Annotated in this window: 49 protein-coding genes (2 of these 49 running past the window's edge); 22 read left to right on the forward strand and 27 right to left on the reverse strand. The window is 66.4% G+C overall.

Translation table 11 applies throughout. The features are described 5' to 3' along the window. Positions 1 to 262, reverse strand: the 5' portion of a protein-coding gene (locus ACLIMP_RS14895; protein ID WP_324696458.1) for an amidohydrolase. It extends 1415 nt beyond the left edge of the window; the window shows 262 of its 1677 coding nt (coding positions 1-262); it begins with the start codon at positions 260 to 262; the stop codon falls past the left edge of the window. 104 nt (positions 263 to 366) lie between these two features. Beyond that, on the reverse strand, positions 367 to 1839 hold the full coding sequence (gene pdxR, locus ACLIMP_RS14900) for a MocR-like pyridoxine biosynthesis transcription factor PdxR (protein ID WP_185996848.1): 1473 nt from the start codon (positions 1837 to 1839) through the stop codon (positions 367 to 369). A gap of 294 nt (positions 1840 to 2133) precedes the next feature. On the opposite strand from pdxR, the gene ACLIMP_RS14905 reads away from it, so the two are divergent. From ACLIMP_RS14905 to ACLIMP_RS14915, 3 genes are all read left to right on the forward strand, one after another. After that, on the forward strand, positions 2134 to 2553 hold the full coding sequence (locus ACLIMP_RS14905; protein WP_185996847.1) for a group II truncated hemoglobin: 420 nt from the start codon (positions 2134 to 2136) through the stop codon (positions 2551 to 2553). A gap of 89 nt (positions 2554 to 2642) precedes the next feature. Further along, complete coding sequence (gene ligK, locus ACLIMP_RS14910; protein WP_185996846.1) at positions 2643 to 3317, forward strand: 4-carboxy-4-hydroxy-2-oxoadipate aldolase/oxaloacetate decarboxylase; 675 nt, start codon at positions 2643 to 2645, stop codon at positions 3315 to 3317. Continuing rightward, positions 3310 to 4185, forward strand: a complete 876-nt coding sequence (locus tag ACLIMP_RS14915; protein WP_185996845.1) for an amidohydrolase family protein — start codon at positions 3310 to 3312, stop codon at positions 4183 to 4185. The genes ligK and ACLIMP_RS14915 overlap by 8 nt, the downstream gene beginning before the upstream one ends. Positions 4186 to 4375: 190 nt before the next feature. On the opposite strand, the gene fghA is transcribed toward ACLIMP_RS14915, so the two are convergent. Together fghA and ACLIMP_RS14925 are read right to left on the reverse strand one after the other, a co-directional pair. Next, on the reverse strand, positions 4376 to 5206 hold the full coding sequence (gene fghA, locus ACLIMP_RS14920; protein WP_185996844.1) for an S-formylglutathione hydrolase: 831 nt from the start codon (positions 5204 to 5206) through the stop codon (positions 4376 to 4378). Beyond that, on the reverse strand, positions 5206 to 6318 hold the full coding sequence (locus tag ACLIMP_RS14925) for an S-(hydroxymethyl)glutathione dehydrogenase/class III alcohol dehydrogenase (RefSeq protein ID WP_185996843.1): 1113 nt from the start codon (positions 6316 to 6318) through the stop codon (positions 5206 to 5208). The genes fghA and ACLIMP_RS14925 overlap by 1 nt, the downstream gene beginning before the upstream one ends. Positions 6319 to 6413: 95 nt before the next feature. Between ACLIMP_RS14925 and ACLIMP_RS14930 the strand changes: the two genes are divergently transcribed. Then, the gene (locus ACLIMP_RS14930) at positions 6414 to 7301 is read left to right on the forward strand and encodes a LysR substrate-binding domain-containing protein (RefSeq protein ID WP_185996842.1); all 888 of its coding nucleotides are present in this window, start codon (positions 6414 to 6416) and stop codon (positions 7299 to 7301) included. A 12-nt stretch (positions 7302 to 7313) separates the two neighbouring features. On the opposite strand, the gene mdoH is transcribed toward ACLIMP_RS14930, so the two are convergent. From mdoH to pobA, 5 genes are all read right to left on the reverse strand, one after another. Further along, positions 7314 to 9134 carry a glucans biosynthesis glucosyltransferase MdoH gene (gene mdoH, locus ACLIMP_RS14935; RefSeq protein WP_054436339.1) on the reverse strand — a complete coding sequence of 607 codons (1821 nt, stop codon included), beginning with the start codon at positions 9132 to 9134 and terminating at the stop codon, positions 7314 to 7316. Continuing rightward, the gene (locus ACLIMP_RS14940) at positions 9131 to 10666 is read right to left on the reverse strand and encodes an OpgD/OpgG family glucan biosynthesis protein (RefSeq protein WP_324696465.1); all 1536 of its coding nucleotides are present in this window, start codon (positions 10664 to 10666) and stop codon (positions 9131 to 9133) included. The genes mdoH and ACLIMP_RS14940 overlap by 4 nt, the downstream gene beginning before the upstream one ends. Before the next feature lie 126 nt (positions 10667 to 10792). Then, positions 10793 to 11968 (reverse strand): efflux RND transporter periplasmic adaptor subunit, encoded by a 1176-nt coding sequence (locus tag ACLIMP_RS14945; RefSeq protein ID WP_185996839.1) that lies wholly within the window; start codon positions 11966 to 11968, stop codon positions 10793 to 10795. Continuing rightward, positions 11961 to 13205 carry a TolC family protein gene (locus ACLIMP_RS14950; protein ID WP_324696467.1) on the reverse strand — a complete coding sequence of 415 codons (1245 nt, stop codon included), beginning with the start codon at positions 13203 to 13205 and terminating at the stop codon, positions 11961 to 11963. The genes ACLIMP_RS14945 and ACLIMP_RS14950 overlap by 8 nt, the downstream gene beginning before the upstream one ends. 278 nt (positions 13206 to 13483) lie before the next feature. Beyond that, complete coding sequence (gene pobA, locus ACLIMP_RS14955) at positions 13484 to 14653, reverse strand: 4-hydroxybenzoate 3-monooxygenase (protein ID WP_324696469.1); 1170 nt, start codon at positions 14651 to 14653, stop codon at positions 13484 to 13486. Positions 14654 to 14793: 140 nt separating this feature from the next. Between pobA and ACLIMP_RS14960 the strand changes: the two genes are divergently transcribed. Then, complete coding sequence (locus ACLIMP_RS14960) at positions 14794 to 15660, forward strand: helix-turn-helix domain-containing protein (RefSeq protein ID WP_324696471.1); 867 nt, start codon at positions 14794 to 14796, stop codon at positions 15658 to 15660. Between the two features lie 39 nt (positions 15661 to 15699). Here the strand turns inward: ACLIMP_RS14960 and phoB are convergent, their stop codons facing one another. From phoB to ACLIMP_RS14990, 6 genes are read right to left on the reverse strand one after another with little or no spacing between them, the layout of a single operon-like run. Then, positions 15700 to 16386, reverse strand: a complete 687-nt coding sequence (gene phoB, locus ACLIMP_RS14965; protein WP_054439334.1) for a phosphate regulon transcriptional regulator PhoB — start codon at positions 16384 to 16386, stop codon at positions 15700 to 15702. After that, the gene (gene phoU / locus ACLIMP_RS14970; RefSeq protein WP_054439332.1) at positions 16383 to 17078 is read right to left on the reverse strand and encodes a phosphate signaling complex protein PhoU; all 696 of its coding nucleotides are present in this window, start codon (positions 17076 to 17078) and stop codon (positions 16383 to 16385) included. The genes phoB and phoU overlap by 4 nt, the downstream gene beginning before the upstream one ends. 50 nt (positions 17079 to 17128) lie before the next feature. Then, positions 17129 to 17890: a phosphate ABC transporter ATP-binding protein PstB gene (gene pstB, locus ACLIMP_RS14975; RefSeq protein WP_054439330.1), complete on the reverse strand. Its 762-nt coding sequence runs from the start codon at positions 17888 to 17890 to the stop codon at positions 17129 to 17131. 4 nt (positions 17891 to 17894) lie between these two features. Next, positions 17895 to 18848 (reverse strand): phosphate ABC transporter permease PstA, encoded by a 954-nt coding sequence (gene pstA / locus ACLIMP_RS14980; protein WP_132469284.1) that lies wholly within the window; start codon positions 18846 to 18848, stop codon positions 17895 to 17897. Further along, complete coding sequence (pstC, locus tag ACLIMP_RS14985; RefSeq protein WP_324696477.1) at positions 18841 to 20214, reverse strand: phosphate ABC transporter permease subunit PstC; 1374 nt, start codon at positions 20212 to 20214, stop codon at positions 18841 to 18843. Before pstC ends, pstA begins: the two co-directional genes overlap by 8 nt. A 37-nt stretch (positions 20215 to 20251) precedes the next feature. Further along, the gene (locus tag ACLIMP_RS14990) at positions 20252 to 21295 is read right to left on the reverse strand and encodes a substrate-binding domain-containing protein (RefSeq protein WP_324696479.1); all 1044 of its coding nucleotides are present in this window, start codon (positions 21293 to 21295) and stop codon (positions 20252 to 20254) included. Positions 21296 to 21779: 484 nt separating this feature from the next. Here ACLIMP_RS14990 and ACLIMP_RS14995 point away from each other — a divergent pair, with 484 nt between their 5' ends. After that, positions 21780 to 23255 (forward strand): OprO/OprP family phosphate-selective porin, encoded by a 1476-nt coding sequence (locus ACLIMP_RS14995; protein ID WP_324696481.1) that lies wholly within the window; start codon positions 21780 to 21782, stop codon positions 23253 to 23255. A gap of 47 nt (positions 23256 to 23302) precedes the next feature. On the opposite strand, the gene ACLIMP_RS15000 is transcribed toward ACLIMP_RS14995, so the two are convergent. Next, entirely contained in the window at positions 23303 to 24301 is a 999-nt protein-coding gene (locus ACLIMP_RS15000; protein ID WP_054439320.1) for a sensor histidine kinase, read from the reverse strand. A gap of 424 nt (positions 24302 to 24725) precedes the next feature. Here ACLIMP_RS15000 and zwf point away from each other — a divergent pair, with 424 nt between their 5' ends. The 5 genes from zwf to ACLIMP_RS15025 all read left to right on the forward strand — a co-directional run bounded on the left by zwf (position 24726) and on the right by ACLIMP_RS15025 (position 32627). Beyond that, entirely contained in the window at positions 24726 to 26183 is a 1458-nt protein-coding gene (zwf, locus tag ACLIMP_RS15005; protein WP_255351673.1) for a glucose-6-phosphate dehydrogenase, read from the forward strand. 222 nt (positions 26184 to 26405) lie between these two features. Continuing rightward, positions 26406 to 28220: a phosphogluconate dehydratase gene (gene edd / locus ACLIMP_RS15010; protein WP_324696483.1), complete on the forward strand. Its 1815-nt coding sequence runs from the start codon at positions 26406 to 26408 to the stop codon at positions 28218 to 28220. Continuing rightward, positions 28217 to 29221, forward strand: coding sequence for a glucokinase (locus ACLIMP_RS15015; protein WP_324696485.1), 1005 nt, complete (start codon positions 28217 to 28219; stop codon positions 29219 to 29221). Before edd ends, ACLIMP_RS15015 begins: the two co-directional genes overlap by 4 nt. Further along, on the forward strand, positions 29218 to 29844 hold the full coding sequence (eda, locus tag ACLIMP_RS15020; protein ID WP_185996829.1) for a bifunctional 4-hydroxy-2-oxoglutarate aldolase/2-dehydro-3-deoxy-phosphogluconate aldolase: 627 nt from the start codon (positions 29218 to 29220) through the stop codon (positions 29842 to 29844). The genes ACLIMP_RS15015 and eda overlap by 4 nt, the downstream gene beginning before the upstream one ends. Further along, complete coding sequence (locus ACLIMP_RS15025) at positions 29841 to 32627, forward strand: phosphoenolpyruvate carboxylase (protein WP_324696488.1); 2787 nt, start codon at positions 29841 to 29843, stop codon at positions 32625 to 32627. Before eda ends, ACLIMP_RS15025 begins: the two co-directional genes overlap by 4 nt. Positions 32628 to 32673: 46 nt before the next feature. Here ACLIMP_RS15025 and ACLIMP_RS15030 read toward each other — a convergent pair whose 3' ends face one another. The 3 genes from ACLIMP_RS15030 to ACLIMP_RS15040 all read right to left on the reverse strand — a co-directional run bounded on the left by ACLIMP_RS15030 (position 32674) and on the right by ACLIMP_RS15040 (position 36959). After that, a complete protein-coding gene (locus tag ACLIMP_RS15030; RefSeq protein WP_443477935.1) occupies positions 32674 to 33027 on the reverse strand; it encodes a tetratricopeptide repeat protein in 354 nt (117 codons plus the stop codon). 304 nt (positions 33028 to 33331) lie between these two features. Then, a complete protein-coding gene (locus ACLIMP_RS15035) occupies positions 33332 to 34642 on the reverse strand; it encodes a glycoside hydrolase family 130 protein (protein ID WP_054439310.1) in 1311 nt (436 codons plus the stop codon). Then, positions 34614 to 36959 (reverse strand): glycosyltransferase family 4 protein, encoded by a 2346-nt coding sequence (locus ACLIMP_RS15040; RefSeq protein ID WP_324696491.1) that lies wholly within the window; start codon positions 36957 to 36959, stop codon positions 34614 to 34616. Before ACLIMP_RS15040 ends, ACLIMP_RS15035 begins: the two co-directional genes overlap by 29 nt. 297 nt (positions 36960 to 37256) lie before the next feature. Here ACLIMP_RS15040 and ACLIMP_RS15045 point away from each other — a divergent pair, with 297 nt between their 5' ends. The 7 genes from ACLIMP_RS15045 (at position 37257) to ACLIMP_RS15075 (ending at position 44327) form a co-directional block, all read left to right on the forward strand. Continuing rightward, the gene (locus ACLIMP_RS15045) at positions 37257 to 38288 is read left to right on the forward strand and encodes a 2-oxoadipate dioxygenase/decarboxylase family protein (RefSeq protein ID WP_324696493.1); all 1032 of its coding nucleotides are present in this window, start codon (positions 37257 to 37259) and stop codon (positions 38286 to 38288) included. Beyond that, positions 38285 to 39700, forward strand: coding sequence for a succinylglutamate-semialdehyde dehydrogenase (gene astD / locus ACLIMP_RS15050; protein WP_324696495.1), 1416 nt, complete (start codon positions 38285 to 38287; stop codon positions 39698 to 39700). The genes ACLIMP_RS15045 and astD overlap by 4 nt, the downstream gene beginning before the upstream one ends. Then, positions 39700 to 40908 carry a hydrolase gene (locus ACLIMP_RS15055; RefSeq protein WP_324696497.1) on the forward strand — a complete coding sequence of 403 codons (1209 nt, stop codon included), beginning with the start codon at positions 39700 to 39702 and terminating at the stop codon, positions 40906 to 40908. Before astD ends, ACLIMP_RS15055 begins: the two co-directional genes overlap by 1 nt. Next, positions 40905 to 41924: an arginine N-succinyltransferase gene (locus tag ACLIMP_RS15060; RefSeq protein ID WP_054439306.1), complete on the forward strand. Its 1020-nt coding sequence runs from the start codon at positions 40905 to 40907 to the stop codon at positions 41922 to 41924. The genes ACLIMP_RS15055 and ACLIMP_RS15060 overlap by 4 nt, the downstream gene beginning before the upstream one ends. 8 nt (positions 41925 to 41932) lie before the next feature. Continuing rightward, positions 41933 to 43195, forward strand: coding sequence for an N-succinylarginine dihydrolase (locus ACLIMP_RS15065; RefSeq protein WP_185996822.1), 1263 nt, complete (start codon positions 41933 to 41935; stop codon positions 43193 to 43195). 125 nt (positions 43196 to 43320) lie between these two features. Then, on the forward strand, positions 43321 to 44022 hold the full coding sequence (locus ACLIMP_RS15070) for an HAD family hydrolase (RefSeq protein ID WP_324696500.1): 702 nt from the start codon (positions 43321 to 43323) through the stop codon (positions 44020 to 44022). 104 nt (positions 44023 to 44126) lie between these two features. Next, on the forward strand, positions 44127 to 44327 hold the full coding sequence (locus ACLIMP_RS15075) for a hypothetical protein (protein ID WP_054439302.1): 201 nt from the start codon (positions 44127 to 44129) through the stop codon (positions 44325 to 44327). 21 nt (positions 44328 to 44348) lie between these two features. Here the strand turns inward: ACLIMP_RS15075 and maiA are convergent, their stop codons facing one another. From maiA to phhA, 4 genes are all read right to left on the reverse strand, one after another. After that, positions 44349 to 44984 (reverse strand): maleylacetoacetate isomerase, encoded by a 636-nt coding sequence (gene maiA, locus ACLIMP_RS15080; RefSeq protein ID WP_054439300.1) that lies wholly within the window; start codon positions 44982 to 44984, stop codon positions 44349 to 44351. A 4-nt stretch (positions 44985 to 44988) separates the two neighbouring features. Continuing rightward, entirely contained in the window at positions 44989 to 45555 is a 567-nt protein-coding gene (locus ACLIMP_RS15085) for a VOC family protein (RefSeq protein ID WP_443477936.1), read from the reverse strand. A 141-nt stretch (positions 45556 to 45696) separates the two neighbouring features. Beyond that, the gene (gene hppD, locus ACLIMP_RS15090; RefSeq protein ID WP_324696506.1) at positions 45697 to 46836 is read right to left on the reverse strand and encodes a 4-hydroxyphenylpyruvate dioxygenase; all 1140 of its coding nucleotides are present in this window, start codon (positions 46834 to 46836) and stop codon (positions 45697 to 45699) included. Then, positions 46833 to 47690: a phenylalanine 4-monooxygenase gene (gene phhA / locus ACLIMP_RS15095; protein ID WP_324696508.1), complete on the reverse strand. Its 858-nt coding sequence runs from the start codon at positions 47688 to 47690 to the stop codon at positions 46833 to 46835. The genes hppD and phhA overlap by 4 nt, the downstream gene beginning before the upstream one ends. Before the next feature lie 107 nt (positions 47691 to 47797). On the opposite strand from phhA, the gene ACLIMP_RS15100 reads away from it, so the two are divergent. Next, on the forward strand, positions 47798 to 48259 hold the full coding sequence (locus tag ACLIMP_RS15100; RefSeq protein ID WP_054439292.1) for an Lrp/AsnC family transcriptional regulator: 462 nt from the start codon (positions 47798 to 47800) through the stop codon (positions 48257 to 48259). Positions 48260 to 48299: 40 nt separating this feature from the next. Here the strand turns inward: ACLIMP_RS15100 and ACLIMP_RS15105 are convergent, their stop codons facing one another. The 3 genes from ACLIMP_RS15105 to ACLIMP_RS15115 form a co-directional block, all read right to left on the reverse strand. Next, complete coding sequence (locus tag ACLIMP_RS15105) at positions 48300 to 49664, reverse strand: aromatic ring-hydroxylating oxygenase subunit alpha (RefSeq protein ID WP_324699069.1); 1365 nt, start codon at positions 49662 to 49664, stop codon at positions 48300 to 48302. Between the two features lie 260 nt (positions 49665 to 49924). Continuing rightward, positions 49925 to 52393 (reverse strand): PhoX family protein, encoded by a 2469-nt coding sequence (locus ACLIMP_RS15110; protein ID WP_324696510.1) that lies wholly within the window; start codon positions 52391 to 52393, stop codon positions 49925 to 49927. A gap of 150 nt (positions 52394 to 52543) precedes the next feature. Beyond that, positions 52544 to 53272, reverse strand: a complete 729-nt coding sequence (locus ACLIMP_RS15115; RefSeq protein WP_054439366.1) for a Crp/Fnr family transcriptional regulator — start codon at positions 53270 to 53272, stop codon at positions 52544 to 52546. Between the two features lie 256 nt (positions 53273 to 53528). Between ACLIMP_RS15115 and ACLIMP_RS15120 the strand changes: the two genes are divergently transcribed. Both ACLIMP_RS15120 and ACLIMP_RS15125 read left to right on the forward strand, forming a co-directional pair. Beyond that, positions 53529 to 53693, forward strand: a complete 165-nt coding sequence (locus ACLIMP_RS15120; RefSeq protein WP_156336691.1) for a hypothetical protein — start codon at positions 53529 to 53531, stop codon at positions 53691 to 53693. Then, positions 53686 to 56247, forward strand: a complete 2562-nt coding sequence (locus ACLIMP_RS15125) for an HWE histidine kinase domain-containing protein (RefSeq protein WP_243692659.1) — start codon at positions 53686 to 53688, stop codon at positions 56245 to 56247. The genes ACLIMP_RS15120 and ACLIMP_RS15125 overlap by 8 nt, the downstream gene beginning before the upstream one ends. Positions 56248 to 56295: 48 nt before the next feature. Here the strand turns inward: ACLIMP_RS15125 and ACLIMP_RS15130 are convergent, their stop codons facing one another. Then, the gene (locus ACLIMP_RS15130) at positions 56296 to 57294 is read right to left on the reverse strand and encodes a DNA topoisomerase IB (protein ID WP_324696516.1); all 999 of its coding nucleotides are present in this window, start codon (positions 57292 to 57294) and stop codon (positions 56296 to 56298) included. Between the two features lie 169 nt (positions 57295 to 57463). Between ACLIMP_RS15130 and ACLIMP_RS15135 the strand changes: the two genes are divergently transcribed. Next, positions 57464 to 57516: the 5' end (the start) of a hemerythrin domain-containing protein gene (locus tag ACLIMP_RS15135; protein ID WP_185996814.1), read on the forward strand. Its footprint extends 430 nt past the window's final position; 53 of the gene's 483 nt are visible here — the first part of the coding sequence; its start codon is at positions 57464 to 57466; its stop codon lies off the right edge, out of view.

Here is a 57516-nt window from a genome sequence, read left to right on the forward strand (position 1 = left end):
ACGCTCCGCCAAGATCGACGACCCGCGTCCGCTTGTCCGCGAGGCTCCGCGTGGCCTCTGCCCCCAGCGCCACCACGCGCGAGCCGACGAGGCCGATGGCGTCTGTGAATATCTCGCGCCCCTCGCCCGTCCAGATGCGGCCGTTGGTGTAGATCGTATCCACCGGAACGCCCCGCGCCCACGCCGCCTGCCTATAGAAAAGCCCGGCCGCTGCGGCGCCGGCGGTGCGGGTGATGAAGTTTCGGCGGTTTAGTGCTGTCATCTTGCGTCCCGTCGGGTGGTGGAAGTCTTCTTCCGAACATGAGCGGGCGCGGTGGAGCCCGAAACGGCCAATTCGAAAAAACCCGACGGGTCCAGTCCGCCTCCCTACCGCGCAGCCTCCGCCAGCGCGGTGATCGCCCTTGTCGCTTCCGTATCGTTGAGACTGGCGAAGCCGAGCCGCAGCCCCCGCGGCGCGGTATCGCGCGCCATGAACGAGCGGTAGCTGGCGAAACGCAGGCCCTGCGCCCGTGCGCGCTCCTCCATCCGGTCGAGATCGCCGCGGAACTTCACCCAGAACGCAAGCCCGCCGTCCGGGACCGCGAAATCGACATGTTCGCCGAGATGCGCGTCAAGCAAGGCCGCGAAGGACTGGCGGCGTTCGGAATAGACACGCCACGCCTTGCGGGCATGGCGGCGCAGTTCACCGTTGCGGATGAGTTCGGCGGCGGTTTCCTCGGTAACGGTATTGCCCATGCCGTCGGTCAGCGAGACCCGGTGCGCCACGGCGTCGATCACCGCTTCGGGCGCAGCAAGGAAGCCGATGCGCAGCGCCGGCAGCAGCAGTTTCGACATCGACCCCAGATAAAGCACCTGCCCCGGCGCATAGCCCGCCATCGGCAACAGCGGCTGAGACTGGAAATGAAATTCGTGGTCGTAATCGTCCTCGATGATCGCGACACCAAACTGTCTTGCGATTTCAAGCAATTGCAGCCGCCGTTCCGGGCGAAGCGCGATCGTGGTGGGGAACTGATGGTGCGGCGTCAGGAACACCGCGCGCACCGAGTGGCGGCGGCACATCGCCTCGACCTCGCCCACGTCGATCCCCTCGTCGTCTAGCCCCACCGGGATCACCTTGCCGCCCAAAGCGCGGATCGCGGCGACGGCGGGCTCATAGGTCAGTTCCTCCACGATCACCGCATCGCCCGGTTCGATCAGCACCTGAAGCGCGAGGAACAGGCCGTTCTGGCTGCCCCTGGTGATGCAGATATTGGCCGGGGTCACGGGCAGTCCGCGCTGGCTGCGCAGCATCTCGGCGATCTGTTCCCGCAGCAGTTCGGAACCGCGCGGATCGCGGTATTGCAGGCGATTGGCGCGCGAGGCGCGGCTGATCGCCGAGCGATAGGCGCGGGCAAGCTGGTCTGCCGGGAAAATCCGCCCGTCTGGCGCGCCTTCGTCCAGCTTGATGCCCTTGCCGCCGGGCAGCGCCAGCGGCCTCTCGGGCGGTTCGGAAAAGCGGTAATGCGTCTGCTCGAACCGCCGATCCGCTTCCTGCCCGCCCTCGGCAGCCGCCGCTTCCGGCGACTGGCTGCTGGGCAGCGAGCGCGAAACCACGGTGCCGCGCGTCCCCTCAGTGGAAAGCCAGCCCTGCGCGATCAGGTCCTCATAGGCGAGCACCACGGTCTTGCGATTGACGCCGAGCGCCCCCGCCAGTTCGCGGCTGCTCGGCAGGTATGTGCCCGAAGCGAGCCGCCCGGTCTCGATATCCCGGATGAGCGCATGGATGATCTGCATATAGATCGGCGTTCCGCGCTCGGGATCGATACGTTCGCCGAGAGTGACCTGCCAGGGACGCAGCATGTTCGTTTTCGCCTTCCTCGTAAGGAGGTTCCTTCGCTAACATCCCATTCCGCGATGGACCATGGGAATTTTCCAATACAGGCATTTTTACGGACCACTGCGCCATTACGGAGCCGTTACCCAAAACGCATGAGGATCTGGAAAAATCATTCAATCCATCACTTAAGCCCTGAATCTCCTGCAAAATGCACCTGACAGAGAGCGACAGAGAAGGGGTAGAACGCCGCAGAGGGTGCCAGAAGCGCCTCATTTCCCGCTTGCCTGCCGCGCCTGCCTGTCCAAAGGACAAGCGCCATGACCGAGACCACGCTTTACGACCGGATCGGCGGCGCGCCGACCATCGATGCCCTTGTCGACAGCTTCTATGCCCGCATGGACGAACTCGATGCAGCGCGCACCATCCGCGCCATGCATCCGCAGGACCTTGCCCCGCTTGGCCAGGTGCTGAAGGACTACCTTTCCGAATGGCTCGGCGGCCCGGCGCTGTTCTCTCCGGTGCGCGGCCATCCCCGCATGCGCCAGCGCCATATGCGCGTGCCGATCGATTCCGCCGCGCGCGATGCATGGCTGCTGTGCATGCGCGGGGCGCTGGCGCAGACCGTGGCCGACGAAGCAGCAAGAAGCGCCATCGACGATGCCATGGCCCGCCTTGCCGACTGGATGCGCAACGTCCCCGACGAACCCGCCGCCGAAACCACGATTAGCCAGAACTAATCGCCTCTCAGGGCAATCCCCTTCGCCTTTCCTGCGGCGCCGGGCCTAGAATGACGGCCTGAAATTTCGATAATGCAGGAGAGCACGTGATGAGTGGTATCGTCGTCCAGAACATCGAGCGGGCCGACCCCGCCGTGATCGACGGCCTCGCCAAGTGCGGCGTCGCAACCGTCCATGAAGCCCAGGGTCGCACCGGCCTTCTCGCCAGCTACATGACGCCGATCTATCGCGGTGCCCGCATTGCCGGTTCGGCCGTGACCATCAGCGCCCCTCCGGGTGACAACTGGATGGTCCATGTCGCCATCGAGCAGCTCAAGGAAGGCGACGTGCTGCTCCTTGCCCCCACCAGCCCCTGCGAGGACGGCTATTTCGGCGACCTGCTGGCCACCAGCGCCATCGCGCGCGGCTGCCGCGGCCTGATCATCGACGCCGGCGTGCGCGACGTGCGCGATCTTACCGAGATGGAATTCCCGGTTTGGTCCAAGGCGATCCACGCACAGGGCACCGTCAAGAACACGCTCGGCTCGGTCAACGTGCCGGTGGTCTGCGCCAATGCCGCCGTGAATCCCGGCGACGTGATCGTGGCCGACGATGACGGCGTGGTCGTGGTCCCCCGGGAAAAGGCCGCCGAAGTGCTCGCCGCCGCGCAGGCCCGCGAAGCCAACGAAGGCGAAAAGCGCGAGAAGCTGGCCGCAGGCGTGCTCGGCCTCGACATGTACAAGATGCGCGAGCGCCTCGAAAAAGAAGGCCTCAAGTATGTCTGAGCGGATCACCTCGTGGCACGCGGCCCCGAGCAAACCGCTCTACACGCCGCCCGCCGGCGCCATTGACGCGCATTGCCACGTCTTCGGCCCGATGGCGCAGTTCCCGTTCAGCGCCAAGGCCAAGTACCTTCCCGAGGACGCCGGGCCGGACAAGCTCTTCGCCCTGCGCGATCACCTGGGCTTCGCCCGCAACGTGATCGTGCAGGCAAGCTGCCACGGCACCGACAATGCCGCGACGCTGGACGCCATCGCCAGGTCGGACGGAAAGGCGCGCGGCGTGGCCGTGGTCGATCCGGCGATCTCGGACGCGGACCTCGCGAAGCTGCATGAAGGCGGCATTCGCGGCATCCGCTTCAACTTCCTGAAGCGCCTTGTGGACGATGCGCCGAAGGACAAGTTCCTCGAAGTCGCCGGCCGCCTGCCCGAAGGCTGGCACGTGGTGATCTACTTCGAGGCCGATATCCTCGAGGAAATGCGTGCCTTCATCGCCGCGATCCCGGTGCCGGTCGTGATCGACCACATGGGCCGCCCGGACGTGACGCAGGGGCCGGACGGCGCGGACATGAAGGCGTTCCGCACGCTGCTCGAAAGCCGGGACGACATCTGGTTCAAGGCCACCTGCCCCGACCGTCTCGACCCGACGAATGACCCGTGGGACAAGTTCGCCGAAGCAGTCGCGCCGCTGGTGGCGGACTATCCGGACCGCGTGATCTGGGGCACCGACTGGCCGCACCCGAACATGCAGGACAACATCCCGGACGACGGCCACCTCGTTGACATGATCCCCCGCATCGCGCCCACGGTGGAGCTTCAGCAGAAGCTGCTCGTGACCAATCCGATGCGGCTTTACTGGCCGGAAGAGCTTTAAGATAAAGGGAAAAGCAGGGGCCGTCGCCCCTGCACCCCCGACTTTCTCGGCGCGCCCCGCACTCGCGGTTGGCGCGCCGATTGCATCGGGAGACATAAAAAGCCTGCGGCGCAGGGAGTGCACGAGGCATCTGCGCGCGCAAGGTCGACATTCCGAGGGTCCGGGGGATCATCCCCCGGGTCTTCCTCTTCTACTTCAACCTTTCCGCGTGCCAGCCGACATGCTCGGCCATGAACGTCGAGATAAAGTAGTAGGAGTGGTCGTAGCCCTCCTGCATCCGGATCGTCGCAGGCTGGCCCGCCCTGGCGCAAGCCTCCTCCAGCAGATGCGTCTTGAGCTGGCCTTCAAGGAAGCCGTCGGCCGTGCCCTGATCCACCAGCAGGTCCGGCAGCCGCGCGCCGTCCTCGATCAGTGCGCAGGCGTCGTATTCGCGCCATGCCGAGCGGTCCCCGCCGATATAGCCGGTCAGCGCCTTCTCGCCCCATGGGCAATTGAGCGGCGACACGATCGGTGCAAAGGCGCTGACCGAGCGGAAGCGCGACGGATCGCGCAGCGCGATCGTCAGCGCGCCGTGGCCGCCCATCGAGTGGCCGGTAATCCCCTGCCGCGCCATGTCGGCGGGGAAGTGCTCGGCGATCACGGCGGGAAGCTCGGTCTCGATGTAGGAGCGCATGCGGAAGTTCGCGCTCCAGGGTTCCTGCGTCGCATCGACGTAGAAGCCCGCGCCCTTGCCGAAGTCGTAGCCTTCGTCGTCCGGCACATCGTCGCCGCGCGGAGAGGTGTCCGGCGCGACGAGGATCACGCCATGCTCGGCGCAGGCGCGGCGGAACTCGCCCTTTTCGGTGACGTTGGCGTGGGTGCAGGTCAGCCCCGAGAGGAACCACAACACCGGCAGCTTCGTGCCCGGCGCATGATCCGGCACGAAGACCGAAAAGGTCATCGGTGTGCCGGTTTCGGCGGAGGCGTGGGTGTAGACACCCTGCACCCCGCCGAACGCCCGGTTGGTCGAAACCGTCTCCATCAGAAGACGACGACCGAACGGATCGACTTGCCCTCGTGCATCAGGTCGAACGCGGTATTGATCTCTTCCAGGCCCATGACGTGGGTGATCATCGGGTCGATCTCGATCTTGCCGGTCATGTACATGTCGACGATCTTGGGCACGTCGGTACGGCCCTTGGCGCCGCCGAACGCGGTGCCGCGCCAGTTGCGGCCGGTGACGAGCTGGAACGGGCGCGTCTCGATGGTCTTGCCCGCTTCGGCCACGCCGATCACGATCGAGGTGCCCCAGCCGCGATGGCAGGCTTCCAACGCGGTGCGCATCACTTCGGTGTTGCCGGTGGCGTCGAAGGTGTAGTCCGCACCGCCGTCGGTCATCAGCACAATCTTGGCGACCACGTCCTCGCGGCTCATGCCCTTGGTATTGAGGAAGTCGGTCATGCCGAAGCGGCGGCCCCATTCCTCGCGGTCGGGGTTGATGTCCACGCCGATGATCTTGTTCGCCCCGGCAAGGCGCGCGCCCTGGATCACGTTGAGGCCGATGCCGCCAAGGCCGAAGACCACCACGTTGTCGCCCACCTGCACCTTGGCGGTGTTGATGACCGCGCCGACGCCGGTGGTGACGCCGCAACCGATGTAGCAAGAGGACTGGAACGGCGCGTCCTCACGGATCTTGGCGACGGCGATCTCGGGCAGAACGGTGAAGTTCGAGAAGGTCGAGCAGCCCATGTAGTGGTAGATCGGCTGGCCCTTGTAGGAAAAGCGCGTGGTGCCGTCCGGCATCAGGCCCTTCCCCTGCGTGGCGCGGATCGCGGTGCAGAGGTTGGTCTTGCCCGAAAGGCACGACTTACACTGGCGGCATTCCGGGGTGTAGAGCGGGATCACGTGATCGCCCGGCACCACCGAGGTGACGCCCGCGCCCACTTCGCGCACCACGCCCGCGCCTTCATGGCCGAGCACGCTGGGGAAGATGCCCTCGCTGTCGAAACCGTCCAGCGTGTAGGCATCGGTATGGCAGATGCCGGTCGCCATGATCTCGACCAGAACCTCGCCCGCCTTGGGGCCTTCAAGGTCGAGTTCGACGATTTCGAGCGGCTTCTTGGCCTCGAAGGCGACGGCGGCGCGGGTCTTCATGGGGTATGCTCCTGAAATTCTGAAGGCCTTTGTAGGACCGCGCCTTGCTGTGATAAAGCGGCCGTTCTGAAAAGGATTATCACCATACGGGGACAATGATGCTCGGCCAGTGGGACGGTATCGAGGAGTTCGTGATCGTGGCGCGCCTCGGCAGCTTCACGCAGGCGGCCGAGGCCTACGGCGCTTCGGTTACGCACATGAGCCGGGCGCTGGCGCGGCTGGAGGCGCGCCTGCAGGTGCAACTGCTTCACCGCACCACGCGCTCGCTGCGGCTGACCGAGACGGGGCAGATATTCCTCGAAACCTGCCGCCGCCTGATCGAGGAACGGGACGAGGCCATCGCCGCCATCACCTCGCAAGGCGAGCCGCGCGGGCATTTGCGCGTCACCTGTTCCTATGCGCTGGGCGAGAAGTTCGTGGCGCCGCTGGTGCGCGAACTGTCGCAGGCCTATCCGGCGATCTCGGTGACGCTGGACCTCGACAACTCGCTGGTGGACCTGATCGCCGATGGCTACGATCTGGCGATCCGCACCGGCCATCTGGAGGACTCGCGGCTGGTGGCCACCCGCGTCGCCTCACGGACATTGGTGACGCTGGCCTCGCCCGCCTACCTCGACGCGCGGGGGCGTCCTTCCGATATCGCCGACCTTTCCCGCCACGAATGCCTCGTCGGCTCGGCCGCGCAGTGGCATTTCCGGGGCGGCCGGACCTTTCGCCCGCAAGGACGCTGGCGCTGCAACAGCGGCAATGCCCTGCTGGAAGCGGCGCTGGCGGGGATGGGCATTTGCCAGCTACCGGCGTTCTATTTAGGCGACCGTGTGGCCGCCGGAAGACTGGAGCCGGTGCTGGCGGCGCTGGCGCCGGAAGAAGAGCCGATCTGGGCGGTCTATCCGCAGCGCCGGCACCTCTCCCCCAAAGTCAGCGCGCTGGTGGCGCACTTGCGCGCGCAGCTGCCCGCAAGGCTGGCCGAAGCCAGCGCCTGACCCAGGTGCAGACTACCCGATGACCAGCGGGGGCGTGCCGCCCTCCTGAATATCGTCGTTGGCGTGTTCGACCGGATCGTCGATCGTCGAAGCGGGAACGGCGAAGCAGCCGTGGCGCTCCGCCCGTTCGCCAAGCTGCTGGCTCGACGTCAGGCTGATGAGCCAGGGCGAGGCGAGCAGGCCCAGCGTCAGCGGCGAAAGCCACAGCGCCGTCACCGGATCGATGAATGCCGTGGCCGCAAAGACGAGGCCGAGCGCGATGTGCTCCTTGAGGTCGGGCAGCACTTCGCGCACCGAAATGCGGCGGGCGTCGCGCTCCTGCGTGTTCCAGTGCGCCGGAATGCCCAGCGCAAGGCCGAACAGCGCCTTGACCTGCATCACCATCGTCACCGGCGCCAGCAGGATCGCCAGCGGCACTTCCAGCGCAACCGAGCGCAGGACGCCGCCGAAGCCGCCGAAGCTGCGGCGGCGCGTCCCGTCGGCCAGAACCCAGATGGTCCCCATCAGCTTGGGACCGAACAGCAGCAGCACGGTAAGCCACAGCACGCTCGGCGGGGTGCCCACGCCCAGAAGCTGGCCGCCCTTGCTGGCCGCGGCCTGCGCGATGGACGTCAGCAGCAGCAGCAGCCAGCCCGGCGAGGTGAGATAGGCCGATGCGCCGATCAGCAGGTGCAGGCGGCTCACCCAGTGCAGGCCCGATGCATCGAGCAGGCGCAAGTGCTGGAGGTTGCCCTGCATCCAGCGCCGGTCACGGATCGCGTGATCGACGATGGTGGGCGGGAATTCCTCGTAGCTGCCGTCGATCATGACCATGTGGACGGCCCAGCCCCGGCGGCGCAGGAGCGCGGATTCCAGCATGTCATGGCTGAGGATGTGCCCGCCGAACGGCGCCTTGCCCGGCAGTTCGGGCAAGCCGCAGGCTTCGGCGAAGGCGCGCGTGCGGACGATGGCGTTGTGGCCCCAGAAGTTCGATTCCGCGCCCGACCACCAGAGCAGCCCCGCCGAGGCGATCGGCCCGTAGGCCTCGCTGGCGAAGCGCATCCAGCGCTGGAACACCGTCTTGGCGTTGATGATCATCGGCACGGTCTGGAGCAGGCCGATCGAGGGGCGCTCCTCCATGATCGCGGCCATGCCGACGATGGCATCGCCGCTCATCAGCGAGTCCGCATCGAGGATCAGCATGTTCTCGTAAGCGCCGCCGAAGCGCTGGACCCATTCGGCGATATTGCCGGGCTTGCGCGCGATGTTCTTCTCTCGGCGGCGGTAATAGAGCGCGATCGGCGCCTCGGCGGCGAGTTCGCGCCAGGCGGCTTCCTCGCGCTTGCCGTGGAAGGCGTTGGAATCGCTGAGCACGAAGAAGTCGATCCACTCCGCCGCGCCCGAAGCCGCAATCGAATTGGTCATCGCCCGCACGCGGCCGAACGTGGCCTCGACGCTCTCGTTATAGACCGGCATGAGCACGGCGGTGCGATGCCGCAGCGAGGATGCCGGGCTGGGGATCGCGGTAAAGCCGGGATGCTTGCCGCTGATGAGCTGGAGGAAGCCGATCGTCGCGGTGACGAAGCCGAACGAGATCCAGCAGAACAGCGGCACGAAGAACAGCAGCAGGATCACCTCGATCGCGTCGAGCCCATCGCGCGAGAAGGCGAAACGCACTTCGCTGGAGGCGGCAAGGCCGATCATCGCGGTCAGCGCGATCAGCAGCAGGCGCTTCACCAGCATCCCGTGCGGACTGGTGGCAACGGCGATGGTGCCCGGCGCGATGCCGTCCAGATCCTGCACCGGCATGGCCAGCGGCGCTTCGGGCGGAAGCGGGCTCAAGGCGCGGTTCATGGCTGGACTCCCTGTATTACCGTTTCGCTGAGCGCCTGATCCCCGCGCTTCAGATAGAGCCTGAATTCAGGCGAGGGCACGGCCGCAGGCCGCACGTCGAGCGTGACCCGCCAGCGCCCGTCCTGCCCCGCCACCGGATAGGCGGCGGCGTGAAGCAGGGCCTTGGGCGGCAGGTTGGTCGCCGCGGTCACGCCGCTGTCGCGGCCAAGGCCCCTGAGCGCGGGACCATCGAAATCGAACACGAACTTGCGCGCCTCCTGCGAGACGGGCTCGTCGCCGGGCCGCCCCGCCGCGCCCTGCCAGCTATCGACGCAGCGCGCCGCCGTGCCCGCCGTCGGATCCTGGGAGGTCCAGGTGAGGCGATAGGCGAATTCGCGGCCCTGCCCCGCCTTCGCCGGCTGGTCGGAAACCCAGAAGGCGGCCACGTTGTCCTGCGTCTCGCTGCCCGTGGGCATGCGGTAGAGCATGACCGTGCCCGCGCCCCAGTCCCCCTGCGGCTCCACCCAGAGCGAGGGGCGGCGGTCGTAGAAGGCGCCGTCGTCCTGATAGTGGTCGAACGCCTGGTCGCGCTGCAGCAGGCCGAAGCCCTTCACATGGTCCGCCCGCAAGGCATTCGTGCGGTTCGCCGCGGGGTTGGACAGCGGCACCCAGATGCGCTCCCCGCTGCCGGTCCATATGGCGAGCCCGTCGGAATCGTGGATTTCCGGGCGCCAGTCCGCGCGCTTGGCGGAATCGGACTGATCGTACCAGAACATGCTGGTGATCGGCGCGGCGCCCAGCCGCTCGACATCGCGGCGGAAGAACAGCGCCGCGCGAACGTCCTGCGTCACCCCCGCGGTGCCCTTGCGGCAATCGAAGGCATAGGCGCCCGTCACGCTCGGCCCGTCGAGCAGGGCATGGATGCGCACCCGGTCAGGCCCGAGATTCTCGATCCAGAATTCGGTGAAGGCGGGGAATTCCTCGGCCTTGGGCAAGGCGGTGTCCACCGCGATGCCGCGCGCGGAAAGCCCGTACTGGTCGCGCGAACCGGAGGAGCGGAAATAGGAAGCGCCGAGGAAGGCCAGCCAGTCCGAATGCTGGTCCTGCGTCATGACGCGGAAACCTGCGGGATCGGCCTGCTTGCCGCCCACGAACAACCCGCGCGCATCGACGAGTTGCCGCGCGGAGCCGTTCTCCACCAGATGCAGCGTCACCGCATGGGGCGATGTTCCCCGCGCCGTGGGAAACAGCCTGACATCGCCGCCGAGCGCCTGTGCCGGGCCATATGTGAGCTTGCCCACCGCATCGAAATCGGCAACCGCATGGGGCGAGACTTGCGGCTCCGCCCATGGCCGTGCGGCCAGAGCGCGCGCCTGCTGGACCAGAACGTCCCACGAAAACGGACGCGCGGGGGCGAAGCGGGGCTGCGCCGCGGCCCGCGCCATCGGCGGCAGGGCCACGAAACCGGCGAGCGCGGCCACAAGTCCGGAAAATTCGCGCCGGGCGATCGATCTGTTTGCGACCTCGGTCGCGATCGTGCCTGCGTCCCTCATGTTAATTCGCTTCATGCGGTCAATACGCTTGGACGAAAGCAAAGTTTCGTCCGCGTCGTGAAGGTCCTTCTGTTGTGCAGCCCCCGGCGCGCGGTCTTGCCGGCGATTTCGGGGAGCCGGGCAGTCTCAGCGAGCAGGCGGGTTGCGCCATCCGATGATGACCTCGTCGCCAGGCTTGAGGTCGTTCGCGATGACTTCGGTGCGCTTGCCATCGCCCGCGCCGGTCGCAACATAGACCCGGCGCGGCTCTCCGTCCGCCGAAACGAGATAAATGCGCGCCCTGCTGCGATCAGCCGAGTTTTCCGGTTCGAAGGTCAGCGCGGCATCGGGCACCAGCATCACGCCCTTGCGCGGCGGCAGGGCGATCTCGACCGTGGCGGCCATGCCGGGGCGAACGGTCTGCGCCGGATTTTCCAGCGTGAACGCCGCGCGGCGCGAACCCGGCGCATCGGCGCGGTCTACCAGCACGCGCGCCAGCGTGGCCTGCTGCGCTTCGTCCGGCATCGCATCCAGCCGCACCCGCGCGACCGTGCCGGTGCCGATCTCGGCATTGCCGGCCTTGGCCAGCGGGACCTCGATCTCCAGCGTCTCGTCGCTGGCCGCCAGCGTGAACAGGCGCATCCCGGTGCGGACGCGCTGGCCGTTGCTGATGTTGCGATCGACCACGAAGCCCGAGAACGGCGCGCGGACCACGGCGGAGGCCAGCTTCTCGCTATCGGCCTTCAGGCTGCTTCTTGCGGCGGAAAGCCGGGCTTCGGCGGCGGAAACCTCGCGGCCGGCACGTTCCACGGCGCCGCGCGCACCTTCGAGTTCGTTGATCGCGGGAACCCGGTGGCCGGAGCGCCGCCAGACATCCTCGAACCGGCCGAGCTTGGCCGCCGCCTCCTCGCGCGCGGCGCGGGCGGCCGCAAGGTCGGATTCGGCGGCGGACACCAGCGCACGGTCCGCGGCGAGCGTGCTGCGCAGGGGCTCGGCGTCGATGGTGGCAAGGACTTGCCCTTCCTCCACCTTGCCGCCGGCCGGAACGCCTTCCGCCGTGACGGTGCCGTCCAGCGCCGCCGCCAGCACGACTTCGCCGCTGCCGTGGACGGTGCCTCGCTCGGACACCAGCGGCGTCACGTCGCCGCGTTCGACCAGGGCGGTGTAATAAGGAGAATCGGTGCCGCCCAGGAACCGCATCAGCAGGAAGATCGAGGCGATCACCGCCAGCGCCAGCAGCGCGAGGCTGAGCTTGTGCCCCCGCCCGCGCCGGTTGCCCGCGCCCAGGAATGTATCGAGTACGCCCGTTTCGGCTTCAGTCACAGGCCGCGCCCCCCACCGGCGGTTCGAGGTCGGCGGCGGACCAGCCCGCGCCTTCCAGCCTGTGCAGGCGAATCACCGCCGCCGCGCGGTCGGCATGGAGCGAAACCCGCGCCTCTTCGGCGGCCAGTGCTGCCGCCTCGGTGACGTAGAGCGTGGCGAAATCGCCGAAACCGGCGCGATAGGCCGCGCGCGCATCGGTAACCGCGCGCTTCGCCTGCGCGGCCGCATCGGCCAGCGCGGCTTCTCGGGGGCCGAATGCGGCAAGCGCCTGACGCGCGGACGCGATCTCGGCGCGGGCATCGGCCTGCGTCTTGTCGAGCTTGCGAATCGCCTCCCGCAAGGACGGCGGCACGGCCGCGCCATCCGGGTCGGCACGCGCCGCGTCGAGCTGCTCCTGCGTCACCTTTTCGTGCGCAAGGCTGGATTCGAGGCGGCTGCGCAGGGCCATGAGGTCCGCCCGGTGAAGCGGAGCATCGGGGGCGGGCGCGGTGCCCGGCGGGAAAGCGGGAATCTCGGCGCTTTCGCCGAGCGCGGTCAGCAGGGCATCGCCGTCCATCCCGGTCATCGCCGCAAGCGCGGCGCGCGCGGCATCGAAGCGGGCGCGCGTGGAAGCGACATCGGCATCGACCACGCCGGCCATGCTGTTGCCCAGCCCGCCGTCGATCGCGGTGACGAGCCCGGCCTGGCGGCGGAACTCGGCGATCACCGCATTGTCGCGGAACTGGTCGAGCCGCTCTGTCCGCAGCACGAGGATCAGCTGGAGCCTGCGGACCTGCACATAGGCCTGCGCCACTTCGCTGGCGCGGTCGGCGCGGGCCTGCGCATAGGCATAGGCCCAGGCGGAGCGGGCAGCGTCACGCTCGGGCGCCTCGTCCTTGCCCACCAGCGCGCGGACCTTCCCGGCAAGCCGCCGCGAAGCCGCCGCGTCGCTTTCCTCCTGCTGGTGAAGCCGCGCGGCCCGGCAGGCCAGATCGCCATCTGCGGCAAGGCCCCGCTCCACGAGGTTCGCGAGCAGCGGATCGCCTGCCGATTTCCACCAGTCCCCATCGGTCGGCGCTTCCACGGGGGGCGCCAGCGACAGGCTGGCGTGAACTTCGGGCGCCTGCGGCGTGGCGCAGGCGGCCAGCGCAAGTGGCACCGTAGCGGCCAGGGCACGGGGCAACGAACGGGGCAGCGCACCGGCCAGCGCCAGTACGAGCGGGCCGCCCGCGCGGCTTATGACAGCATGGTTTCGCACGTTGGCTGCGATAGCAGCAATGTTCGCTGAGGCAATCGTGCTGCGTATGCGAAGGCACCAACTTCTTGCAGTTCGGGGTAAAACCCCATCGCCGCCGCAGGCCGGAACATCCCTTTCGGCGCCCGTTTTCCCGCTGGCCAGACCGTAATTCATCGAACGTCCCATCCTCCCGTGCATTCGGCTTCGGGAACCGAACGCACGGGACGGAAGAGAGTTGTCGAAATGCTTCGCGGTCAGGCGGCGTGGGCCGGCGAGCAGGGGCTCCGCCAGTTTACGACCTAGACCGGAAGCCCCACGTAGTTCTCGGCGATCACCCGCCGGGCGTGTTCGCTCGATGCGATATAGTCGAGCTCGGCAAGCTGCATCCGGCGCTCGAAGGGGCCATCGTCGGGGAAGCGGTGCATGAGCTTGGTGAGCGACCAGCTGAACCGTTCAGAAGCCCAGACCCGGCGCAGCGCCTTGGCCGAGTAGCCCGCCACGGCGTCGTTGTCGCCCGCCTTGAAGAACGCGCCGAGCGCCTCGCAGGCGTAGTAGACGTCGCTGGCGGCAAGGTTGAGGCCCTTGGCGCCGGTGGGCGGCACGATATGCGCGGAATCGCCGCAGAGGAGCAGGCTGCCGTGCCGCATCGGCTCGAACACGAAGGAGCGCAGCGGCGCGATCGACTTTTCGATGGAAGGGCCGCGCGTGATGTGCGCGGCGGCATCGGGGCCGAGGCGGATCGAGAGTTCGTCCCAGATGCGCTCGTCGCTCCAGTCCTCCAGCTTCTCGGTCAGCGGCACGTCGATATAATAGCGGCTGCGCGTGTGGCTGCGCTGCGAGGCGAGCGCGAAGCCGCGTTCGTGGTGCGCATAGATCAGTTCGTGATTGCACGGCGGCACATCGGCCAGGATGCCGAGCCAGCCGAAGGGATAGACGCGCTCGAAAGTCTGGCCGACGCTGGCCGGGATCGCCGCGCGCGAGGGACCGTGGAAACCGTCGCAGCCGACGATGAAGCGCGCGTCGATGCGGTGCTCCGTGCCGTCCTTCGCGTACGTCACGAAAGGCGCGTCGCTCTCGATATCGTGCAGGGCGACATCGACGGCCTGGTAGATCACTTCGAGGCCGCGTTCCTCGCTCGCTTCCATCAGGTCGCGCGTGAGTTCGGTCTGCCCGTAAACCATGACCTGCTTGCCGGTCAGCGCCTTGATGTCGATGCGGATCAGGCGTTCGCCGTCGGCCAGGTTGAACCCGTCATGCGGCAGCCCTTCGGCTTTCATCCGGGCATCGAGGCCGAGGCGCTCCATCAGTGCGACGGTGCCCTGTTCGAGCACGCCGGCGCGGATGCGGGAGAGGACATATTCGCCGGTCTGCCGCTCGACGACGACACAGTCGATGCCCTCGGCACGCAGCAGGTGTCCGAGCAAAAGTCCGGCCGGGCCGGCCCCGACGATGGCGACTTGAGTGCGCATGTTCGCATTCTCCCAATTTCAGACCTGCGGGCTCTCGCTCCTCTTGCGGGGGAGCCTCGCTTCGCCCTTGGGATTGACAGGCGCCGCCACCTGGCGGAATGCACCGGACGGCCATTCTTCCGGTACTTTCGAGACATGCCATGACAACAGCCCGGCCCGTCCCCTCTTATGTCCTCTATGGCGAGGACATACCCGACAGCTCGCCGGAATTCGGTCATATCGAGACGATCGCGGCCCGAAGTTCCTTGCACGACTGGGAAATCGCACCGCATCGCCATGTGCGCAGCGTGCAGGTCATGCTGGTATCGAAGGGACAGGTCACGCTCACGATCGACAATGTCACCGAGACGCTGGAGGGGCCGTGCCACATTGTCGTGCCGGTGGGCAGCGTCCATGGCTTCCGTTTCCGGCCGGAAACGGTCGGCTACGTGCTGACGCTGTCGAGCGGCTTCGCGCAGCGCCGCAGCGGCGACGCGGACCCGATGCTGCATGCCCTCACGCACGGGCGCGCGGGGATGACGCCGGCGGAGGTGCAGGATCGGGTGGAATTCCTGTCCGCCGAAATGCTGGGCATCACGCAGGACTGGCGGCGACCGAGCGGCCTGTTCCTGGCCATGGCGGAAGCCCTGCTGCGCTCGCTGGTGCCGGAGATCGCGGCCGACGGCGGCGACCACGGCAGCGACCTGCGCCTCTCCCGCCTGCGCCACCTCGTGGAACTGCACTTTCGGGACCAGTTGCCGATCGGCTGGTATGCGCAGCGGCTGGGCATGACCACGCGCACCCTTACCCGCCTGTGCCGCGCAAAGCTGGATTGCTCGCCGCAGGAACTGCTTCACGCCCGCCTTGCCCTGGAAGCGCAGCGCCTGCTCTGCTTCGCCAATGCCAGCGTGGTGCAGGTCTCGAACGAACTGGGCTTCTCGGACCCTTCGTACTTCTCGCGGTTCTACTTGCGGATGACGGGGCATCGCCCGCACCTCGACAAGTCCACTCACGCCCATGGAGAATGAGGGCGCCCGGCCCTCACCCTCCCGTCAGGTCAGGTCAGGTCAGGTGACGTCCATCGCGTAGCCGGCGGCGCGCACGGTGCGGATCGGATCGGTGTCACCGTCGCGGTTGATCGCCTTGCGCAACCGGCGGATGTGAACGTCCACCGTGCGCTCGTCGATGTCGGAGTCCATGCCCCAGACCCCGTCAAGGATCTGCTGGCGCGAGACCACCCGGTTCGGGCGTTCCATGAAGTAGCGCAGCAGGCGGAATTCGGTGGGGCCGAGGTGCAGTGCCTCGCCGCCGCGGCGCACGCGGTGGCTGGTGGCATCCAGCTCGATGTCGCCCCACTGGAGCACGTTGCCCGCCAGCGAAGGCCGGGCGCGGCGCAGCAGCGCCTCGATACGGGCCAGCAGTTCGCGCGGGGAGAACGGCTTGGTCACATAGTCGTCCGCACCGGTCTTGAGGCCGCGGATGCGGTCCTCCTCCTCGCCGCGGGCGGTGAGCATGAGGATCGGGATCTGCGCCGTGTCCTTGTCCTTGCGAAGCTGGCGGCAGACCTCGATGCCCGGCACATGCTCGATCATCCAGTCAAGAATGATGGCATCGGGCACCTGTTCCTGCACCATCAGCAGGGCTTCCTCGCCGTCGCCGGTGCTGCGCACCTGGTATCCTTCGGCGCTGAGGTTCCAGGTGAGCAGTTCGCAAAGGGCGCGGTCGTCTTCGACGACAAGGACGGAAGGGTTCACGGCAGGTCCCTTGTATCGTCGGTCTGGCTGTCGCGCTCGGCGTGGTATTCGCCGGTCGCGGCATAGTAGACCATTTCGGCGACATTGGTGGCGTGATCGCCGATGCGTTCGAGGTTGCGGGCGATGAAGAGAAGCTGCGCGGCGCTGGAGATCGTCGCCGGGTTCTCCATCATGTGGGTCAGCAGCGAGCGGAACAGCGTGTTGTAGAACTGGTCCAGCTTCTCATCGCGGCGGATCACTTCCTGCGCCAGCGCGGCATCGCGCGAGCCATAGGCATTGAGCACGTCGCGGACCATGCCCTCGGCGATCTCGGCCATCATCGGCACGAGTTCGAGCGGCTCGATCTTGCCCCGGTTTTCCAGCGCATTCACGCGCTTGGCGATGTTCTTCGCATAGTCGCCGATGCGCTCGATCACGCCGGAGATCTTCAGCGCGGCGATCACGTCGCGCAGATCGTCGGCCATGGGCGCGCGCAGCGCGATCGTGCGGACGGCGAGCCGGTCCACTTCGGCTTCCAGCGCATCGAGGCGCGCATCGGCCGCGACGACTTGCGCGGCGAGTTCCTCGTCATGCTGCGTGAGCGCGACGATGGCGTCGCGGATCGCGACTTCGGCGAGCCCGCCCATTTCGGCGACGAGGCCGCGAAGCTGCCCGATCTCGCTGTCGAAGGCCTTGACTGTATGATCGACCATTTGGTGTCTTCCCTGAATTTCCCTGACTTATAGCACCGGCGGCGGGCCGATCAGCCGTAGCGGCCGGTGATATAGTCCTTGGTCTTTTCCTCGCGCGGGGTAGTGAAGATCTGGCTGGTGTCGCCATATTCCACCAGGTTGCCGAGGTGGAAGAACGCCGTGCGCTGCGAAACGCGCGCGGCCTGCTGCATCGAGTGCGTGACGATGACGATGGCGTAAGTGTCCTTCAACTCGTCGATCAGTTCCTCGATGCGCGCGGTGGCGATCGGGTCGAGCGCGGAGCACGGTTCGTCCATCAGGATCACTTCCGGGCTGACGGCAATGGCGCGGGCGATGCACAGGCGCTGCTGCTGGCCGCCCGACAGCGCGGTGCCGGGCTCCTGCAGGCGGTCCTTCACCTCGTCCCACAGGCCCGCCTTGGTCAGCGAGCTTTCGATGATCCCGTCGAGGTCCGCCCTGGACGGCGCCAGGCCGTGGATGCGCGGGCCATAGGCGATGTTCTCGTAGATCGACTTGGGGAACGGGTTCGGCTTCTGGAACACCATGCCGACGCGGGCGCGCAGGGCCACCGGGTCCATCGAGGCGGCGTAGATGTCCTCGCCGTCCAGCAGGATCTCGCCGGTGACGCGGGCATCCGCGATCGTGTCGTTCATGCGGTTCAGCGAACGCAGGAACGTCGACTTGCCGCAGCCCGAGGGGCCGATGAAAGCGGTGACGAGGCCGTTGTCGATCTCGATAGAGACGTTGTTGATGGCCTTTTTGGGGCCGTAGAACACGTCGACGTTACGGGCGGTGAGTTTGGCTTTTGTCATGTCTCTACCAACGCACTTCGAACTTGTTTCGAAGGTAAATCGCGAGGCCGTTCATCGCCAGCAGGAAGACCAGCAGGACGATGATCGCAGCGGAAGTGTTCTGGACGAAACCGGCGTCGATCTCGTCAGACCACAGGAAGATCTGCATCGGCAGCACGCTGGAGGGATCGGTGATCCCGCCCGGCGGGGTGACGACGAAGGCGCGCATGCCGATCATCAGCAGCGGCGCGGTTTCACCCAGCGCGCGGGCCATGCCGATGATGGTGCCGGTGAGGATGCCGGGCAGCGCAAGCGGCAGGACGTGGTGGAACACCGTCTGCATCTTGCTCGCCCCGATCGCCAGCGCGGCGTCGCGGATCGAGGGCGGCACCGCCTTGATCGCGTTGCGGCCCGAGATGACGATGACCGGCATCGTCATCAGCGCCAGCGTGAGGCCGCCGACCAGCGGCGAGGAGCGCGGCATGCCCAGCGTATTGATGAACACCGCAAGGCCCAGCAGGCCGAAGATGATCGAGGGCACCGCCGCGAGGTTGTTGATCGAGACTTCGACCCATTCGATCCAGCGCGCGCGGGGAGCGAATTCCTCGAGGTAGATCGCCGCCAGCACGCCCATCGGGAACGAGAGCAGCAGGGTGACGAGCATCGTCAGCAGCGAACCCTTGGCTGCCCCCCAGACGCCGGCGACGTCGGGATCGGTTGAATCGGAGCCGGAGAGGAAGTTCCAGTCCAGCCCGCCGAGGCCGTTCTTCAGCATGATGACCAGCAGCAGCGCCAGGAAGGCGAGGCTGAGGACGATCGCGCCAAGACCGATCAGCTTGAAGCGGCGCTCGGAGGCATTGCGGCGGGAAATCCGGCGCAATGCCTCGGGCGTTTGCCAGCGTGCATTGCCGTGGGTGCCGTGGGGGACGGCGCCCCCGGCGGTGCCCCCGCGCGCGTCACTGAGAGATGCGTTACTCATAAGCTTCCCGGAAGCGCTTCACCACGCGCAGCGCGATGATGTTGAGGATGAGCGTGACGATGAACAGCACCAGGCCCAGCGCGAAGGCGGACAGGGTCTTGGGGCTGTTGAATTCCTGGTCGCCGGTCAGCATCTGCACGATCTGGTAGGTGACCGTGGTCATCGAGGCGAAGGGATTGGCCGAAAGGTTCGCGGCAGCGCCCGCGGCCATGACGACGATCATGGTCTCGCCGATGGCGCGGCTGATCGCCAGCATCACGCCGGCGACGATGCCGGGGAGCGCGGCGGGCAGCAGCACTTTCTTGATCGTTTCCGACTTGGTGGCGCCCAGCGCCAGCGAACCGTCGCTCATCGCGCGGGGCACGGCAGCCAGAGCATCGTCCGCCATCGAGGAGACGAAGGGAATGATCATCACGCCCATGACGACGCCGGCAGCCAGCGCGCTCTCGGTAGACGGGTTGGACATGCCGAGCGAACCTGCAAAGTCGCGGAAGATCGGCGCCACCGTCAGCGCGGCGAAGTAGCCGTAGACCACCGTGGGAATGCCCGCGAGGATCTCCAGCATGGGCTTCAGCCACTTGCGGATCGTGCCCGAGGCATATTGCGTGAGGTAGACCGCGCTCATCAGGCCCAATGGGATGGCCACGATCATGGCGATGATCGCGCCTATGTAGATCGTGCCCCAGAACAGCGGCACCGCGCCGAAGCTGTCGGCCAGGTTGTCCGGCCGTGCATTGCCGGGCGACCAGTGCGTGCCGGTGAGGAACGCGATCGGCGAAACGTCCTTGAAGAACATCCCGGCCTCGAACACCAGCGAGGCGACGATGCCGAACGTGGTCAGCACCGCCATCAGCGAGGCGATCAGCAGCAGTCCCAGCACGCCGCGTTCCACGCGGGTGCGCGCGGGATAGCCGGCCCGGATGCGGGTGAAGGCCCAGCCGCCGCCGGCCAGCGCGACGATCGCCACCAGCAGCCCGCCGATCAGCCCGAAGCGGCCATGCGCCTCGCGGACCGGGACGGACAGGCTGTTGGACAGCGGATTGAACGCCACCGCATCGGGATTGTCGGCGATGGTCTTCGCTTCGGCAAGGATCGCCGCGCGGCTCATCGCATCGGCGGGAAGCTGCTGCGCGGCGGGGTCGGCCATGACCGCCCCGTCCACGAGGCCAGGCATGATCGCCTGCCACGCCCCCCAGGCGACCAGCGCCGGGATGACGATCCACAGGGCGACGTGCCATGCGTGATAGCCGGGCATCGAATGCATCGAGCCCCGGCCGGTATGGAGCAGCCGGGCCCGGCCCCGTGCGGCAAACCAGCCGACGAGACCGAGGCCGAGGACGGCCAGGAGAACTCCGGTGAGAATCATGAATGGCCGCCCTTCGCGTCCCAGTCGTCCAAGGTGATTACTTCAGTTCGGCCGGGTCGAGCACGGTCATCTTGGCGGCGATCTCGGCGCTCTTGCGGCGCACGTCCTCAGGCGCGATCACCATGCCCTTGGCCTTGAGCGAACCGTCGGGGCCCCACGACTTGGCCCATTCGGCCACGTAGCCCTGGAGGTCCTTGATCGGGCCGAGGTGCTGCTTCTTCACGTAGATGTAGAGCGGGCGGGCGCCGGGATAGGTGAAGTCGGAAATGGTGGCGTAGGTCGGCTCGATCCCGGACATGGTGATGCCCTTGATGGTGCCGGTGTTTTCCTCGAGGAACGAGAAGCCGAAGATGCCGATGGCCTTGGGGTTCTGCGAGATCTTCTGGACGATCAGGTTGTCGTTCTCGCCGGCGTCCACATAAGGGCCGTCCTCGCGGATGTCGTGGCAGATCGCCTCGTACTTGTCCTTGGCGGTTTCCTTGAGCGCGGCGGTCACGGCATCGGTCTTGCAGCCTGCTTCGAGGATCAGTTCCTTGAGAGCATCGCGCGTGCCCGAAGTCGAAGGCGGGCCATAGACCAGGATCGGCTCGTTCGGGAGCGACGGGTTCACGTCCTTCCAGGTCCTGGCGGTGTTCGGCTTGCCATAGGGATTGGCGGCCAGCGCCTTGTAGACGTCGGTCGGGGTCAGCTTCATGCCGGGGCCGTTCTTGCCCTCGGCGAAGGCGATGCCGTCAAGGCCGACCTGGATCTCGACGATCTCGGTCACGCCGTTCTTGCGGCATTCCTCGAATTCCGACTTCTTGATGCGGCGCGAGGCATCCTCGACGTCGGGGTGCTGGGCGCCGACGCCCGCGCAGAACAGTTTCATGCCGGCGCCGGTGCCGGTCGATTCGACCACCGGGGACTGCGCGCCGGTCTTCGCATACTGTTCGGCAATGACGTTGGCGAAAGGCGCCACGGTGGAGGAGCCCACGGCTCGCACGAAATTGCGCGAACCCGCGGTGGAGCCGCCCGAACCGCCACAGGCGCTCAGGGCCAGCACGGAAACGGCGGCAACAATGATTGTCTTGGTCGGACGCATGGATTTGACCCCTTGGGATTTCTTCTGCGACGCCCCTATTGGGATAGCATGACACTTCCATGACAATGAAGTGACATAACTCGGCAAGTCACGCAAATGCTGGGGTTCCAGCGCTTCGAACCGCCACCCGGCCAGGCGCCGCGAACCTGTTCTGGGCCTCGGCCGGGTCAGCAGGATGACAATCGTGAGACGTCGCGCAGGGAGGCGCCCGGCCGTTCAGCCGCAGGTTCCGGAGTCGCGCTGCGGCCCGGCGCCTCTCCTGCGCGACGTGTCGGGATTGTTTCCCGCCCGTGTCGATGAGAAACTCGATCATGTCGCCGGTGCGACTCCGGCCGAATCCCGGATCGGGCGCGGATACCCGAACGAAGCCCCCGCGCCGATCGTCATATTCGTCATATTCGCAGTCACAATCGTCATCAAACTGTCACTGAACGGCAATAGTCGGCCTCGTCGCGCCCAGCACATCGGTGCAGCGCTCTGGAGAATGCCTGATATGCGCCTCGTCATGGCCTGCGCGACCGCCGTCGCCATTGTTCTGTCCGCCCCCGGCGCCCATGCGCAGGCGATCTCGGCTGAGGAAGCGGAAGTTCTCCGCGCGCAGATCCGCACGATGAAGGCCCAGATGGAGGCGATGGAAGCGCGGCTCAACGCGGCCTCTCCCGCCGCAGCGACGGCACAAGCCTCCCCCGCCGCAGCCGCGGCACAGGGCACCGCCGCCCAGAGCGCCGCTCCTGCCGCCGCGCCGGCCGGCACGCCTGCCATTGCCGCCGGCACCGCCGCTCCCGCCACCCGCGCCGGCGACAAGGACGCCACCAGCATCGACTGGAAGGGCAGCCCGCAGTTCGCGCAGGGCGACCGCGCATTCAAGGTCAAGGGCCGCATCCAGGCCGACGCCAACTATGTCAGCGCGCCCAGCAGCCTCGACGACAAGGGCCTTGGCTTCAACAACGAGATGCGCCGCATCCGACTCGGCGCCGAAGGCGCGCTGGGCGCCGGTTTCGACTACAAGCTGGAACTGGAACTGTCCGACAACGCGGTCGATCTGGTGGATACCTATGTGGGCTATCACACCGGCCCGTGGCAGATCCGGCTCGGCAACCAGAACTCCTTCCAGTCGCTGGACGAACTGACCGGCGACACCTCTGGCAGCGTGATGGAACGCGCCGCCTTCACCGACGCCTTCAACTTCGAACGCCGCCTCGGTCTCGCCTTCCAGTACGGCAAGGGGCCGTGGCTGGCGCAGGCGGGCGTGTTCACCGACGACATTTCCGCGCTCGCCAACGACAGCGACGGCGAGAACGGCGGCGACGAGAACAACAGCTACGGCCTCGACGGCCGCCTCGTCTTCGCGCCGAAGATCGGCGATCTCCAGCTCCACTTCGGCGGCTCGGCCCACTGGCGCCGCCTCGGCCGCCTTGCCGAAAGCGACACCCGCTACCGCCAGCGCCCCTTCGTCCATTCGACCAACACGCGCCTGATCGGCACCCCGGCGATGAACGTCTCGGAGGAGGATCACTACGGCGTGGAATTCGCCGCCATTCGTGGCCGCTGGCACGCCGCCGCCGAATATCACGCGCTCACCGCCAACCGCGTCGACGCCTCCACCGTCACCTTCCAGGGCGCCTATGCCGAGACCGGCCTGTTCCTGACCAAGGGCGATCATCGCGGCTACAAGGAAGGCATCTTCCGCGTCGAGAAGCCTGCCCACCCGGTGGGCGAAGGCGGCATCGGCTCGGTCCTGTTCACGCTGCGCTACGACTGGCTCGACCTCAACGACCGTGACATTCGCGGCGGCACCCAGAACGGCTACATCGCCGCGCTGGTGTGGGAGCCGATCCAGAACCTGCGCTTCAACGTGAACTATGCGCTGATGGATTATACCGGCGCCAAGGCCCTGCCCTCCGGCAAGACCGACTACGACGCGCAGGTCATCGGCACCCGGTTCGAACTGGATTTCTGAGGGCGAACAGCCTGCCGGGAGGCAGGCCCGCCGCCTAGGTTGTATACCTAACCCGCCGCCGCTTCCTTGCGCAGCGGCAGCATCAGCGAGGCGGTAGTCCCCTGCCCCGGACGGCTGTCGATATCGAAGCGGCCCCGGTGGCGCTCGACGATGTGCTTGACGATCGACAGGCCCAGCCCGGTGCCGCCCACGGCACGGCTGCGGCTGGTGTCGGCGCGGTAGAAGCGCTCGGTCACGCGGGGAAGATGCTCCGGCGCGATACCCTCGCCGTGATCGCGCACGGTCACCAGCACCCAGCCGGTCGCGGTCGCCTCCAGGCTCACGTCCACCGGCCCGCCCGACTTGCCGTACTTCAGCGAATTGTCGATGAGATTGCGCAGGACCTGCGCAAGCTGGCCGCGATCGCCGGCGACCACCGCCTGCTCGCAGTTGGACTGCACCGCGATCTGCGCGTCGCCGCGCGCCTCACCGGCGATCTCGTTGGCGAGCGACACCATCTCCACCCGCTCAGAGGGCACCTCGTGCTTCACCGCCTCGATCCGCGAAAGCGACATGAGGTCCGAGATCAGCGCCTCCATGCGCTGGGCCTCGTGGCGAATCGTGTCGAGGAAGCGCTTGCGCACGCCTTCGTCGCCGCCCGCCTTGGGGTTGTGCAGGGTTTCGACATAGCCCAGCACGTTGGCCAGCGGCGTGCGCAGTTCGTGGCTGGCATTGGCGACGAAATCGGCATGGGACTTGGCCACGCTGACCCGTTCGGAAAGATCGTAGAGGCTGACCAGCCGGTCCGTCGCCGAGACCACCCGGCAATCGACTTCCCAGACGCTGCCGCCGGTGGACAGCCCGCTGACGCGGGCGGTGCCGCCCTCATCGCTGAGGATCGCCGCCACGGCGCGCGGCTCGCGGATGGCGATGCGGACGTCCTGCCCCACGATATGCGCGCCCAGCAGGGCACGCGCAGCGCTGTTGGCGAAACGGACCTGGCCCCGCGAAACCATCATCGCGGGTGTCTGGAGGTGTTCGAGGAGGTGTACGCCCTCACCGGCCATGATCTATTCGCCTTCCGTCCTTCTGCGCGCCGTTCCGATCGGCGCCGATCCTTCTCCATGCCCGCGCCGGACGACAGGACAAAGACGCCCGGGCAACGAACTTGCGGAAAATCCTGCCGTGAGCCGGTGCTAAATACGTATACGGGCACTTGTTGCGTTCAATCCGTGCAAACGTGGTTGAGGTTTGCCGCGCTCTCGCCTAGCACTTCGCACGCAGTCCATGTTATGCTGCAACCGCGAAGACCAGACGTCCTGCCTGATACCCCGATCGTGACATCCTGCCACTTCCAGGATCGACTCTATCCCATGGCCGACCCTTTCTCCTCGTGTTGCATATGACTGGATTGTTGGAGGAGGAGCCCGTCGATCCCCGGCGGAAAATGACCATATAGGTGGATAACCCCCAGAAGGTGGACTGCGCCCAGTGACCAATTCCATATCGGCCCCATTCACGTCAGATCGTCTGCTCCTGTTCGGCGCCACCGGCGACCTTTCGCGCCGCATGCTCCTTCCCTCGCTCTGCGCCCTCGATGCCGAAGGCCTGCTCGACCCCAAGGTCGAGATCATCGGCACGGCCCGTTCCGACCATGACGACGCCGAGTTCCGCAATTTCGCGCGGGCCTCGCTCGAACAGTTCCTGCCCGCCGACCGGCGCGGCGGCATGGCGCGGTTCCTCAACCGCCTGTCGTACCAGACGCTCGACGCCAACCAGATGGAAGGCTTCAATGCACTGGCGGCCAAGGTCGGACAGCCGCAGGACGGTCTCTCGATCTTCCTGTCCACCGCGCCCAGCCTGTTCGAGCCGACCATTCGCGGCCTGCAGGCCAGCGGCCTTGCCGGGGACAATGTGCGCATCGGGCTGGAAAAGCCGCTCGGCATCGATCTTGCCTCCAGCAAGGTCATCAACGACGCTGTGGCCCGCGCCTTCCCGGAAGACCGCATCTTCCGCATCGACCACTATCTGGGCAAGGAAACCGTCCAGAACCTGCTGGCGCTGCGCTTCGCCAACCTGATGTTCGAACCGCTGTGGAACGCGGCGCATATCGATCATGTGCAGATCACCGTGGCCGAAACCGTGGGCCTCGAATCGCGCGTGGCTTATTACGACGATTCGGGCGCGCTGCGGGACATGGTGCAGAACCACATGCTCCAGCTGCTCGCGCTCGTCGCCATGGAGCCGCCGGTCAGCTATGACGCCACCAGCGTGCGGGACGAAAAGGTGAAGATCCTGCGCTCCTTGCGCAAGGTCGCCGCCAACGAAACCGTCACCGGCCAGTACCGCGCCGGCGCCATCGGCGGCCAGGCCGTGCCCGGTTACGACGACGAACTGGGCAAGGATTCGAACACCGAGACTTTCGTCGCGATCAAGGCGCATATCGACAACTGGCGCTGGCAGGGCGTGCCCTTCTATCTGCGCACCGGCAAGCGCCTGCCCAAGCGCACGACCGAGATCGTCGTCCAGTTCCGCGACGTGCCGCACTCGATCTTCCATGGCAGGGGCGCCCGCACGGTGCCCAACCGCCTCGTCATCGGCATCCAGCCGAGCGAGAACATCACGCTTTCGCTCATGGCCAAGGTGCCGGGCCTCGATCGCAACGGCTTCGGCCTGCGCTCGATCCCGCTCGCCATCACCATGCCCGACGCATTCGCCGGCCCGCAGCGCCGCATCGCTTACGAGCGCCTGCTGCTGGACCTGATCGAGGGTGAGCAGACGCTGTTCGTCCGCCGGGACGAAGTGGAAGCCCAGTGGGACTGGATCGACGCCATCCGCGCCGAGTGGGAGGAACAGGCCCAGGAGCCCAAGACCTACACTGCCGGAAGCTGGGGCCCCTCCGCCGCCATCGCCCTCGCCGAGCGCGACGGCGTCACGTGGCATGAGTGACCGGGCCAGAGTAAAAAGGCCAGGGCGGGCATGACCTCGCAGCGCACCCTATATGCCAGGGTGCGCGCGTCGTCCCGCGCCCCCGTTCCCCCGCAAACCGGTGGAAGATAGATGTTGACACCGGTTACCTAAATGCCTTCAAGCCTTCGCTCGGGAGATCCTGTTGCGGCGGCTTCGGGAGGCTGAGACAAAAAGACAGACGGAAAGTGCAGGAGTAACCCCATGAGCAATCTCAGCCCGGTGGTCGCCCGCGTGACTGATCGCATTATCGAGCGGTCGAAGCCCAGCCGCGAACGCTATCTCGCCATGATCGAACGCGAAGCCGGCCGTCATTCGGACCGTTCGTTCCTTTCGTGCTCCAACCTCGCGCATGGTTTTGCGGCCAGCGGCGAAGACAAGCCCGCCATCGCCACCGGCAAGGCGATCAACGTCGGCATCGTCACCGCTTACAACGACATGCTCTCGGCCCATCAGCCCTATGGCCGCTATCCCGAGCAGATGAAGCTCTACGCCCGCGAAGTAGGCGCTACGGCACAGGTCGCAGGCGGCGTGCCCGCCATGTGCGACGGCGTGACCCAGGGCTTCGACGGCATGGAACTCTCGCTGTTCAGCCGCGACACCATCGCCCTCTCCACCGCCGTCTCGCTGAGCCATGCGATGTATGACGGCATGACCCTCCTGGGCATCTGCGACAAGATCGTGCCGGGCCTGGTCATGGGCGCGCTGCGCTTCGGCCATCTTCCGGCGGTGTTCATCCCCTCCGGCCCGATGCCCAGCGGCATCTCCAACAAGGAGAAGCAGAAGGTCCGCCAGCTCTATGCAGAGGGCAAGGTCGGCCGTGAGGAACTGCTGGCCAGCGAAAGCGCCTCCTATCACTCGGCGGGCACCTGCACGTTCTACGGCACCGCCAACTCCAACCAGATGATGATGGAGATGATGGGTCTGCACATGCCCGGCGCCGCCTTCGTGCCGCCCGGCACCTCGCTGCGTCAGGCCGTGACCCGCGCCGCCGTCCACCGCGTGACCGAGATGACCCGCAAGGGCGACGATTTCCGCCCGATGGGCCACGTCGTGGACGAGAAGGCGATCGTCAACGCCATCGTCGGACTGCTCGCCACCGGCGGATCGACCAACCACGCGATCCACCTGCCCGCCATGGCCCGCTGCGCCGGCATCCACATCGACTGGCAGGACTTCGACGAACTGTCAGGCGCGGTGCCGCTCATCACCCGCGTCTATCCCAACGGTTCGGGCGACGTGAACCACTTCCACGCCGCCGGCGGCATGGGCTGGGTGGTGCGCGAGCTGCTCGATGCAGGGCTGGCCCATGAGGACATCCTCACCGTCTCCAGCGGCGGCATGCGCGCCTATGCCACTGAGCCCACGCTCGACGATGGCGAACTCAAGTGGAAGCCCGCGCCTGCCGTCAGCGGCGATGACGCCATGCTGAGCACGGTGGCCAAGCCCTTCCTGCCCGACGGCGGCATGCGCCTCGTTTCCGGCAACGTGGGCCGCGCCACCTTCAAGACCAGCGCGGTCGATCAGGAGCGCTGGACCATCGAGGCGCCGTGCCGCGTGTTCGAGACGCAGGAAGCCGTCATCAACGCCTTCAAGGCGGGTGAGTTGGACCGCGACGTGGTGGTGGTCGTGCGCCATCAGGGCCCGCGCGCCAACGGCATGCCCGAACTGCACAAGCTGACCCCGCCGCTCGGCGTGCTGCAGGATCGCGGCTTCAAGGTGGCGTTGGTCACTGACGGGCGCATGTCGGGCGCTTCGGGCAAGGTTCCCGCCGCGATCCACGTCACCCCGGAAGCGCTGGCCGACGGCCCGATCGCCTATCTGCAGGACGGCGATATCGTGCGCCTCTCGGCGGAAGACGGCACGCTTTCCACCACGGCGGACCTTTCCGGTCGCTCGCCCGCCCCGCTGCCCGCGCCTGCCGAAGGCATGGGCCGCGAACTCTTCGCGATGTTCCGCATGAATGCGGGCGGCGCCGAACAGGGCGGCTCCTCGATGCTGGAGGTCGCGGGACTGTGAGCGCCCAGGGAAGTACCGAACTCGTAGCCGTCGATATCGGCGGCACGCACGCACGCTTCGCGCTGGCCGCAGTCGATGGACAGGGCCAGATCACGCTGGACGAGCCGGTCACGCTCCACACCAGCGACCACGGCAGCTTCCAGCTCGCCTGGCAGGCCTTCCGTGAGCGGAACGGCGGGACAGTCCCGCCGGCGGTATCGATTGCCATCGCCGGTCCGGTCGGCGGCGACGTGATCCGTTTCACCAACAACCCGTGGATCATCCGCCCCGGCCTGATCCCCGAAAAGCTGGGCGTGGAACGCTACACCGTGGTCAACGACTTCGCGGCGGTGGCCTATGCCGTGGCGCTGGCGCCGGAAGACCAGTTCCTGCATCTGGCCGGACCGGACGTGCCGCTGCCGGTATCGGGCACGCTCAGCGTGCTCGGCCCGGGCACCGGGCTTGGCGTGGCGCACTTGTGGCGCAACGGCCTGCCCCACGGCCAGGGCGGGTTCTACCACGTGCAGGCGACCGAAGGCGGCCATACCGACTATGCGCCGCTTGACCTGATCGAGGACGCGATCCTCGCCCGTCTGCGCAAGCGGCACAACCGCGTCTCCACCGAGCGCGTCGTCTCCGGCCCCGCCATCGTCGACATCTACCAGACGCTCGCCGCCATGGAGAACCGCGCGGTTCACGATATGACCGACGTCGATATCTGGACTGCGGGCACCAACCTTTCCGACCCGCTGGCCGCCGCCGCCGTCGACCGTTTCTGCCTGGCACTCGGCAGCGCGGCTGGTGACTGCGCGCTGGCGCACGGCGCCAGCGGCGTCGTGATCGCCGGCGGGCTCGGCTACCGTATCCGCGAAACCATTCTGTCCTCGGGCTTTGCCGAGCGTTTCTGCGCCAAGGGCCGCTTTGCCGGCATGATGGCGCAGATGCCGGTCAAGCTCATCACCCATCCGCAGCCCGGCCTGTTCGGCGCGGCTGCCGCCTATGTCAGGGAGCACGTTCAATGAGCAGCCCGTCCGAAGCCGTCGAAAAGGTCATGCGTCTGGCCCCGGTGATCCCGGTGCTGGTGATCGAGGATATCGAACACGCCCTGCCGATCGCCGAAGCGCTCGTCGCGGGCGGGTTGCCCGCGCTCGAAGTGACGCTGCGCACCGAATGCGCGATCGAGGCGATCAAGGTGATGAAGCAGGTTCCCGGCGCCGTGGTCGGCGCGGGCACCGTGCTTTCGCCCGACGACCTGAAGCGCTCCATCGATGCGGGCGCCGAATTCATCGTCTCGCCCGGCCTCACCCCGATGCTGGCCGAAGCCGCCTACAAGTCGCAGATCCCGTTCCTGCCCGGCACCGCCAATGCCAGCGACGTGATGTTCGCACTGGAATGCGGGTTCGACCGGCTGAAGTTCTTCCCCGCCATGGCGGCGGGCGGTCCTCCGGCCCTGAAGGCGATCTCTGCCCCGCTGTTCAAGGCCAAGTTCTGCCCGACCGGCGGCGTCACCCCTGAAAACGCCCCCGAATGGCTGGCGCTTGATGCCGTGCTCTGCGTCGGCGGCAGCTGGATGGTGCCCAAGGGCAAGCCCGATGTGGCGAAGATCGAGGCGGCCGCCCGCCTCGCCGCGGGGCTCCCGCGATGACGGGCGCGGCGCTGACCACGGTCGACGATCTCGACCGCCGCCTTCAGGAACTCCATGTCCTGACCGCCCAGACGCCGCTCTACAATCCGGTTTTCCAGCTGGGGCTCGAATTGTCGCGCCAGCTGGAAAACGGCGAAATGGGCCTCGACCAGATCGAGGCCCTCGTCGCCGAGATGGAGTGCGAGGGGCTGCGCGCCCGCGCCGCGCGGCTTGACCGCATGCTCGCCCCCATCGCCCCGGCCGAAAACGAAAAGCGGCTCGACGAGGCCGCCAGCGAAGAAGACTTCACCGCCTTCGCCGTGCGCTGGCAGCGCCCCGCCGCCCATGTCGTCTTCACCGGGCACCCGACGTTCCTGCTCTCCACCGCCCAGACCGAAGCCGTGACGCACGCCGCCTCCACCGGCGATCACAGCGAGGCCACCGTCTGCGCCGCCTCGCCCGACCGTGACACGATCACGCTCGATTACGAGCACGGCAAGGCGATGGAGGCCATCGCGCGCGGCCAGAAGGCCCGCGACCGTATCAACGAACGCCTGTTCGACATTGCCGCCGCCCGCTGGCCCAAGCGCTGGAAGGGCCTGAACCCCATGCCCGTGCGCTTCGCCTCGTGGGTTGGCTACGACATGGACGGGCGCACCGATATCGGCTGGTCCACCTCGATCCGCTACCGGCTGGAGGAAAAGGCACAGCGTCTTGCCGGCTATGCCGCGATGCTGGAACATGCAGCCCCGGACACCGCAGCCAGGCTGGCCCGCGCCGGCACGCTCGCCGGGGACATGGCCGCGCACTTCGCGCAGGACTTCTCCTCGCCAGAGGCGCTGTCGGAAGCAGCCAACGCGCTCACCGCCGAACATCCCGACAAGCTCGTCAGCCTTGAAGACATCGTGAGCGGCCTCGAATACGAAGCGCGCCACGCCGATCAGGACCAGGCCCGCACACTGCTGGTCGCCGCCGCCGCCATGCGCGCGGACGGGCTTGGCATGGGCTGGATCCACTTCCGCGTGAATGCCTCGCAGCTCCAGAACGCGATCCGCCTGCGCATCGACCCGGAAGGCAAGCTGAACCTCGCCAGCCAGGCCGCGCTGGTCCGCATGCGCGAGCTGCTGGCCGAAGTCCGCCCGCTCAGGTCGAACTTCGCCGCACTCGCCATCGAGAATTCCACCGCCGTGCGCCAGTTCCTGGCGATGGCGCAGATCCTCGCCCATATCGACGCGGATGCGCCGATCCGCATGCTCGTGGCCGAGTGCGAGGAGCCCACCACGATCCTCGCCGCGCTCTACTTCGCGCGGATGTTCGGGATCGACGAGAAAGTCGACGTCTCGCCGCTGTTCGAGACCGAAAGCGCGCTGGAGCATGGCGGCCGCTTCCTCGACGCGGTGCTGGCAGAACCCGCCTACCGCGAATATGCCCACAAGCGCGGCCGCGTCTCGATCCAGACCGGCTTCTCGGACGCGGGCCGCTTCGTCGGGCAAGTTCCCGCCGCGCTCGCCATCGAGCGACTGCAGGGCCGCCTTTCCGAAGCCATGGTGGCGAACGGCCTCACCGACGTTTCGGCGCTGATCTTCAACACCCACGGCGAATCGATGGGCCGCGGCGCGCATCCCTCCAGCCTCAAGGACCGGTTCGACTGGCCGATGAGCCCCTGGGCCCGCCGCCGCTTCCTGCGCGCGGGTATCCGGCTGGAGCCCGAAGTCTCGTTCCAGGGCGGTGACGGTTATCTCTGGTTCGGGTCGGACGAACTGGCGCTCGCCACGCTCACCCGCATGGCCGAAATGCCGCTGTGGGGCGCCGACGCCGAAGCGCCGACCGACCTGTTCTATCGCCGCACCGACCTCAGCCTCGATTTCTACCGCGCCATTCGCGGCGTGCAGCACGAGCATCTGGAAAGCAGCACTTACAGCCGCGCGATCACTGCCTTCGGTCTGGGGCTGCTCAACGATACCGGCAGCCGCAAGTCGCGCCGCCAGTCGGACCTTGCGGCCGACCGCTCGATGAGCCTGCGCCAGATCCGCGCGATCCCGCACAACGCGATCCTCCAGCAACTGGGCTATCCGGTGAACGTGATCGCCGGGATCGGCACCGCGTCCGACGGCAACCGCGAGGAAGTGGCCGCCCTGCTGCGCGAAAGCGAGCGCGGGCAGCAGTTGATGCGGCTTGCCCGGCATGCCAACGCGCTGGCCTCGATCAAGACGGTGGCGGCCTATGGCGAACTGTTCAACTCGGCCTACTGGGCCAGCCGCCCCTATCGCGGCGACGAGCAGCACATCGCGGGGGCCTGCCTCAAGCTGGCCGAATACCTGACCAAGGATGACCGCACCGGCGTCTATCGCCGCCTCGCCTCGCGCCTCAGGGTCGATGCGATGAAGCTGCACTTCCTGCTCGACCTGCTGCCGAACGAAGCGCCGCTGCCGGACCGCGAGCATACCCGCCGCAGCCTGGGCGTGCTGCAATCGCTTCGGATCGCCTTGTTCAAGCACATGTTCCTGCGTGTGGTCATGGTGCCGCAGTTCAGCCGCGCGAACGATATCAGCCGTGACGACGTGCTGGAGATGTTCTTCACCTTGCGTGTCGAGGACGGCCTCGCCCAGCTTCGCCGCGCCTTCCCGACGAGCTTCCCCTCGATCGACGATTTCAAGGTGGAACTGCCAAGCGATTATCCGGATTCAAGCGCGACCGGATATACCCCTATCCACCGCGACTACATCGATCCGATCGCACGCTCCTATGCGCTTTCACTGCGGATCACCACGGCGCTGGCGAACGAGTTCGGCGCCCACGGGTGAAGAAGCGAAAGTGCCCCCGCTCATCCGGCGGGGGCATGTGCTTCAGCTAGCCCAGGGCCTTTTCCACAGTGGAAACGGCCTGCTCTATCGAAGTGCTGCGCGAACAGCGTCCGTCGCAGCGATCGTCCTGCGACTTGAGAGTTTCGAGTATTCGCTCTGCCGCCGGCCTATTGCCCAGTTGAATTTCCGAAAGCGCAAGGCCCGTCATGGCGCCGGCATGCCGCGTTTTCCGGCTCATCAGCACGGACTTGAAATAGGTACGGGCCGACGCCGACTGGCCTGTGCCGAGCGAGGAAACGCCCTTCAGGAAATAGGTCTCGCTATTGTTCGAGCGGTGGACGAGATCAGTCAATATCCGGTCTGCTTCGGCATATTTGCCTTCCGCAAGTAGAGTGCGCACCAGCGTCATTTGCGGACCGGCGCCTCGTCCCGGCCCGGAGAAGGCAGGCTGCATCGGAATGCCGGAAAAGGCTGGAACGCCCGGAGACCGATCCGCTCCGGCGGACAATGCGCCCGACTGAAGAACTTGAGAAAAGGCAGGCGTGGAAACGAGAGCCGCTGCCGCAAGCAAAATAGCCAGGCGCATATGCACATCCTTTCAACAATATGAAAAAACGTAACATCGCGCCATCGCAGCGGTCAACGCTCCCCGTACGCAGCATTGATTTGTAAAAAACAGTGCATCTCCCGCACTGCGCTTCACATCACGCCATCAGCTTCAAAAGCCCCTCGATCTCGCAGGTCGCGAAGCCGACTGTACTGTCGGAAATACCATATGGCAGAAGCAGCCGCTCCCCGACCTTGAGCGCACCGCATGTATAGACCACGTTGGGCACGTAGCCCGAGCGATCCGCGTTTTCGGCGGTCAGCACCGGCTCCGTCGTGCGCGCCAGCACTTTCGACGGGTCCTTGAGGTCGAGCAATGCGCAGCCGAGCGCGTATTTGCGCATCGCGCCGACACCGTGCGTGAACAGCAGCCAGCCATGCTCGGTGGGGATCGGGCTGCCGCAATTGCCGATCTGGATGAATTCCCAGGGGTACTTCGGCCCCATCAGCAGAACGCCGTCATCATCCCAGATGTCGAGCGAATCTGACCGGAGCAGAAACAGGTTCTTGCCGTCCTGCCTGCCGACCATGGCGAATTGCCCGTCGATCTTCTGCGGGAACAGCGCCATGCCCTTGTTGCGGCCCGCCCTGCCCCGGATCGGTTCGAGTTCGAACGCCCGGAAATCGCGGGTCCGCAACAGTTCGGAGCGAATGGAGCTGCCGGAATAGGCGGTGTAAGTGCCCACCCATTCGTAATCCCCGTCGCCGTGGTCGAACCGCACGAGGCGCAAGTCTTCCAGTCCGCCGCGCTGCTGCTCGGTGATGGGGAAGATCACGGTGTTGGACAGGCTGGACTCCGGATGGCGATGGACCGCCACCGTGCCGTCGGCATCGACCTCGCCTTCCTCGTCGAGTTCGACCGAGGTAGCGAAAGAGGCCTGCGGCCAGAGACAGAACGTCCCGTCGGCCTCGGCTATGCCCTCGCGAAAGGCGATGGAACTGATGTGGCCTTCACCCACCGCTCGAAGCGACATGATGAAGCGCACCGCGCCGTCCTGCATGCCCGACTGGTCAGGCGCAGGCACGATCGAGGGATTCATCAGCGCCGCCGCCGCGAACGTGTATTCGTGGCAGAAATAGGCCCCGATCAGGCGCTGGCGGGTTTCCGAAAACTGCCCCGGATCGAGTTCGAGGTTCGCCGCGACCTCCAGAAAGCGGTCGGCGAATATATTCTCGGTCTGCCAGTGGCGTTCCTTGAAATCGCGCAGGACGCGTTCGTATTCGGAAGCAACCTGCTCCTCGCTGAGGCCCGCGATATCTTCCACCAGCTTGTTCGCACGGCCGCCGGGCGCGTTCTTGCCCTGCCAGCCAAGGTGGAACGGACGCAGCACGACTCGTGCCGGATCGGCATAGAGGCGAGTCTCGAAGACATGGAGCGGTTCAGACCAGACGTTCTCGGGCCGATTCAAGCAATCCTCCTCCACGTCCGAGCGGTGCCGACACGGCAAGCTCGGCCAGAGCATAGTGCGAAAGTTGGAAGGCGAGAATGGATTCCGCGCCGCAATTGCCGTTCACTCCCCTCGGCGTGACCCCATCGCGGCATCGGCCCGTCGCAATGTCGGCCAGAACGACGCCGCGGTCGTTGCCGCCGAAGAACCAGCGCCAGGCCGTCATCGCATGTTCGGTCCAGAACGCACCGTTGGTGGCGCGCCATGCGCTGGCCGCCGCCTCGATCGCGGCCTGCGCTTCCAGCGGCTGCTGGTCGAACGGCAGATAGCTGTGCGGCTTGTGGAAGCTCTCCGAACCGATCGGCCGGAACTGCCCCCGCGCGGAAAGCTGCTGGCGGCAGATCCACTCCAGCGTTTCGAGCCCGGCGCCGATCCATGCTTCCTGGCCCAGCGCCAGCCCGGCCTCGATCAAGGCCTGCGGGAGGCGCGGATTATCGTAGCCGAGCACGGCCTCGAACCAGGCCCAGTCCGGCCGCCGACCGTGGCCGAGCAGCCGCATCAGGAAGTCGCCGCCCTCGCGCACGCAGGCGATGGCCGCCTGATGCTGCGGATGGCGGCGCAGCACGGCGCAGGCGCCGAGCATGGTGAAAGCCTTGGCGCGCGGCGCGTCCACGTCCGCCAGCGAGGGGAGCACAGTGTCGAAGAGTTGCAGGCCCCACTCCGCCAGCCCATGATCTCCGGCCCGCTCGGACGTCTGGCCGAGCGCCCAGACGGCACGGCCGTTCGAATCCTCGGAACCCTCGTCCTCGCACCATGACCGGTCGAAGCGCATGAAGTTGCGGAAGCGCCCGGCATCCGGGTTCCAGGCGAACTGTACGAAGGACGCGTAAGCCAGGCTCCATTTCATCCGCTCGCCCACCGGCAGCCCCCGCGCCACGTTCATGAGCATGAGCGCGCGGGCATTGTCGTCGAGGCAATAGCCATGGCGGCGATCGGGCACCACGCCGATGGAATGCTGGAGCATGCCGGTGGCATCGCTCATGGCGAGAACGGCGGAAAGGCCCGGCGTCGCGGTGATCGGCGGCAGCGCGGGATCGGGCGCGCGGGCGCGGGAGACCAGCCGCACGCTGGCATCGGCGAACCGGGGCCAGATCATCTCCCGTCCCCGCACCCAGGCGCGACGTTGCAGCGCGGCGAGTTCATCGGGATCGTCGAGCAGCGCCGTCACGGCCTCGGCGATCGCCTCGCTGGAGCCGGGCTCGATCAGCTTGCCGATATCCTCGCCCAGCAGTTCGCGCGCATGAACGTAAGGCGTGGAAACCACGGCCTTGCCCAGCGCAACGGCGTAGCTGAGCGTGCCCGAGGTCGACTGCTGCAGCCCCGGATAGGGCGTGAGATAGATGTCGCAGGATTCAAGCTGATCAAGCAGGTCGTCGGTTTCGAGGAAGCGGTTTTCCCACGCGATATGATCCGCCACGCCCAGTTCGGCGGCGAGCGCCTCCAGTTCCTCGCGGTAAGCCTCACCCTCTCGTGCGACGAGATTGGGGTGCGTGGCGCCGACGATGCGATAGACCACCTCGGGATGCCGCGCGACGATCGCCGGCAGCGCGCCGATGGCATGTTCCAGCCCCTTGCCGCGTCCGAGCAGGCCGAAGGTCATCAGCACCTTGCGATCAGACAGGCCCTGACGCGCCTTGAATTCCTCGTGCCGACCGAACGGCCGGTCCGGCGCGCCATGCTCGATCACCTCGACGATGCGGGACGGCACCTCGTAACGGCTTTCCAGCAGATCGCGGGAACGGCGTGACATGACCATGATCCGCGAAGCCCGCGAGACCAGATGCCGCATGATAGCGTCCTGCCGCTCCGAAGGCTCGGACAGGACGGTATGCAGCGTGAGGACGAGAGGCGCCGCAAGGCGGTCCACGAAATCGAGTACCATCTCGCCGTCCGGCCCGCCGAAGATGCCGTATTCGTGCTGGACCCATACCGCATCCACCCCGGATTCGTTGATTTGCCGGGCGGCGCGGGCATAGTCCTGGGGATCGTTGCAGGTGATGGTGCCGGCGACGTGGCGGTAATCGAGCGGCAGTGCCGGATCGTCGAGGGCATGGACCTCTACCGCCACTTCCGGGTGATGTTCGCGCAGCTTTTCGAAGATATCGGTCGTAAACGTCGCGATCCCGCACTTGCGAGGCGCGAAATTGCCGACAAGCGCGATACGCAACAGTTCCTCCCCCTTGGGAGGCAAGGCCGGCGGAGTAACTTCGAAAATCGAACGTATCTTGTCTGAGCCCGATTTCTGGCCGGGTTCATCGTCACGAGGCATCAGGTTCATGCGCACCCCGTCTGCATAATGGAGGAGATTGCTTGCTCAATTCGCGAGCATGGCATGAGTTTCCCGCTGCACTGCAAAAAACTTCACATAACGCGCCAAAACGGTGCCAAATGGCGACCTGCCGAACGAACCGCGTCCCTGCGTTCACATCTGCACGGTCGCGACTCGGAATCGTGCTGCACTTGCTGCCTAAAAGTATAGACAAAAAAGCGCCGCTTACCCCTGGGCGGCATGGACTTACCCATGGCCGTTTCCTATGTCGTTCCATAACGCGCAACAGAGAAACGACGGGAACCGATGCCCTCTGCCTCCAGCCTTTTCGCGAACCGGGACCAGATGCTGTACCGGCTGCTTTCCGCGGTCGTCGGCGAACAGCCGGCAACCCTTGCCCTGACCACTCTTGCCATCGATCCCGCGCTTGCCGGCACCGGAGAGAGCGCCAGTCGCGCGCAAGTCGCGATGGCGCTCAACGCGGCGCTGTTCGTGGACCTGCTGGACCGCGTGCCAACCGCGGACCGCTACGTGCAATCGATCCGCGACGCGGGCGAAACCATCGTGTTCGACCATGGCGCGCTTCGCACGATCGACGGCGAGACCGGCGAACTCCCGCGCGGGCATGAAGCGTTCGCCCGCTTCCTCGCGCCGCTGGGCTATGAAGTGGGCGGCCTCTATCCGCTTCCCGCGCTGAAAATGACCGGGCGCGCTTATGTCCAGCGCGATTTGCCCGAAACGATCCCCCAGTTCTTCGTTTCGGAACTCCACGTTTCGGAACTGCCCGAAGCCGCACAGACCGCCTGCGCCAATGTGTTCGGCACGTCGGCCGATCCGCTGGGCACGGCCGAATGGCAGGCGCTCGGTGCCCTGTCCGAACATGGCGAAGCCAGCTTCGACGAGGCCGTCACCGCCCTCAAGGGCGCGCTGGCCGCTTTCGGGCGCCAGCACGAACCGCCCGCCCTTGCGGATTACGAGGTGCTGCTCCCCGCCACCAAGGAAGGGGCCTGGATCGCCACGGAGGGCAACGCCTTCAACCATGCCACGACCCGCGTTGCGAACGTGATCGCGCTGGCCGAGGAACTGAGGGAGGACGGCTATCCGATGAAGCCTTCGGTCGAGATTTCCCGGAACGGCCGCGTGCGCCAGACCGCGATCCTTGCCGACAAGGTGGTGCGCCCCTTCCGCGAGGCGGACGGCGCCGAAGTGCCGCTGCCGGTGCCGGGGTCGTTCTACGAATTCATCACCCGCGATATCGATCCGGAAACCGGCAAGCTCGATCTCACTTTCGATTCCGGCAATGCCACCGGAATCTTCGCCGTCACGAGGAACGCATGAGCGAGCTCCGGTCCTACGATCCGGCGAGCGGTGCGCTCGTCTGGGAGGGTGAGATCGCCACCCCGGAAGCCGTGAAGGCCGCGCTCGCCCGCGCCCGCGCGGCCTTCCCCGGCTGGGCCTCGCTTCCCGTCGCCGCGCGCGTCGAGGCGGCACAGCGGTTCAAGGCCGTGCTCGAAGCCCGCAAGGAGGCGATTGCCGAGACGATCTCGCGCGAGACCGGCAAGCCGCTCTGGGAAACCCGCACCGAACTGGCCTCGATGATCGGCAAGGTCGGCATCTCGATCGCCGCACAGGCCGAGCGTGCCGGCGAGAAGCGCAGCGACATGCCGTTCGGACAGGCCGTTCTGCGCCACCGCCCGCACGGTGTCATGGCGGTGCTCGGGCCGTTCAACTTCCCCGGCCACTTGCCGAACGGCCACATCGTTCCTGCCCTGCTGGCGGGGAACACCGTGGTCTTCAAGCCCTCGGAAATGACCCCCGCGACCGGGCAGGCCATGGCCGATGCCTGGGCCGAAGCGGGGCTGCCCGAAGGCGTGTTCCAGATCGTCCACGGAGCCCGCGAAACCGGCGAGGCGCTGGTCGCCGGACATATCGACGGACTGCTGTTCACCGGCTCGGCAGGCGCGGGTGCGCATTTCCGGCGGGTCTTCGCTGATCGGCCCGACGTGATCCTCGCCCTCGAACTCGGCGGCAACAACCCGCTGGTGGTCTGGGACGGCGACGTCGATGAAGCCGCCTCGGTCATCGTCCAGTCGAGCTTCATCACCACCGGCCAGCGCTGCTCCTGCGCCCGCCGCGTCATCGTGCCGGACAGCCCGTTCGGTGCCGCGCTCATCGATGCCGTCGGCGCATTGGCGGACCGGATCGCGATCGGCGAATGGAACGATACGCCCGAACCCTGGATCGGCCCGCTGATCTCGGAAGCCGCCGCCGAGGCCGCGATCGACCGGTTCGCCGAACTCGCCGCGCGCGGTGCCAGGATCGTCCGTCCGTTCGGCGGCGTGGCAGGCCGCAGCGGCGCCTTCGTCACCCCCGGCATGATCGACGTGACCGGGATCGCGGTGCCGGACGAGGAAATCTTCGCCCCGGTGATCCAGATCACCCGCGCGCCAGACTTCAACGCCGCCATGGCCGCCGCCAACGCGACCCGCTTCGGCCTCTCCGCCGGGCTTGTCAGCGCCGATGACGCCCTGTGGGACCGCTTCGTGCTGGAAAGCCGCGCCGGCGTGGTCAACCGCAACCGCCCCACCACGGGCGCTGCGGGCTCGATGCCGTTCGGCGGTCTGGGCGACAGCGGCAATCACCGGCCGAGCGCCTATTACGCGGCCGACTACTGCGCCTATCCGGTCGCCAGCTTCGAGGCGGCAACGGCTGCCGGCAACAGCGGCGCACTCACAGGCAAGCTGCGCTGATGGCGGGCCTGACCGGAGCCGAACAGGAACTGCTCGCCCCGGTCGCGCGCGCACCGATCCTCGCCCACACGCTGGACTGGGCGGCGATCAACAGCGGCACCGCCCATGTCGAGGGGCTGGCGGCGATGGCCGCGCGCCTTGCCGATGCCTTCGCGATCCTGCCGGGCGATGTCCGGCTGGTCGATCCCGCCCCGGTCGAAAAAGTCAACGCGCAGGGCCGGCTCCGCGAAGTCGTCCATGGCCGCCATCTGGTGGTCTCCGTGCGCCCGCAGGCCGAACGGCGCGTGATCCTCACCGGCCACATGGACACCGTCTACCCTCGCGAACATCCGTTCCAGACTTGCGACTGGCTGGACGACAACACGCTTCACGGCCCTGGCACCGCCGACATGAAGGGCGGCCTCGCGCTGATGCTGGCGGGACTTGCCGCCTACGAACGATCCGGGCCGACGCTGGGCTACGACGTCCTCGTCAACAGCGACGAGGAGACCGGTTCGCTCTCCTCCGCTGCCCTGATCGCCGGTCTGGCGAAGGACAAGCTGGCGGCGCTGACCTATGAACCCGCGCTGCCCGGCGGGCAGATGGCGCGGGCGCGGCCCGGTTCGGGCAACTACGCGGTCGTCGTTCAAGGCCGCTCGGCCCACGCCGGGCGCAATCCCGAGGACGGGCGCAATGCGGTGGTCGCGGCCGGCGACCTCGCCCTACGCCTTGCCGCGATGCGGCGCCCGGGCCTTTCCGTGAACCCCGCCAGGATCGAAGGCGGCGCCCCTAACAATACCGTGCCGGACCTTGCGATCCTGCACTTCAACATGCGCCCCGCCACCCCCGAACTCGCCGCCGAGGCGCAGGCCCTGATCGATGCCATGGTGGCCGAAGTGACCGCCATCCACGACGTGCATGTCCACCTGCACGGTCACGTCTCGCGCCCGCCCAAGGCGATCTCGACGGCGACCGAGGCGCTTTACGGCCTCGTCAGCAAGGCCGCCGCCGACCTGGGACAGCCGATGAGCTGGAAGGACACTGGCGGCGTGTGCGACGGCAACAATATCGCCGCCTGCGGCGTGCCGGTGCTCGACACCATGGGCGCGCTGGGCGGCGCCATCCATTCGCCCGACGAATTCCTGCTGGCCGATTCCCTCGACGCCCGCGCCCGCCTCACCGCCCTGGTCCTGCACCGTCTGGACCGCACCGGAGTACTTGCCGCATGACGTTCCTCCTGCGCACCGCACAGGAAAAGGACCTTGAAGCCCTTTACCGCATGGCCAAGGGCACCGGGGGCGGCTTCACCAATCTCCCGCCAGACAAGCCGACACTCGAAGCCAAGCTCACCCGCACCGCGAAGAGCTTCGCGCGCGAGAGCGACGAGATCGCCAACGATCTCTTCGTATTCATTCTCGAGGACACCGAATCCGGCAAAGTGCGCGGCACCTGCCAGGCGTTCTCGCAAGTCGGCACGGAACTGCCGTTCTATTCCTATCGCATCGGCCGCATCACCCAGCATTCCAAGGAGCTGGACCGCACGTTCCGCGCCGACATGCTGACCCTCTGCACCGATCTCGACGGCGCGAGCGAAGTGGGCGGGCTCTACCTCGACGCCACCGAGCGTTCGGCGGGCGTGGGGAAACTGCTCGCCCGGAGCCGCTACCTGTTCATCCGGATGCACCGTGCGCGGTTCGGCGACACCACGCTGGCCGAACTGCGCGGCGCCATCGACGATGCCGGCAACTCCCCGTTCTGGGACGGGCTCGCCGGGCGCTTCTTCGACATGAGCTTCCGCGATGCCGACGAATTCAACGCCAAGCACGGCAACCAGTTCATCGCCGACCTCATGCCCAAGCATCCGATCTACACCGCGCTCCTTTCCGAAGCCGCGCGGCAGGTCATGGGCCAGCCGCACTATTCGGGCCGTCCGGCGATGCGGATGCTGGAAAACGAGGGCTTCGCCTTCCAGAATTACGTCGACATCTTCGACGGCGGGCCGACCATGATCGCCCGCACCGATCACATCCGCACCGTGCAGGAAGCCCGCACGGCGCCGATCACCGCCCTGGTGGAGGATGACGGGACCGAGGCCAGCCACCTCGTCGCCACCGGCCATCTCGCCACGTTCCGCGCCTGCCTCGGCCATGTCGACACGGCGGATGGCGGCGTCGTGCTGGACAGTGCGGCGGCAGCCCTGCTCGGCGTCGCGCCGGGCGACACGATCACTTACGCCAGCGCCTGAGGCCCTTCATGCTCACCGAGATCAATTTCGACGGCATCGTCGGCCCGACCCACAACTATGCAGGCCTCAGCCTCGGCAATCTCGCCTCGGCCCGGAACCTCGGCAAGGTCTCAGCCCCGCGCGCCGCAGCCCTGCAGGGCATCGCCAAGATGCGCGCGAACCTGGAACGCGGGCTGGCGCAGGGCTTTTTCCTGCCCCAGCGCCGCCCCGATGCAGGTTGGCTGGCCCGGCTCGGCACCACGCCCGAAACGGCGAGCGCAACGCTCCGGGCCAATGCCCTCTCGGCCTCGTCGATGTGGGCCGCCAATGCCGCCACTGTCTCTCCCGCGCCCGACACCGCCGACGGTCGCTGCCATCTCACTGCGGCGAACCTCGTCACGATGCCGCACCGCAGCCACGAATGGCAGGAGACGCTGGCGCAGCTCCGAATCGCCTTCGCCAATGACGCGCATTTCGCCGTCCACGCCCCGGTGCCGCCCCCCTTCGGCGATGAAGGCGCCGCCAATCACATGCGCCTCTGCGCCCGCCACGATGCGCCGGGCGTGGAGGTCTTCGTCTACGGCGAGGCGGGCGGCCCGTTCCCCGCCCGCCAGCACCGTGAAGCCAGCGCCGCCGTTGCCCGCCGCCACGGCCTGGACCCGGAGCGCACGATCCTTGCCCTCCAGTCGGCCGAGGCCATCGCCGCCGGCGCCTTCCACAACGATGTCGTCGCGGTCGCCAACGAGCGCGTGCTGTTCACGCACGAACAGGCCTTCGCCGACCGCGAGGGCTTTTACGCCGACTTGCGCGCGAAGCTGCCGGAAGTGGAAATCGTCGAGGTCCCCGCAAGCGAGGTGAGCCTTGCCGATGCGATCCGCTCCTACCTGTTCAATGCCCAGCTGGTAACGCTGCCCTCGGGCGAGGCTGCGCTCGTGCTGCCCGGAGAAGCGCGGGAAACGCCGGCCGTGTGGGCCTGGCTGGAAGGCCATGTCTCCGGCAACGGGCCGATCCGCCATCTCTTCGTCCATGACTTGCGCGAATCGATGGCCAATGGCGGCGGCCCCGCCTGCCTGCGCCTTCGCGTCGTCGCCAATCCCGCGGCGGTAGACCCGCGCTTCATGGCGACGCCTGAAAAGCTCGACCGCATCGAAGCCCTCGTCGCGCGCCTCTGGCCCGAACACATCGCCGTGGAAGACCTGTCGAACCCCGCCCTCTGGGCCGATTGCCTTTCCGCCCGCGCCGCACTCTGCAAGGAACTGGGGCTTGAGGAACTGGACCGGGATGCGTTCTGACACCTGACCCGTCACTGCCCCTTTTCCAGCCAGAAGCATCCGGCCGCGCGCAACCGGCGCTTTTCGCAACTGCACATTCCTGTTTTGCAATGGTTCCGCCGCACTCAGCCTTCATATTGTAAGGCATGGCCCTGATTTCAGAAACCGTTCGCTCTTCCCTTCTTCCCGATCCGATCCGCGCCGCGATCTTCGACATGGACGGCACCCTGCTCGATACCGAGGCCGCGCATGGCAGGGCTTTCGCGCAGACCGGCAAGGCGATGGGCTATCCGCTGGCCGAAGAACTGCAGGCCTCCATGGTCGGCATCCACCGCGATGGATCGCGCCGGCTGGTGGCGGACTTCATGGGGCCTGACTTTCCGCTCGACCGGTTCTTTGCGGAGAGCGACGCGGTGTTCGAAGCCATGCTAGAAGCCGGAATTCCGCTTCGTCCCGGCGCGGACGTGATTCTGGCGCACTTCGCCAAGGCAGGCGTGCCGATGGCGATCGCCACGTCTTCCGAGGCGCCTTATGCGCAGCAGCGGCTGGAGAAGGCCGGGCTGCTCCACTATTTCGATGTCGTCGTCACCCGCAACGACGTGGCGCAGGCAAAGCCACATCCCGAACCCTATCTCCTGGCCGCCAGCCGTCTGGGCGTCGATCCGGCGCACTGCGTCGCCATCGAGGACAGCCCGGCGGGCGTTCGCTCGGCCACGGCGGCAGGGATCGCCACGGTCATGGTACCCGATCTCCTGCCTGCGACCGAGGAACAGACACTGGTCTGCGCGCAGGTTCTGCCGAGCCTCCATGCACTGCGCGACCTGCTGCTGGCGCCTGCGGAAAGCTGATCCGGCCGCCGTCCCGGATCGAAATCCGGGGCGATGAATTGGGCCGTGCATAGCTGCGGTTCGGCGCTGGACCCGCCCGGCCCGACATGGCTACGGGCGGGCGGATGAGCATCATCGCCACCATCATGAATTCGACCACCGGCCAGCCCATCCAGAAGATGACCTTCGGCCGCATGCCCAAGCCCTGGGCCAGCTTCAACCTCGCGAGCGGCGAACTCGTTACCGCGGACCGCGTCCATGTGGGCAAGCCCGCACCGGGCAAGTTCGCGGCCCCGGTCGAAGTCTGGGTCACGCCGAAGGCCTGACCCTTTTCGCAAACCCCGCCCTCAGGAGGGGCGAGCCGCCTGAACGTCGGGATGCGCCGCGGCGAAAGCCGGGTGCTCCCGGCAAGCCGCCTCGATCTGCGTCAGATGCGGAAAGGCCCCGAGATCGCAGGAAAATCGCCGCGCATTATAGAGCTGCGGCATAAGAACGCATTCGAACATGCCGGGCGCGCCGAGCAGGAACTCCCCCGCCCCGCGCTGCGCCAGCCGCGCCTCCACGCCCTCGAAAGTGCGGGCGATCCAGTGCCGATACCAGACATCGATCTCGTCCTGCGAATGGCCGAGGTCATGTTTGAGGTAAGCCAGCACCGGCAAGTTGAGCGGTGCGTGAAGTTCGGTGGCAATCGCCATGGCCAGTTCGCGCACGGCGAAACGATCCTCGACATCGCGGGGGAGCAGCGGACGGTCCGGGAAACGCTCGTCGAGCCATTCCAGGATCGCCATCGACTGCGCGTAGATGCGCCCGTCGACCTCCAGCGCCGGAACACCGCCGAAGGGATTCAGGCGGCGGTATTCCTCGGAGCGCTGCTCCGCGCCAAGCAGGTTCACTTCGACCTGCTCGTATTCCAACCCCTTGAGGGCCAGCGCAATCCGCAGGCGATAGCTGGTGGAGCTGCGCCAGTAGCCATGAAGCCGCACGCGATCAGGTCTCCGCCGCGATCTTCTCGTGCAGCCACGCGGCATGGCGCGGTGCCTTGCGGGTACGCGACCACTCCTCCAGCATGTCATCCGCAACCGCCCTGAGGCTCGCCATCTGGCTGGAGGTCCCGAATTGCCAGGCCAGTTCGAGGCGGTGGCCGTTCGGATCGAAGAAATAGATCGACTTGAACACCCCGTGGTGGACCGGGCCCACCACTTCCAGCCCGCGCGCTTCGGCCCGCTGTTTGGCGGCAAGCAGACCTTTCTCGCTCTCGACCTTGAAGGCGATATGCTGGACCCAGGCCGGGGTCGCCTCGTCCCGGCCCATCTCGGGCGCATTCGGCAGCTCGAAGAAAGCCAGCACGTTGCCGCCGCCGCAGTCGAGGAAGACATGCATGTAGGGATCGGGCGCGCCGGTGGAGGGCACCTTGTCCTCGGCAATGGCAAGCATGAAATCCATGCCCATCACATCGCGGTAGAAGTCCACGGTCTCCTTGGCGTCGCGGCAGCGGTAGGCGACATGGTGGATTCCGCCGAGAATGGGGGCCGGTTGGGGGCTCTGTTCAGTCATCTTCTCTCTCCGTACATCCGAAGTGGTGCGCCGGTCGTGCCTGGACAAGCTTCCACTTCGGCAGGCCTGCCCTTGGGCCAGGGCTCGGAATGGGCGGGATGAGGTTTTCCTCTTCTCTCCCGCCCTTTCGGTAGTGCTCGCCTATTCCGCCGGTTCTTCCATCTCTCGGGCGGGGCTCTCGGCAGGCTTCAGCACGCCGCGGCGGATCTGGTCGCGCTCCATGCTCTCGAACAGCGCCTTGAAGTTGCCGTTGCCGAAGCCGTCGTCGCCCTTGCGCTGGATGAATTCGAAGAACACCGGCCCCACCCGCGCTTCGGCGAAGATCTGGAGCAGCAGGCGCGGCTGGCCGCCGTCGGTCGTACCATCCAGCAGGATGCCGCGCGCCTTGAGTTCGTCGGCCGGCTCGCCGTGCCCGGGCAGGCGCTCGGCCAGCATCTCGTAATAGGTTTCCGGCGGCGCGGTCATGAAGGGCACGCCAAGCGACTTCAGACGATCCCATGCGCCGATGAGATCGTCGCAGATCAGGGCGATATGCTGGATGCCCTCACCGTTGAAGGCCCGGAGGAACTCGTCGATCTGGCCCTTGCCGCCCTCGGCTTCCTCGTTGAGCGGGATGCGGATCTTGCCGTCCGGCGCGGTGAGCGCCTTGGAGGTCAGGCCGGTATATTCGCCCTTGATGTCGAAGTAGCGAATCTCGCGGAAATTGAAGAGCTTCTCGTAATAATCCGCCCAATAGGCCATGCGGCCGCCATAGACGTTATGCGTGAGGTGGTCGATCAGGTCGAACCCAGCGCCGACCGGGTGGCGGTCCACCCCCGGCAGATATTCGAAATCGATGTCATAGATCGACAGCGCGCCGTCGCTTTCCCCGTTTTCATCGATCCGCTCATAACGGTCGATCAGGTAGATGATGGAATTGCCGATGCCGCGAATGCCGGGAAGGTGCAGTTCCATCGGGCCGGTCGCGACCTGGATCGGCTCGGCCGAACGCGCCAGAAGTTCGGCATAGGCAGCGCGGGCGTCCCTGACGCGGAATCCCATGCCGCAGGCGGAGGGACCGTGTTCGCGGCTGAAGAACCAGGCCGGGCTGTGCGGCTCGTAATTTGTGATGAAGTTGATCCCGCCCTGACGCCAAAGCTCAACGTCCTTCGAACGGTGGCGGGCGATCTTGGTAAAGCCCATCGCTTCGAAAACCGGCTCCAGCACGCCCTTCTCGGGTGCGGAGAATTCAACGAACTCGAATCCGTCGAGGCCGATGGGGTTGTCGAAGATGTCGGTCATGGGGTCAGTTCTCCGAAGGGGGTTTCGCCGGAAAGCAGGTCTCCAGCGGGAATGGGCGGCGCGGCGCGCCAGGTTTCGTAGACCGGGCCGAAGTCCAGCCCGACGAGGTCCTCGATCAGCTGCGGCAGGCTTTCGAGGACGAAATAGGTCTTCTGGAAGGAGTCGATCATGTAGCCCGTGCGCATGACGCGGACCGCATCGAACGGCAGGCGCAGGACCTCGCGATCCTCGATCGAATAGCGCGTCTCGCTGGACGAGGAGATGATCCCGGCGCCGAAGACCTTCAGCCCGCCATCCTCGCGCACCAGCCCGAACTCGATGGTGTACCAGTAGATCCGTGCCAGCATGTCGAGCGCGTCCATCGCCATCGCCCGCGTTCCGGCCTTGCCGTAAAGCTCCAGGAAATCGGCGATCGTCGGGTCCAGCAGCATCGGCACATGGCCGAAGAAATCATGGAACACGTCCGGCTCGACGAGGTAGTCCAGTTCATGTTCCTCCCGCAGCCAGCGCGTCACCGGGAAGCGGCGATGGGCGAGATGGTCGAAGAACACCGCATCGGGAATGAAACCGGGCACGCCGACAAGCTGCCAGCCGGTAGCAGGGCCGAGAATCGCATTGGCATCCTCGAAGCGCGGAATACCCTCCGCACAGTCCAGCCGCGCGAGCCCTTCGCGGAAGGCCGCACAGGCATGCGTCGCCACCAGCGCCGATTGCCTCGCGTGGAGGCGGCGCCAGCGTTGGTGCATCTCCGGGGTGTAGGAATGCCAATCCTGGCCGACGGTATAGTCGGCGGCGGCGCCTTCGTACTCTCCCCGAAGCCCGCTCGTGGATGTCTCTGTCGACGGCTTCTTCATTCTGGAGAGATTATCACAAGCCACGCGCAAGATTCGTGCATTTGCACGCGCCGTCTTATGTCATAATAGCGGAATCCACCAGGAACCCGGATTTTTGAAGGGGAATCATGCAGCTCGACCTTTTCGACCGCAAGATCATCGCATCGCTACAGGAAGACGCGCGCATGGCGGTGGCGCAAGTGGCGGAACGCACCGCCCTTTCCGCCACGCCGGTAAGCCGCCGGATCAAGCGTCTGGAAGATGAAGGCGTGATCCTGGGCTATGCGCCGGTGCTCGACCCGCGCAAGCTGGGCTTCGAGATCGAAGCCTATGTGCTCATCAACCTCAACGCCCATATCGACGAGAACATCACGCGCTTCGAACAGGCGATCCGCGACAATCCCTATGTCATCGCCTGCCACGCCGTGACGGGGGACATGGACTATCTGGTCCACATCATCGCCCGGGACGTGGAGCATCTCTCGCAGATCACCCTGAAGACGCTGGTTCGCATCCCCGGCGTGCGCGATGTGAAGTCGAGCATCGTGCTGGAGGCGATCAAGGAGCCCCGCACCCTTCCTCTCGAATAAGCGCCGCCGGACGGCACGGGGCCATCCGGCGATATAGGCCCTAGTCGTAATCGATGGCCAGCTTGGTGGGCGCGCCGCGCCCTTCAAGGAAGTTCGCGAGGTTGCGGTGAAGGTTGATGACCTTCTGCTCCTGATGCGGATTGGGCAGCGGCCCGCGGAAGCCCGAAGACTTCATGCCCTTCTGCACGAACTCCATGTTCGAGAAGTCCTGAGCCAGCACCGAACCCCAGTTGTCGCCGGTTGGGTCAGCGTAAGTCCACTCCGTTTCCGGCACCTCGCCTTCGGGGAAGCGTTCCAGCGCATAGCTTTCGAAGATGCACTTGTTCGGATCGTCGCCATAGGGGCGCACGCGGTAGCAGAGTGCGAAAGTCACCCCGTGCAGGATGTTCTGGTTGGGGAACAGGCCCCAGGCGAGCCCGGCCTCGGCCATGATCTCGGCCGGGACTTCCGGCCAGGCGACGCCCCGCGCGGCATCGTCGCGCTTGGCCGATGCCATCCAGTGCGCGATGACATCCTGCGCCGAGGTCCCCTCCGGCAGTTCGTCGACCAGGCGGCTGGCCGCGTTGACGAGTGTTTCCGTCGAGGCGGAGTAGTTCACCGTCTCGTAGTTTTCCTTGATCAGCTCGTACGTCGAGCGGCGCGGATCGTCGCCCTTGCCGGCGCGGGTGGTGCCGGCGCTTTCACTCATCGCGAACTTGCTGTCGCGCGTGTCGTAGCTGGACACCGAGTGCAGCCCATACTGCTTCGAGAGCGCGTAGTAATTGCCGTAGGCCAGAAGCTGGGTATGGGTTCCGGCAACGTGATAGGGTTCCAGGAACGCCTCGATCGCGGTCTTCCAGTTGCAATCGTAGATGGCCCACTGGCGCCACTTGTAGCGCATCTTCGCGAGTTCGAAGTGATCGAGGATCTCGCCCGCGCGGCCCATCCATTCCTTCAGGGGAACGCAGTCCGGGTCCATGTTGATATAGATGAAGCCGCCCCAGGTATCGACCTGCACGTCCGACAGGCAGGTCATTTCCGGCGTGAGCTTGTTGTGCCAGTCCTGCGGGTCGAGAATGTAGGTGTTCTTCCCGTCGAGATCGAAGGTCCAGCCGTGGAAACCGCAAACGAAGCTGCGGCGATTGCTGCCGCGCACGTCGTGAGCACCTTCGGGAACGGAGACGAGTTGGCGGCCGCGGTGGGGGCAGACATTGTGGAAGGCCCGCAGCGAGCCGTCTTCCCGGCGCAGGACGATGACCGATTCGTCCGCGACGTTATAGGTCATCCAGTCTCCCGGATTGGGAAGGTCGGTCTCCCGCTCGACCATTTGCCAGATCTTCGGCCACAGCAGCTTCTTCTCTGCCGCAAGGTATTCCTTCGAAAGGAAGGCATCGGTGGGGTAAGTGGCGAGGCGTTCCTCATCCATATCCTTGGCGGTCAGCGTAGCCGACTGCGACTTGCCCGTCTCTTTCACGTGGCCTCTCCCGTTATCAACAGGTGTGTTCATTAAGCCATCGTACGAGGCAGTGCCAGCCGCCGCGCTGCCAAGGCGCAACGCCCGGGCGATACAACCATGGGAGATGCGCAGAAGGGGAGGGAACGCGGCGCGTCCCTCCCCTTCCACTTTTTCAGAGAGCGATGGCGAGGCGTGAATGTGCGCCCCGCCCGTCACTCACCCGCGCGTCATCACAGGGCGATGACGCCGCCGTCGTCCTTGGTGATCGCCACGATCGCCGAACGCGGACGCACCGTCGCCGCCGGAGAGCCGGCCTGGCTATCGGGCCAGTGGCTGGACGGCGCGGCGGGCGTGCCGTTCTCGCCGGGATGCTGGATGCCGACGAAGAGCGTGCGCCCATCCGGCGTCATGTCGATGCCGGTGATCTCGCACTGGACCGGACCGACCAGGAAGCGGCGCAGGTTGGCGGCGGTCGCTGCCGCGCCAACGATAGTGGCCTGGGTTGCCGTGGCGCCGGCCGAGTCCTTGTTCGTGATGGTCTTCGCCCCGCCATCGCCGACATGGCCGGGGATCGCGGCGAGCAGCATGCAATTGGTGCGGTCCGTCATCGCGCCGTCGTCGGTCTCGATCCAGAGCACGGGGTTGATCTGGCCCGCCGGATTGGTGCTGCGCGAGAAATAGCAGCCGTCCGGGCTGGAGAAGTCGTTGTCCACGGTGAGCCCGGAGACGTTGACGTTGGCGTCGCTGCCGTAATCGGTCGCATCGGCGCCGAACAGGTAGATATCCCACTTGAAGGTGAGCGATGCGGTATTGTCGCCATCTTCGCGCAGGCGGACGATGTGGCCGTTCGGATTGCCGTAGCTGGTCGAGGCCGAAAGGTTGGGATCGCCATAATGACGCGGATTGGCGGGATCGGTGCCGGCGAGCGGGCGACCGGCGGCATTGTTGTTGGTGAGCGTGAGATAGATTTCCCCCGTCACCGGGTTGCCTGCCGTCCATTCCGGCCGGTCCATCGGCGTTGCGCCCAGGGCGTCCGCGGCAAGGCGCGGATTGACGAGAATGTCGGCCTGGTCGGCAAAGACGTATTCCGGCGTGGAGCCGCTTGCCGGGCGGTTGGGAACCGAACCGAACACCAGCGGCAGCCACTGGCCCGTGCCGTCGGCACCGAACTTCGCGACGTAGAGGATACCGGCGTCGAGGTACTTGTCGCCCATGGCGAGGCGGCTGGTCGTCGAAGCATCGGCGGCGGCATAAGTCGCCGTGGAGACGAACTTGTAGAGGTATTCACGGCGCGAATCGTCGCCCATGTAGACGCCGACCTTTTGCCCGGCGACGGCACGCACGAAAGCGCCTTCATGGCCGAAACGCCCCAGCGCGGTGCGTTTGCGCGGCGTCGAGGTCGGATCGTAGGGATCGATTTCGACGACCCATCCGTACTGGTTGGGCTCGTTGCGGAAATCGTCCGAAGCGGCAGCGCCGATGGCGCTGGCGTTCCACTTGGTGAAGATGGTGTCGGTCGAGGCCACGGTCGACCAGGCGTAGCTGCCCACTGTGCTGGTCACGCCGTAGCGGGCCAGCGCCGTGACTTCCCGAACCGGTCTTGCGGCGTTGTCGGTGCTGACGCGGCGGAAATAGCCTGCCCAGTTTTCCTCGCAGGTGAGGTTGGTTCCCCAGGGCGCGATGCCGTTGGCGCAGTTGTTGATCGTTCCGCGTCCCGCGGTGCCGGCGGCAGAATAGGCGGTAACCAGCAGGGTCGAGCCGGCGGCGGGGCCGTGGAAGCTCATCGGCGTGTTCGGGGTAATGCGGCGATTGAACGCGCTGGTCGGCACATAGGACCACTTGCGGCTGCCGGCATCGATATATTCCGACACCGAGACACCGTGCGCCTCGATCTCCTTGAGCGCTTCCGCTGCAGGGCGGGGGCCGGTGGAGACGTTGGTGGGGCCGTTGGGATGCAGGTACTGGACGTTGAGGTTCTCGTGGTTCTGCACCATGAGCCCGCGCGTCGAGCTGGTTTCGTCACGTGCGCCGGCCGCCGAAAGCCCGAAGAAGTGCAGAGCATCGCCATGGTCGCCGATGCGCTGGGCGAAGTTGTCATCCGTGCCGTCGTTGGCATAGGCGGAGACGCCGGTGGCCAGCGGATCGCCGAGGCGGGTCATCACCGTGACCGAATAGCCTGACGGCACCTTCACGGTATCCGCAAGGCTGTGAGGTACGGCAGCGAAGCCCAGCACCGCCGGCGACACGCGAATGGTCGTGGTGGCGGTGCGGGTCTTGCCGACGACGTCCTTGGCCGAGAACGTGAAGACCAGATCGGTCGCGGCGCTCACGGCGGGTGCGATGAAGGAGACCGACGAACCCGAACCGGTCAGTTCGACATCGGGACCCGAGGTCTGCGCCCAGGCCGTGTCGAACCCGGCATAACCGTTCGCCGGGCTGCCGGTGAGGGTCACGACACGTCCGGCGCTGGTCGCGACATTGGCGCCGGCGGTAACGGCCACGCCTTCGCCGTCGTCATCGCCGCAGGCGGCGAGCACGGCCGTGCCCATGAACGCCATGGTCGTTGCGCCAGCGCCCCGGAACAGGGCCTGCCGGCGCGAATAGCGCTCTACCGCCATGCTTTCGAGCGAGCGCTCGGTGGTGGAATTGGTATCGACATCGCCATCGGTGTAACCGTTGGCGGGAAGCCCTTCAGTCATGGATTTGCCCCTGTTCCTGTAACATTCGCACAGGGGGTGCTAGGGGCGCTTCATGGCAATTGAGCGCAAGTTCGATGGCAGTTCGGTGTCTCTTTCACGACAACCGGACCGGACCGGATCCAATAGCCGCGCGAAGGCCGGACCTGCGGTTCAATCCGCGGAGGGATAGACTCCGCCGAGCACTTTATTGAAATGCGCAGCGACGTGATCGTTGCACGAACAGGCCTTGCTGCGCAGGCTCTCGCGGTCGGACACGGCTATGCCGCCACGGCGCGTGCGGACCAGCCCTTCCCGCTTGAAACGCTGGAGCACGCGGCTGGCATAGCTGCGACCGATCCCCATCATGGAGGCAAGCTGTTCCTGCGTCATCGTCACGTCGTTGCGGCCGATCCGGTCGACCGCGGCGCCGAGCCACTTGGCCGCGCGCTGTTCGATCGTGTGGACGGCATTGCAGGCGATCGACTGGAACACTTGCGCCATCATGCAGTCCGCATAACGCGAGAAAAGATTGCCGATCACCGGGGACTGGCGCTTCGCCTCGTCAAGCTGCCGCGTCGGGATGCGCCAGAACAGGCCGCCGTGAAGCACGTTGGCCCGGGCATAGGCGGGAAGGCTGCCCTGGCTGACCACTCCGCCAAGCGCGCCTTCGCGCCCCACCAGAATCGTTTCCACCGCGATGCCGCTGTCGAGCTCCACGAAGAACGAGCAGACCGAGGCGCCGCGCGGAAGATAGCAATACTCCACCGCATCGCCCGGCTGGTAGATCACCTCGCCGGATTTCATGCGCACTTCCGCAAGATGTGGTTGCAGCAGGGCGAAGTCCGCGGGCCTCAGCGCTGCGAGAAGATCGCTTTGCTCCTGGCTCGTCTGTAACTCCATCTTCATCGGCTCCCTGATCTGCCGTGATGCCTTTGCCGCGGGGACCCGGGCGGTAAGGGTCACAATGCGGCAGGTCGCTTGCGGTTCCCGCCTCAACCGTACAGAAGTGAACAGACGGCGCGCAGAGAGCTCGCTAAAGCGTTCCTGAGGAACATATCTCCAACGCAAGCGTTCTGCTGCCTTGGACGGGGGCAGTTCCGCAAAGACGGTCGCGCACCCATCCGCTTGCGACGATTAATGTTAGGCGAATTTGAGAATGCGGACCGAGGACCTGACTTTCCAAGACACCGACCTGCCGACCGCGCTGCGCGCCGCCACGGCAGAGCTCGCAGGCTTCGACGCCTTCGCCCCTGCTTTCGCCCAGGCCTTCGCGCTCAGCGCGGATATCGTTATTGTTTCCGAAAGCGAAGCGCGTGGCTGACGGCATGCATCAGGTAAACCTTTCCACCTGCGACCTCGAACCGATCCACATCATCGGCCGCATCCAGAGCTTCGGCTGGCTTCTGTCGTTTTCGAGCGACTGGATCATCAATCACGTCTCTCTCAACTGCGAAACCCTGTTCGGCGTTGCGCCAGCCGACATGGTGGGCGTGCCCGCCACGCAGTTCCTCTCGCCCGAGGCGATGCACGACGTGCGCACGCGCCTCCAGGTTCTCGGCGGCGCCGCCACTGTAGAGCGCCTCTTCGAAGTGGACCTGCTTGGCGACGGACGGCTGTTCGACATGGCGGTCCATGCCTCCGGCCGATCCTATGTGCTGGAGATCGAACCGCATGAGGGCGGGCGCCGCCGCGATTTCGTGAGCTACGTGCGCCCGATGATCGACCGCCTGCGCCAGTCCAGCTCGATCGAGCAACTCTGCGCCAGCGCTGCCCGGCACTTGCGCGGCCTCACCGGGTTCGACCGCGTGATGGTCTACCGCTTCGAGGGCGACGGGGCCGGCGAAGTCGTGGCCGAAAGCCTCAACGGCATGGTCGACAGCTTCAAGGGCCTGCATTTTCCCGCCTCCGACATTCCCGCCCAGGCACGCCGGCTCTACACCCGCAACCTGCTGCGCATCATCAGCGACGTGGACGACCCGACCGTGCCGATCTACCCGGCGACCGACCCGAACGGCGATCCGCTGGACCTGTCGATGTCGGGCCTGCGGGCGGTCTCTCCGATCCATGTCGAATACTTGCGGAACATGGGCGTGAAGGCGTCGATGTCGGTCTCGATCATGCGACGCGGCAAGCTCTGGGGCCTGATGGCCTGCCATCACTATTCTCCCCTCACACTGTCCTATTCGGTCCGCACCGCGAGCGAGCTGTTCGGCGAATTCTTCGCCTATCTGCTGGAGCAGAAGGAAACCGACTTCGCGCTGGAGCAACGCTCCGCCTCGATGCGCCTTCACGACGAGATGATGGCCCGCGTGGCCTCCGGCGGATCGCTGCTCGAAGCCTTCGAGGATTTCTCCGAATCCATCGGCCGCGTCATCCCGTTCGACGGGGTGATCGGCTGGGTGGATGGCCGCTTCATGAGCCATGGTACGACGCCGAGCGAGGCGCAGTTCTCGCTGCTCGCCCGCTTCCTCAACACGGCCGGAGCAAGCACGGTGTGGTCCACCGATTCGATCGGCTCGCTGTTCGAGCCCGCACGTGAATGGACGGACAGGGCCGCCGGCCTGCTCGCGCTGCCGGTCAGCCGCACCCCGCGCGACTATATCGTGCTGTTCCGCCGCGAGCAGCTTCGCGAAGTGAGCTGGGCAGGAAATCCCGAGAAGGCGATCGAACTCGGTCCGAACGGTGCCCGGCTCACCCCGCGCAAGAGCTTCGAGATCTGGAAGGAAGAACGGCGCGGGCAATCGCGCCCCTGGACGGAGGAGGAAACCCTCGCCGCCGATGCCCTGCGCATCACCTTGCTCGAAGTGGTCCTCCGGCTCGCCGACGCCGCCCATATCGAGCGCGAACAGGCGACCCGCCAGCAGGACATGCTGATCGCGGAACTCAACCACCGCGTCCGCAACATCCTCAACCTGATCCGGGGTCTGGTTACCCAGAGCAAGGAAGGCGCCCGAACGATCGACGATTTCGCCGAGATCGTCGGCAGCCGCATCCACGCCCTTGCCCGCGCGCACGATCAGGTGACGCAGAAGGACTGGACACCCTCGTCGCTCTACGACCTGATCCGCACCGAAACCGCCGCCTATGTCAGCGACGGCGCCGATCGCGTCGTGATCGACGGACCCGACGCCCTCATCGCGCCCAGCGCCTTCACGACACTGGCGCTGGTGTTCCACGAACTGATGACCAACTCGTGCAAGTACGGGGCGCTCTCGGACTCGCGCGGCACGGTCACCGTTTCGCTCAATCGCGGCGAGGACGGATCACTGGAGATTGACTGGCACGAATCCGGTGGCCCCGCAGTAAGGACACCCACCCGGCGCGGCTTCGGCTCCACCATCATCGAACGGACCATCCCGCATGAACTGGGCGGCTCGGCCTCGGTGGTCTATCCGGTGGAGGGGATGAAGGCCCTGTTCCTGCTCCCCGCCGATCACGTCGCCAGTTTCGAGACGCCCAGTGCGGCCGAGCGCGAACCCGCGCCGCATGTGCCCGAAGCCTCGGACCTTGCCGGCACCTTGCAGGACGGCATCGCCCTGATCGTCGAGGATAACGTCATCATCGCGATGGAGGCGGAAGACGTGCTGCGCGACCTCGGCTTCGGCGACTGCCGCATCACCGGTTCGGTGCAGGACGCCATGGCCCTTGTCGAAGGCAACGGCGTTTCCTTCGCGATGCTCGACGTCAATCTCGGCAAGGATACCAGCGAGCCGATCGCCCACGCCCTTCACGAGCGCGGCGTGCCGTTCATTTTCGCAAGCGGCTACGGCGAACGCGCGTTGATGGCCGGAGATTTCAAGCGCGTGCCGGTCGTGACCAAGCCTTATGGCGAACGCGACGTGCGGGCGGCTATTGGGCGATTGCGGCGAGGCTAGAAAGGAAGGGCAGGAATCGGCGCCCTGCCCCCTAGCCCCAGCTCGCCATTAGCCCCAACTCGCCGCGGCAGGAGCCGCTTCCAGGAAAGCGATCAGCCCCCGCTCCTCACGTGCGAGCCACTGGGTGCGGCGCGGCAACCGGGCCGGAAGCTCCGGCACCGGCTCCGCATGGCGGACGAATGCGATCAGCGCCGGGTGGACATAGGACTTTCGCGCAATCGCGGGCGTATTGCCGAGATGCTCGGCCACGTCCTCCAGCACGGCCTTCAGCGTCACGCCCGGCTCCCGCCAGATCCGCGCGAAAGCCAGAGTGCTCGCGGCGAACGTGCGGAAATCCTTGGCCGAAAAGTCCTCGCCCATGGTCTCGTGCAGGTAGTCGTTCACGTCCTGCGAGCCGACCGGGACCGAGCACCCCTCCCCGTCGAGATACTGGAACAGGTGCTGTCCCGGCAGGTCCTGCATCTTCCTGACGCAGGACACGAGCGCCCGGTCGCTGGAGGTGACCTCGCGCAGCTTGCCGTGCTTGCCCCGGAACCGCAGCCGTAGCTTGCGCCCCTTGAGCGTGGCATGGCGCCCGCGCAGCGTGGTTGCCCCGAAACTGCGGTTCTGGGTAGCATAGCGCTCGTTACCCACGCGCATGGCCGCACTGTCCAGCAAGGCGACAACCGATGCCACCGCCCGCTCCCGGCACAAGGTGGAGAGCGCGAGGTCTGCCGCCACCCGCTGCCGCAACCCGGCGAGCGCATGTCCGAAAGCGGCGCAGCGGTCGAACTTGGAGGCATCCCGGTCCGCGCGGTATTCGGGATGATAGCGATATTGCTTGCGTCCGCGCGCATCGAACCCCGTCGCCAGCAGGTGGGCGGCGGGATCGGGCGAAAACCAGCAATCGACATAGGCGGGCGGCAGGGCGATGCGATTCAGCCGGTCGATCTCCTCGCGGTCGGTGATGCGGCCGCCATCGGGATCGTGATAGGCCCATTTGCCTGACCTGATCGGCCTGCGGGTGATGCCCGGCTCGGTTCCATCGGCAAATGTGAGACGCGCCATCGAAAAGGGCCCTTGGTCGGAGCGCCGCGTTATCGGGCGCCTGCCCTGTCAAAACGCACGATACGGCGCGAAGTTGTCCCGCGGCGGAACCCCGCGCGCATACCGGCCGTTGCTCCTGCAATACCCGGCGCCGCCCGCAGAGGGCCCCCGCACAGGAAGGAGCATGACCATGGCCGATGCCCGTATCTTCGAGGATCTCAAGTCCGATCACGACCGTCACCG

The organism is Novosphingobium aeonii (assembly GCF_052279045.1).
In the GTDB taxonomy this organism is placed as follows: Bacteria; Pseudomonadota; Alphaproteobacteria; order Sphingomonadales; family Sphingomonadaceae; genus Novosphingobium.

Coding starts and splice junctions, on each gene's coding strand:
- ACLIMP_RS14940 (WP_324696465.1), bottom strand. CDS start 10,666: ATGAGGGACGCAGGCACGATCGCGACCGAGGTCGCAAACAGATCGATC.
- fghA (WP_185996844.1), bottom strand. CDS start 5,206: ATGGAGACGGTTTCGACCAACCGGGCGTTCGGCGGGGTGCAGGGTGTC.
- ACLIMP_RS15130 (WP_324696516.1), bottom strand. CDS start 57,294: ATGGCGCGTCTCACATTTGCCGATGGAACCGAGCCGGGCATCACCCGC.
- ACLIMP_RS15115 (WP_054439366.1), bottom strand. CDS start 53,272: ATGGAGTTACAGACGAGCCAGGAGCAAAGCGATCTTCTCGCAGCGCTG.
- ACLIMP_RS14960 (WP_324696471.1), top strand. CDS start 14,794: ATGACAACAGCCCGGCCCGTCCCCTCTTATGTCCTCTATGGCGAGGAC.
- ACLIMP_RS14925 (WP_185996843.1), bottom strand. CDS start 6,318: ATGAAGACCCGCGCCGCCGTCGCCTTCGAGGCCAAGAAGCCGCTCGAA.
- ACLIMP_RS15085 (WP_443477936.1), bottom strand. CDS start 45,555: ATGACTGAACAGAGCCCCCAACCGGCCCCCATTCTCGGCGGAATCCAC.
- ACLIMP_RS15060 (WP_054439306.1), top strand. CDS start 40,905: ATGACGTTCCTCCTGCGCACCGCACAGGAAAAGGACCTTGAAGCCCTT.
- eda (WP_185996829.1), top strand. CDS start 29,218: ATGAGCAGCCCGTCCGAAGCCGTCGAAAAGGTCATGCGTCTGGCCCCG.
- edd (WP_324696483.1), top strand. CDS start 26,406: ATGAGCAATCTCAGCCCGGTGGTCGCCCGCGTGACTGATCGCATTATC.
- pstC (WP_324696477.1), bottom strand. CDS start 20,214: ATGATTCTCACCGGAGTTCTCCTGGCCGTCCTCGGCCTCGGTCTCGTC.
- pstA (WP_132469284.1), bottom strand. CDS start 18,848: ATGAGTAACGCATCTCTCAGTGACGCGCGCGGGGGCACCGCCGGGGGC.
- ACLIMP_RS15100 (WP_054439292.1), top strand. CDS start 47,798: ATGCAGCTCGACCTTTTCGACCGCAAGATCATCGCATCGCTACAGGAA.
- mdoH (WP_054436339.1), bottom strand. CDS start 9,134: ATGAACCGCGCCTTGAGCCCGCTTCCGCCCGAAGCGCCGCTGGCCATG.
- ACLIMP_RS15000 (WP_054439320.1), bottom strand. CDS start 24,301: ATGGCCGGTGAGGGCGTACACCTCCTCGAACACCTCCAGACACCCGCG.
- ACLIMP_RS14915 (WP_185996845.1), top strand. CDS start 3,310: ATGTCTGAGCGGATCACCTCGTGGCACGCGGCCCCGAGCAAACCGCTC.
- ACLIMP_RS15105 (WP_324699069.1), bottom strand. CDS start 49,664: ATGGATGAGGAACGCCTCGCCACTTACCCCACCGATGCCTTCCTTTCG.
- ACLIMP_RS15055 (WP_324696497.1), top strand. CDS start 39,700: ATGGCGGGCCTGACCGGAGCCGAACAGGAACTGCTCGCCCCGGTCGCG.
- ACLIMP_RS15075 (WP_054439302.1), top strand. CDS start 44,127: ATGAGCATCATCGCCACCATCATGAATTCGACCACCGGCCAGCCCATC.
- astD (WP_324696495.1), top strand. CDS start 38,285: ATGAGCGAGCTCCGGTCCTACGATCCGGCGAGCGGTGCGCTCGTCTGG.
- phhA (WP_324696508.1), bottom strand. CDS start 47,690: ATGAAGAAGCCGTCGACAGAGACATCCACGAGCGGGCTTCGGGGAGAG.
- ACLIMP_RS14995 (WP_324696481.1), top strand. CDS start 21,780: ATGCCTGATATGCGCCTCGTCATGGCCTGCGCGACCGCCGTCGCCATT.
- ligK (WP_185996846.1), top strand. CDS start 2,643: ATGAGTGGTATCGTCGTCCAGAACATCGAGCGGGCCGACCCCGCCGTG.
- ACLIMP_RS15070 (WP_324696500.1), top strand. CDS start 43,321: ATGGCCCTGATTTCAGAAACCGTTCGCTCTTCCCTTCTTCCCGATCCG.
- ACLIMP_RS14990 (WP_324696479.1), bottom strand. CDS start 21,295: ATGCGTCCGACCAAGACAATCATTGTTGCCGCCGTTTCCGTGCTGGCC.
- pdxR (WP_185996848.1), bottom strand. CDS start 1,839: ATGCTGCGTCCCTGGCAGGTCACTCTCGGCGAACGTATCGATCCCGAG.
- ACLIMP_RS14930 (WP_185996842.1), top strand. CDS start 6,414: ATGATGCTCGGCCAGTGGGACGGTATCGAGGAGTTCGTGATCGTGGCG.
- ACLIMP_RS15065 (WP_185996822.1), top strand. CDS start 41,933: ATGCTCACCGAGATCAATTTCGACGGCATCGTCGGCCCGACCCACAAC.
- ACLIMP_RS15120 (WP_156336691.1), top strand. CDS start 53,529: ATGCGGACCGAGGACCTGACTTTCCAAGACACCGACCTGCCGACCGCG.
- pobA (WP_324696469.1), bottom strand. CDS start 14,653: ATGCGCACTCAAGTCGCCATCGTCGGGGCCGGCCCGGCCGGACTTTTG.
- ACLIMP_RS15045 (WP_324696493.1), top strand. CDS start 37,257: ATGCCCTCTGCCTCCAGCCTTTTCGCGAACCGGGACCAGATGCTGTAC.
- pstB (WP_054439330.1), bottom strand. CDS start 17,890: ATGACAAAAGCCAAACTCACCGCCCGTAACGTCGACGTGTTCTACGGC.
- ACLIMP_RS15110 (WP_324696510.1), bottom strand. CDS start 52,393: ATGACTGAAGGGCTTCCCGCCAACGGTTACACCGATGGCGATGTCGAT.
- hppD (WP_324696506.1), bottom strand. CDS start 46,836: ATGACCGACATCTTCGACAACCCCATCGGCCTCGACGGATTCGAGTTC.
- ACLIMP_RS15025 (WP_324696488.1), top strand. CDS start 29,841: ATGACGGGCGCGGCGCTGACCACGGTCGACGATCTCGACCGCCGCCTT.
- ACLIMP_RS15040 (WP_324696491.1), bottom strand. CDS start 36,959: ATGAACCTGATGCCTCGTGACGATGAACCCGGCCAGAAATCGGGCTCA.
- phoU (WP_054439332.1), bottom strand. CDS start 17,078: ATGGTCGATCATACAGTCAAGGCCTTCGACAGCGAGATCGGGCAGCTT.
- ACLIMP_RS14905 (WP_185996847.1), top strand. CDS start 2,134: ATGACCGAGACCACGCTTTACGACCGGATCGGCGGCGCGCCGACCATC.